The organism is Erwinia sp. INIA01, from assembly GCF_025947915.1.
GTDB classification, from domain to species: domain Bacteria; phylum Pseudomonadota; class Gammaproteobacteria; order Enterobacterales; family Enterobacteriaceae; genus Erwinia; species Erwinia coffeiphila.
The window spans coordinates 32,144-83,973 of sequence record NZ_JAPDNC010000019.1; the positions used below are offsets into that span (position 1 = coordinate 32,144).

The following is a 51,830-nucleotide window of genomic DNA, read 5'->3' on the forward strand; positions in this document are numbered from 1 at the left end:
CAATTAAGAAACCTGCTTGAAAAAGCAGGTTTTTTTTCGTTTTCAATTTAGTCATTTTTATCTTACGGTTTCCCCCTTCTTAGTAATACCTGCCATACCTGCCATACCTGCCATACCTGCCATACCTGCCATACCTGCCATACCTGCCATACCTGCTATTTTCGTTCGCCCCACTCTGTATCGAGTACTCAGGCGATACACATTTGTATTTCGTCCATATCGGATTGAGCCAGTGGCGTGCACAATCTCTTCCTTACAAATACTCTCCTATCCAATGATGTTTGCCGTTCTCACTAATTTTGCTTTTTGTCTCCAACTTGAGACATGTAATGCATTGTTTTTAAATAGATTTACCTAACTATGCAATGGTTGTCTCCATCTGGAGACGCTTTATCAAGGCTGGTGTCCGCTTTTGGCGACGGTGGTGGAGATGACGTAATGCTAAAAAAGACATTAAAAGTGATAAAAATCATAGCAGTAGAATATTAGGAATTATGGAAGTGCCATTCTGGCACAGGCTGTGCAACACTATAACTGTAGATGCTCATTCCACCCCTTATGTTTGCTGATGCTTCATAAACCTGGGAATGACGCAGAGCCACTTTACGGTACCCGTTGTCCAGCCAGCCAATATCGCTAACGCCTTATTGGAATCCAGGGCACAACGTTGAGTCGGGTACCAATCGGTTGTCTTAACCGACCTGATCGTTACACCTGTCTTCGGGCAGGTGTTTTTTTTGCCCTAAGCGAAAAAAAACCGCTATCTCAGAAAGATAGCGGTTTGATCAACCCGAAACAGCAGCGCCACAACGAAGAGTCCGTGACGCTTCAGCCGCGGCTCAGGAATTATTTTTCAGCGTCAGCAGCAGACCATCCCGGCGCATTGCCGCGGCCTCTTCTGGCTTGTGCTGGCGGTCCAGGGTATCAGCCAGCCATGCATAGTCAAACGCATCAGGCCGCTGCTGTAGCGCAGCGCGGAAGGCTTCGCTGGCCTGTTCCCACTCACCGTGCTGCATCAGCAGCTGCCCCAGCGTGCTGTGGAGCAGCGGCGTGGCACCGTGCTGCTTGATCTGCTGGCGGAGGGCTTTTTCCAGCTGCTCTGGATTACCGGACTTCAGGCGCGGCATCAGCAACACCAGGCGTTCATCATACTGGCGTTTGAGGCCGTCCAGCACAATTTGCTGCGCGGTCTCATGGTCGTCACAGACGATAAGGTGATCCGCCATTGCCACCTGCAGTGCGGTTTCATGCCGCGTTTTACGGCTCTGATTTTGCCACCAGCGTTTCAGACCATCGCTGCCCTGATTGGCCATTGCCTGATTCATCAGGCCCAGCCAGGCCTGCTGCTGTAGAGCGATACGATGGTTGTCGTCGCCGAGCTTCACTTTCTCCATCGCAGGCAGAATATCCAGCAGCGCGCTCCAGGCACCGGTGCGGATATAGGCCTGTTCCGCCAGGCGTAGCACTTCCGGATGGCGCGGGGCGATTTCCAGAAGACGATCGATCCCGTGGCGCGCGGCATGATCCTCATTACGCGCCAGCTGAATACGCACGCGGGTAATCTCTACCGGCAGCGGATCGCCATCATTTAGCTCGGTAGCACGTTCAAGATGCTGATTGGCTCGTGCTTCATCACCGCGCTGCTGTGCTGCTTCAGCCGCCAGCAAATAATTGATCATCGGCTGTTCTGCATGGTCGGCATTGCGCGAAAGCAGTTTTTCAACCTGCTGATGGTCGCCTTCCGCCAGTTTCACCAGTGCGGCCTGGGTCTGTCGGCGCGCACTGCGGCGTTTCCTGCCGGTAAACCAGCCACGGGTACGGGCTCCGGTGCGGAAAATACGGCGCAGCAGCCACTCAATACCGAGGATCACCAGCAGTGACAGGATCAAAATAATCACCAGGCCGGTCACGCTGGTTTCAATATTCCAGTTATCGGTCTGAATCAACACGTAACCTTGATGACCCGCGATCATTGGGCCGAGAACGACACCGGCAATCAACAGCAAAAACAGTAGAAGAACTTTTAACATCGTTATTCTCCCTGCTGCTGTGGAGTGGCCGGAGTTACGGCGGGCTGTGCCAGCAGACTACGCACGCGTGTCTGCATCAGCTTATCAAGCAGCGGCTGGCTCTCCAGTGAGTCAGGAACATCCATTGAGACGCTTTGCTGGCTGAGTTCATCCAGCTGTTCGAGGAAGGCTTTGGTATTGGCATCGTTAGTGTCATACCAGGCACGAACCCAGCCGGACACGGTATCAATCGACTGTTTATAGATTTCATCCTGGTGACGCGGCACGGCCTGTGCGGCAATCAGCAGGCGGGAACGGATATTTTCACGCAGATAGACATCCTGGTTTGGTGCCAGCAGGGGTTCTGCGGTGGTATCGCGGCGACGGATGGTAATAAAATCATCCATGAAGTTATGCCAGCTTTTTACCAGATTTTGCCGCCATTCGCGCAAAGATGACGACAGTTCGCTACTGTTCGCGTCCATCGGTGCATCGTCGTTATCATTATCGGCAAGGCGCAAATTATCAATACCGTTAGACAGCTGGTTCAGCTTGAGGATGATGCCATCATAGTCAACCTGGCTGAGTGCGGAAAGAGTGCTGATATCGTGAGTGAGTGCACGGCGTGCCTCGAGCAGGCTCGGATCGTTCATATCGGCCAGGCTGGCATCGGCGCTTTTCAGCAGCGCCACCGCCGTTGTGACATCCTGATCGCTCCACAGCTTGCGGCCAGCCATTTTGACCAGATAATCCGCCTGTGACAGCATCCAGGTATGCACATCGTTTCCGGAGATAGTTGCCACTTTTTGTTTCAGTTCATCCAACTGCTGGCTTAGTGCGGCCTGCTGTTGCTGAGCGGTATCCAGCGCTTTGGTTTGCGCCGAAAGTTGCTCGATCAGCGACTGTTTATCGCGAGTAGACTGCTGCTGCAAATCGGCAATCTGAGCGGCAAGCGCCTGGCGCGCTTCTTCCTGCTGTGCAGCCTGATGTTTGCCATTCAGCCACAGGCCGACACCCAGCGCTAATGCAATGGCAATTGCCACCGCGCCTAAAACGACGCCGTGATTTTTTGATTTATCCGAAGGCGGCTGCCCGGAGGTTGAGTCTTTAACCGCAGGGGTAACATCTTCAACCATGGCGGAGGAATCTTTTTGTTCCGTCATAATGGCTCATCCCATATTTAAGTGTGATATACCTTAATCTTCCCGCTCGCGAAATCTTAAGAGTATAAGTCCAGTGCGCGCAGCAGCGCGTCATTATCGGCACCCCCGGCGACACAGACGTTCGCCCAGCCCAAATCCCTGGCCAGAGTGGCTAAACGTTCACTGACGACCACCAGCCGACAGTGCAATAACCATGCATCCCGGTCGATGACGGGAAACAGGGCGTAGAGCTGTTGCAGCATTTCTCCACTGGTCACCACCAGCGTATCAATCCCGCGATCTCGCCATCTGCGGCCTTCTTCAGCACCGTGATAATGCTTTGCACAGCGTTGATAGCATTCAATAAACTCTACCTGAGCGCCACGGTTATGCAAAGTTTCCCCCAGCAATTCACGGCCACCGTTACCGCGCAGTATTAGCGCTTTCCTGCCGGCGACCTGCTGAAGCTCAGGCAATTGGATCAAAATTTCACTGATTTCCTGCTCGTGCGGCCAGACGACCGAATGTCCGCTTACCGCGTGCATCGCTAACGCCGTGCTACGGCCTATTGCATAATAGTTCAGACTGGCGGGCCAGGTCTTGCCAACCTGCGTTATCGCCGGATTAGCATAGTGAATGGCATGCTGGGAAAGGATAAAGACCAGATCGTCTGGCCTGAGTGCATCAAGCCGCGAGGGAAGGAGATCGAGCTGACTCCCCGGAGTGAATTCAATCAGAGGGAACGCCCAGGCAGCCTGCCCGCGGCTACGCAGCCTGCTGACCAGTTGGTCAGCGGCCGGTGACGGGCGGGTGACCAGGATATTCATGCTGGCGGATTTCCCTGATAAACTTCAGCCAGAATCTCCCTGGCGCCGTTGTCCAGCAACTCTTCTGCCAGTGAGATCCCCATCTGTTCTGCATCGCCGCGTGGGCCTCGACGCTCACCGCAAATCATCCGACTGCCGTCCGGTGAACCGACCAGGCCACGCAGCCATAGTTGATCCCCTTCCAGCACCGCATAGCTGCCAATCGGCACCTGACAACCGCCTTCCAGACGCGTGTTCATTGCTCGCTCGGCACGAACCCGGCAGGCTGTATCTGCATCATTCAGTGCAGCCAGCAGGCTAATGGTTTCGGTATCGTCAAGGCGGCACTCAATGCCGACTGCACCCTGACCGACGGCGGGCAGCGATTCTTCAGCGGGCATAACCTGGCGGATTCGATCGCCCAGCCCAAGACGCTTCAGACCGGCTACGGCAAGAATAATGGCATCATATTCACCGGCATCCAGCTTGCCCAGGCGAGTACCGACGTTGCCGCGCAGAGAGCGGATCACCAGGTCCGGGCGACGGGCACTAATCTGGCACTGACGGCGCAGGCTTGAGGTGCCAACAATCGCGCCATGTGGCAGTGCATCAACGGAAGCATAATGATGAGAGACAAAAGCATCATGCGGGTCTTCACGCTCGCAGATGGTCACCAGGCCCAGCCCTTCCGGGAATTCAACCGGTACATCTTTCATTGAATGCACGGCGATATCGGCGCGATCGGTGAGCATTGCCTGCTCAAGTTCTTTAACGAACAGCCCTTTACCGCCCACTTTAGCCAGTGGGGTATCAAGGATCACATCGCCGCGTGTAACCATAGGCACCAGCTCAACGCGCAGCCCGGGATGGCAGGCGATCAGGCGCTGCTGTACATATTCTGCCTGCCATAAGGCCAGGGGGCTTTGTCTGGTTGCTATTCTTAAAATTTTGTCTGACATGCTCAATACCGTTTTGATCGTTCATTGATTATCCTATCATTTAACCGCGAAGGCTGTCAGTGAATAGCATTTAAACGACCGTCTGGAGAAGCATCGCGATGGTTTGGCGCAAAAATGTGCTAAACTGTTAACTAGCGCAACTTTCTTTACGGTCAATCTGTCTGATGTTAGATTGATCACGTTTCCAGCAATAATCTGCACGACTATTTTTAAAGCAAACGGCAGATTTTGGAAAAAAGAGTTCTTGTATACCCTTCTCTCTAAGGGTGTAAGCACTGGGATAATCAGGCGAGACGTCTTGTACCTCTACATTGAGACACTGAAACAGAGACTGGATGCCATTAACCAGCTGCGCGTCGATCGCGCACTGGCTGCGATGGGACCTGCGTTCCAACAGGTTTACAGTCTGCTGCCGACCTTACTACATTATCATCATCCGCTGATGCCGGGTTACCTTGAGGGTAACGTTCCACATGGCATCAGCTTCTACACGCCTGATGAAAATCAACTTGTCTATCTTAATGATTTGCAAGTTAAATCAGACAGCTCCGTGACCGCACCTCCGCGCGGCGAAATGCCGATTACCGGGGTGTATTCCATGGGGAGCACGTCTTCCGTCGGGCAAAATGCCACATCCGATCTTGATATCTGGGTCTGCCACCAGTCGTGGCTGGACAATCAAGAGCGTCTGGCCCTGCAGAAAAAATGCACGCTGCTACAAAACTGGTGTGCGGCGATGGGCGTTGAGGTCAGCTTCTTCCTGATTGATGAAAACCGCTTCCGCCACAACGAAAGTGGCAGCCTCGGCGGCGAGGACTGCGGTTCAACCCAACACATTCTGCTGCTGGATGAGTTTTACCGCACGGCGGTCCGCATGGCGGGGAAACGTATTCTGTGGAATATGGTGCCGCGTGAAGAAGAAGAGCACTACGACGACTATGTGATGTCGCTGTATCAGCAGGGCGTGCTGACGCCGAACGAATGGCTGGATCTCGGTGGTCTGGGTACGCTATCGGCGGAAGAGTACTTTGGTGCCAGTCTGTGGCAGCTGTATAAGAGCATTGACTCCCCTTATAAGGCCGTGTTGAAAACGCTGCTACTGGAAGCGTATTCGTGGGAATACCCGGATACTCGTCTGCTGGCGATGGACATTAAACAGCGCCTGCACGATGGCGAGATCGTTTCCTACGGTCTGGACCCGTACTGCATGATGCTGGAGCGAGTCACACGTTACCTTATTAGCATTGACGACCATGCGCGTCTTGACCTGGTACGCCGATGTTTCTACCTCAAAGTGTGTGAGAAACTGTCTCAGGAGACTGAGCACTCCGGCTGGCGTCGGGAAATACTCAGCCAGCTGGTAACAGAATGGGGTTGGGATACGCAGCGTCTTGAGGTGCTGGATAGCCGGGCCGACTGGAAAATCGGCCGGGTGCGCGAGGCGCATAATGAATTACTGGATGCGATGATGCAGAGTTATCGCAACCTGATCCGCTTTGCCCGCCGTAATAATCTCAGCGTCAGCGCCAGTCCGCAGGATATTGGCGTATTAACGCGTAAGCTTTATGCCGCTTTCGAAGCATTACCGGGTAAGGTGACGCTGGTCAATCCACAGATCTCTCCCGATCTGTCCGAGCAGCATCTGACCTTTATCCATGTCCCGAACGGCCGCGCCAACCGCGCGGGCTGGTATCTGTACAATCAGTCGCCGGACATGAGTTCCATCATCAGCCATCAGCCGCTGGAATATAACCGCTATCTGAACAAGCTGGTGGCGTGGGCGTGGTTTAACGGTCTGCTGACCAGCAAAACGCGGCTGCATATGAAGGGCAACGAGGTTTGTGATCTTGCCCGCCTGCAGGAGCTGGTTGCCGATGTATCGCACCATTTCCCGCTGCGCCTGCCAGCGCCAACGCCAAAAGCGCTCTACAGTCCCTGCGAGATCCGCCATCTGGCGATCATCGTTAACCTGGAATACGACCCGACTTCGGCCTTCCGTAATCAGGTGGTTCACTTTGATTTCCGCAAGCTGGATGTGTTCAGCTTTGGTGCTGAGCAGCAGTGTCTGGTTGGTAGTGTCGATCTGCTGTATCGCAACTCGTGGAATGAAGTGCGTACGCTGCACTTTAACGGCGAGCAGGCGATGATTGAGGCGCTGAAAACCATTCTGGGCAAAATGCATCAGGATGCCGCGCCGCCGGATGCGGTAGAGGTCTTCTGCTACAGCCAGCACCTGCGTGGGCTGATCCGTACCCGTGTTCAACAGCTGGTTTCAGAGTGCGTTGAGCTGCGGCTTTCCAGCACTCGCCAAGAGCCAGGTCGCTTCAAAGCGCTGCGCGTGGCGGGGCAGACATGGGGACTGTTCTTTGAGCGCCTGAGCGTTTCGGTACAGAAGCTGGAAAATGCCGTTGAATTTTACGGTGCGATCTCTAACAACAAGCTTCACGGCCTGTCGCTGAAGGTTGAAACGAATCAGACCCGGCTGCCGGCGGTGGTCAATGGCTATGCCAGCGAAGGCATTATCCAGTTCTTCTTCGAAGATACACTCGACGATCACGGCTTCAATATCTATATCCTGGATGAAACCAATCGGGTGGAGGTTTATCACCACTGCGAAGGCAGCAAGGAAGAGCTGGTGCGTGACGTCAGCCGTTTCTATTCGTCATCGCACGATCGTTTCACCTACGGCTCCAGCTTTATTAACTTTAACCTGCCGCAGTTCTATCAAATTGTTCAGGTTGAAGAGCGATTCCAGGTGATTCCCTTCCGCAGCCAGACGCTGACTCAGCTTTGCGCTGCCGTGCCGAACAGTGAAATCAGCAGCGATTATCCCCAGCGCTATCAGATGCATTGAGGCCGCTGGCATTCATCCAATTTGATTCTGCTTTTCCTGTTGCTTTTCAGTCTTCACCTGCGATGATAGACAGCAACGGGTATCTTTTTACGAGCAGAATGAGAATGAAAAAAGCTATTTGCCAGCTGGCAATGTTACTTGCCGTTGTCAGCCTGGCGGGATGCGGACTCAAAGGGCCGCTCTACTTCCCGGCAGACGAAACGAGCAAACCGCAGGCCACTCAGACCTCTTCGCCGACGCAGTCCGGCAGCAGCGTGTCATCTCCTGCCACGACCTCCGGGCAGGATGTTAAACCGGTCCAGTAAACTATGACACACTCGGCGGAGCAGAAAATGCAGTTCTCGAAAATGCACGGTCTCGGCAATGACTTTATGGTGGTCGATGCCGTTACGCAAAACGTTTACTTCTCACCTGAGCTGATCCGTCGACTGGCGGATCGCAATCTGGGGATCGGCTTCGATCAGCTGCTGATCGTTGAGCCGCCTTACGATCCCGATCTCGATTTCCATTACCGCATTTTCAACGCTGACGGCAGCGAAGTCGCCCAGTGCGGCAACGGTGCACGCTGTTTCGCCCGCTTCGTTCGCTTAAAAGGCCTGACGAATAAAAGCGATATTCGCGTCAGTACGCAAACGGGCCGTATGGTGCTGAGCGTGAATCAGGATGAACTGGTTTGCGTGAATATGGGCGAGCCTAACTTCGAGCCTCAGCAGGTACCGTTCCGCGCGAATAAAGCCGAAAACATTTACCTGATGCGGGCCGCAGAACAGACCGTGATGTGTGGCGTGGTGTCGATGGGTAACCCACACTGCGTCCTGCAGGTGGATAGCGTGAAGACCGCCGCTGTCGAAACGCTGGGACCGGTGCTGGAAAGCCATGAACGCTTCCCTGAACGCGTGAACGTCGGCTTTATGGAAGTGGTCAACCGCGAGCACATTCGCCTGCGCGTGTATGAGCGCGGCGCGGGTGAAACCCAGGCCTGCGGTAGCGGAGCCTGTGCGGCAGTCGCGGTGGGTATTCAGCAGGGGCTGCTGTCAGAGAAAGTGCGTGTTGACCTGCCGGGCGGCACGCTAAACATTGCCTGGAAAGGGCCGGGGCATCCGCTGTTTATGACCGGGCCAGCCACTCACGTTTACGACGGGTTTATTCATCTATGAAAACTGTCGGGGAGCCACAACAGGACAGCAGCGAAGTGCTGCTGGACGATCGCCTTGTTGGCGATTACCTGCTGCAAAATCCAGACTTCTTTATTCGCAATGCCCGCCAGGTTGAGCAGATGATGGTGCCGCATCCGATCCGCGGTACCGTTTCGCTGGTGGAGTGGCAGCTGGCGCGGCAGCGCAACCATATTCATCAGCTTGAAGAAGAAATCACCCTGCTGATGGAGCAGGCCAGCGCGAACCAGCAGCTGTTCGAGCGTCTGTTCACCCTACAGGGACGGCTGGCCTCGGCATCAAGCCTGCAGGACATGCTGAATCGTCTGCATCTGTGGGCGCGTGAACTTGGGCTGGCGGGAGCGAATATCCGACTGTTTAGCGAACAATGGCGTATTGGTGCGCCGTCTGATTTCACTCAGCTTGCGCTGCCAAGACCGGCATTTGAATCGGTGCGTATTCAGCGGCTGGGTAAAGAGAACCACTACCTTGGCAATCTTAACGGGCCTGAGCTGCTGCTGCTGCTCCCGCAGGCGAAAGCCGTGGGATCGGTCGCGATGTCGCTGCTCGGCGAGCGTGGCGATCTTGGTGTACTGATCTTCAGCAGCCGCGATAAGCAGCACTACCAGCGCGGCATGGGAACGGTACTGCTCCAGCATCTGTCGTTAATGCTTCCCGATCTGCTGTCGCGCTGGATTGAGCGCGCGTGAGCAGTGAATCGCCCCTGCTTCCTGCCGTAGAGGGCTTTCTGCGTTACCTGAAAGTTGAACGCCAGCTTAGCGCTCTGACCCTGATTAACTATCGTCGGCAGCTAACGGTGGTGGTTGAACTGCTGGATGCATTAAAAGTCACTGACTGGACGCGCCTTGATGCTGCACTGGTTCGTACGCTGGCCGCCCGCAGCAGCCGCAGCGGACTGAAGCCAGCCAGCCTTGCTCTGCGTCTTTCCGCACTGCGCAGCTTCCTCGACTGGCTGATTAGCCAGGGAACGATTCAGGCCAATCCGGCGAAAGGCGTTGCCACGCCGCGTGCGCCACGACACCTGCCAAAGAACATCGATGTCGATGAAGTTAACCAACTGCTGGAAATCGATCTCAACGACCCGCTGGCGGTGCGCGATCGTGCCATGCTGGAAGTGATGTACGGCGCGGGTTTGCGCCTCTCTGAGCTGACCGGCATTGACGTAAACCATCTTGAACTGGCATCCGGCGAAGTCTGGGTAACCGGTAAGGGCAGTAAAGAACGTCGCCTGCCGATGGGGAAAACGGCGGTACTCTGGCTGGAACACTGGCTGGCGCTGCGGGAGCTGTTCTCACCGCAGGACAACGCGCTGTTCCTGTCTAAACTGGGCAAACGTATCTCCGCGCGTAACGTGCAGAAGCGCTTTGCCGAATGGGGTATTAAGCAGGGCCTGTCCAGCCACGTTCATCCCCATAAACTGCGCCATTCATTTGCGACACATATGCTGGAGTCCAGCGGCGATCTGCGCGCAGTGCAGGAGTTGCTTGGGCATGCCAATCTGGCAACCACCCAGATTTATACCCATCTTGATTTCCAACACCTGGCGTCCGTGTACGACGCTGCACATCCCCGTGCGAAACGAGGAAAGACCTGATGCATTTTTACCGACCACCGCGTCCGATCGCGGCGATGACCTTCGATCTCGATGATACGCTGTACGACAATTATCCGGTTATCGCACGAACCACAAAAGAATCTCACGCCGCATTACAGGCCCATCATCCGGCGCTAAAAGATTATAGCGTGGAGCAGTATCAGCAGGTGCGTCAGCGACTGCTGCTCGCCGAACCGGAGATCTACCATGATGTCAGCGAGTGGCGGCGTCGCGCCGTTGAGCAGTCGATGCTGGATGTGGGGCTGGCTCCCGCCCAGGCGGCCGACGGCTCGCGCGAAGTGATGTCCGTATTCGCTGAATGGCGTAGCAAAATCACCATCTCTGATGAAAACCATGCAACGCTGGCGGCACTGGCAGAGCGTATTCCTCTGGTGGCGATCACCAACGGTAACGCTGAGCCGCATCTGTTTGGGCTGGATAAATACTTCCAGTTTATCCTGCGCGCGGGCCCCGATGGCCGTGCCAAGCCGTATCAGGATATGTACCACACTGCCGCAGAACGGTTGAATCTGGCACCGGAACGCATTCTGCACGTGGGTGACGATCTCACCACCGACGTTGCCGGTGCAGTGCGCTGCGGGATGCAGGCCTGCTGGATCAATTTACGCGGTGGCAATCTGATGCATATCGATGATGCGCGTCTGCTCCCAACGCTGGAGATTTCTCAGTTGGCATCGCTGACTGCGTTGTTATAATAAACTGGTTAAATAACCAGTAGGGCGGTGTGCCGCCCTCTACCCCGATGGTGCTTATGGACGTTTCCGATCTGCTCGACAGCCTGAATGACAAACAACGCGAAGCCGTCGCCGCGCCGCGCAGCAACCTGCTGGTGCTGGCGGGTGCCGGCAGTGGTAAAACCCGCGTCCTGGTTCACCGTATTGCCTGGCTGATGGCGGTTGAAAACTGTTCCCCTTACTCCATCATGGCGGTGACCTTTACCAACAAAGCCGCCGCTGAGATGCGTCACCGCATCGAACAGCTGATTGGAACCAGCCAGGGGGGAATGTGGATTGGGACCTTCCACGGACTCGCTCATCGCCTGCTGCGCGCCCACCATCTGGATGCCAACCTGCCGCAGGATTTTCAGATCCTCGACAGTGAAGACCAGCTTCGGCTGTTGAAGCGTCTGATCAAGGCGATGAATCTTGATGAGAAGCAGTGGCCTGCACGTCAGGGCATGTGGTACATCAACGGCAAAAAAGATGAAGGGCTGCGCCCGAAAAATATTGAGAGCTACGGCAACCCGATTGAACAGACCTGGTTACGCATCTATCAGGCCTATCAGGAAGCCTGCGATCGTGCCGGCCTGGTGGACTTTGCCGAACTGCTGCTGCGCGCGCACGAGTTGTGGCTGAACAAGCCGCATATTCTTAATCACTACCGCGAACGTTTCACCAATATCCTGGTGGACGAATTCCAGGATACCAACAACATTCAGTATGCGTGGATTCGCATGCTGGCCGGCGACAGCGGCAAGGTGATTATCGTCGGCGATGACGATCAGTCTATCTACGGCTGGCGTGGTGCGCAGGTTGAGAACATCCAGCGCTTCCTGAACGATTTCCCGGGGGCGGAAACCATTCGCCTCGAGCAGAACTATCGCTCCACCAATAATATTCTGAAAGCCGCTAACGCCCTGATCGCCAATAACAATGGCCGTCTGGGCAAAGAGCTGTGGACCGACGGCAGCGACGGTGAACCAATTGCCCTCTATTGTGCCTTTAACGAGCTGGATGAAGCGCGCTTTGTGGTTAATCGCATCAAAGTGTGGATGGAAAACGGCGGAGCGCTGAATGACTGCGCGATCCTCTATCGCAGCAACGCCCAGTCGCGCGTGCTGGAAGAGGCGCTGCTGCAAACCAGCATGCCTTACCGCATTTATGGCGGCATGCGCTTCTTCGAGCGTCAGGAAATCAAGGACGCGCTGGCCTACCTGCGTCTGATTGCCAACCGTAATGACGATGCCGCCTTTGAGCGTGTGATCAATACGCCAACACGCGGTATTGGCGATCGTACCCTCGACGTGGTGCGGCAGACCGCTCGTGAGCGTCAGTTGACGATGTGGCAAAGCTCACGCGCGCTGCTGCAGGAAAAAGCGCTGGCAGGGCGTGCCGCCTCGGCGCTGCAACGATTTATTGAGCTGGTGGACTCGCTGGCGCAGGAAACCACCGAACTGCCGCTGCATGTGCAGACTGACCGGGTGATCAAAGATTCCGGCCTGTGGCTGATGTACGAGCAGGAAAAGGGTGAAAAGGGTCAGGCGCGCGTCGAAAACCTTGAAGAGCTGGTCAACGCCACACGTCAGTACAGTTATCAGGATGAAGATGAAGACCTGATGCCGCTACAGGCTTTCCTCTCTCATGCGGCGCTGGAAGCGGGCGAAGGGCAGGCGGATAAGTGGCAGGATGCGGTGCAGCTGATGACCATGCATGCGGCCAAAGGGCTGGAGTTTATGCAGGTATTTATCGTCGGCATGGAAGAGGGCATGTTCCCCAGCCAGATGTCGCTGGATGAAGGCGGAAGGCTGGAAGAAGAGCGTCGTCTGGCTTACGTCGGCGTCACCCGCGCGATGCAAAAGCTGACGCTGACCTACGCGGAAACGCGCCGCCTGTATGGCAAAGAGGTCTATCACCGGCCTTCACGCTTTGTCGGAGAGCTGCCGGAAGAGTGCGTTGAAGAGGTGCGCCTGCGCGCCAGCGTCAGCCGCCCGGTCAGCCATCAGCGTATGGGTACGCCGGTAGCGAAAAACGACAGCGGCTTTACCCTTGGGCAGCGCGTTCTCCACGCCAAGTTCGGTGAGGGGACGATTGTTAACCTGGAAGGCAGCGGTGAACACAGCCGTCTGCAGGTGGCGTTCCAGGGACAGGGCATCAAATGGCTGGTTGCTGCGTACGCGAAGCTGGAAGCGCTGTGATGAAAGGTGGGCCCGCTTGACGCCTTTTTCGTCTCAGCGTAACATGCGCCCACCATTACCCTAAGAGGACATTCGCCTTGGACACACCCAGTAGATACTGGCTCATTGACCTGCACACCAGGTACAACTCCTAAGGCTATCCTCTTTTGCCGATAGCCTTCGTGGTTGTTGGCGACCGCATTCCCCGTCGCTCTGAGTCAGATCTGTTCGCTGACTGAAACGCATGTTTCCCGTGTTCAAGCGCTCTGTCCCACTAGTCACTGCGAATTGGGAGTATTGCTATGCTGAGCGCATTTAAACTGGACCAGAGCCGTCTGACCCGTCTTGAGCTGGATGATGCCAGCGAAGAGCTGACCGGCTCCGTCTGGGTCGATCTGATCGAGCCAGAAGAAGCTGAGCGAGACCGCGTCCAGACCGAGCTGGGCCAGAGCCTGGCCACCCGTCCTGAACTGGAAGACATCGAAGCATCGGCACGTTTCTTCGAAGACGAAGACGGCCTGCACATCCACTCCTTCTTTTTCTTTGAAGATGCTGAAGATCACGCCGGTAACTCAACGGTGGCGTTTACCATTCGTGAAGGGCGTTTATACACCCTGCGCGAGCGCGAGCTGCCCGCCTTCCGTCTTTACCGCATGCGTGCGCGCAATCAGGTTCTGACCGACGGCAATGCCTATGAGCTATTGCTGGATCTGTTTGAAACCAAAATCGAACAGCTTGCCGATGAGATAGAAAATATCTACAGCGATCTGGAAAAACTCAGCCGGGTCATTATGGAAGGGCAGCAGGGCGATGAGTTTGACGCCGCGCTGTCTACGCTGGCCGAGCTGGAAGATATCGGCTGGAAGGTGCGTCTGTGCCTGATGGATACCCAGCGCGCCCTCAACTTCCTGGTGCGTAAAGCGCGTCTGCCGGTTAATCAGCTGGAACAGGCCCGCGAAATCCTGCGGGATATCGAATCCCTGCTGCCGCACAACGAATCGCTGTTCCAGAAGGTTAACTTCCTGATGCAGGCGGCAATGGGCTTTATCAACATTGAGCAGAACCGCATTATTAAAATCTTCTCGGTGGTATCGGTAGTCTTCCTGCCGCCAACGCTGGTGGCATCCAGCTACGGGATGAACTTTGAGTTTATGCCGGAACTGCGGTGGAGCTTTGGTTATCCGGGAGCCATTACCCTGATGATCCTCGCCGGGCTGGCACCGTACGCCTACTTTAAGCGTAAAAACTGGCTCTGATTGCCGTTGGCTCAGCCTGATTTATCGGGCTGGGCCGGTCTTTACTCTCTCAAAATGTTTCACGATCTGGTACTCCGTCCACGCTGCGGGTAATCTGTAAGTTCTTATTTCAGCTGAGATCGCTTCACTCTATGGAACGGTTATCCCTGCGATACCAGTGGGCGCTGCTGCTCATTACATCGCTGCTGTTGGGGTCTGTCCTGCAGGTTTTTCATGTACCGGCTGCGCTGTTACTGGGCCCGATGATAGTCGGCGTGGTAATGGGGTTGAGCGGTGCGCAGATCCGCATCAGTAAACGCCTGTTTGTACTGTGCCAGGCCGTGCTGGGCTGCATGATTGCCCAGAGCCTTTCGCCTTCCATTCTTCAACCGCTGCTGGCCGACTGGCCCATCGTCCTGTCCGTGCTTCTGCTCACGCTGGCAGCCAGCGGACTGTCCGGCTATCTGCTGGTGCGCTTCAGCGACCTGCCTGGTCCGACCGGCGCGTGGGGTTCCTCCCCCGGAGGCGCATCCGCAATGGTGGCAATGGCCGGTGATTTTGGGGCGGATACCCGACTGGTGGCATTTATGCAGTATCTGCGCGTGCTGTTTGTCGCTGCCGCTGCCGCGATAGTGGCACGTATCAGCCTGGGCGACAGCGCGCAGTCCAGCGGGCTGGAGTGGTTTCCGCATCTGGGGTGGGGGTTTGCCGCGACGCTGGCGGTGATTGTGCTCGGGGCGGTGCTCGGTCAGAAATTCCGTATTCCCTCCGGCGCATTGCTGTTGCCCGCGCTGATCGGGGCGACTCTGCATTCCAGCGGTACGGTAACGTTACAGGTGCCAGAGTGGCTGCTGGCGCTGGCGTATGCGCTGATTGGCTGGACGGTTGGTCTGCGTTTTACGCGTCCGGTCTTTCTGCTGGCCCTGCGCACGTTACCGCAAATGGTGGTGTCGATTATCGGCCTGATGCTGCTGTGCGGCGCGATGGCGTGGATGCTGACCCGGGTACTGCATGTCGACATGCTGACGGCGTATCTGGCGACCAGCCCTGGCGGGCTGGACACCGTTGCGATTATTGCTGCCGGTAGCCGGGTCGATCTGGCTTTTGTGATGGCGATGCAGACGCTACGCCTGTTCTCCATCCTGCTGACCGGCCCGGCAATGGCCCGATTTCTTTCACGCTATGCGCGACGGTGATCGGTGCAGCGTCCAGAGTGCGTCCGCGATAAACAATGCGAGCGCCGCCCAGATAAAGCCGAAGGTCACGGCTTTATCTGACGTCATCTGCTCACCGTAGAACAGCACGGCCAACAGGAACATCAGCGTCGGGCCAAGATACTGGAAGAATCCTACGGTAGAGAGGCGCAGGCGTGTGCAGGCGGCGGTAAACAGCATCAGCGGGACGGTGGTGATAATCCCGGCGGCGGCCAGCAGAATATTCAGGCTTGCCGCATTGTTGCCGAGGTGGCTGGTGGGACTGTCGACGATGGCGAACAAATAGACGGCAGCGGGAACCAGCAGCCAGCTGGTTTCAACCAGCATGCCGGTTTGTGCATCCACCGCAATTTTCTTACGCAGTAGCCCATACATTGAGAATGTCGCCGCAAGGCCAAGCGCGATAACGGGCACTGAACCGAACTTCCACAGCTGAACCAGCACGCCGCAGGTGGCAAGCGCAACGGCCAGCCACTGTAAACGGCGGAAGCGCTCGCCAAGAAACAGCATACCGACCAGAACGTTTAGCAGCGGGTTGATAAAGTAACCGAGGCTGGCTTCCAACATATGATGATTGTTTACCGCCCAGATATACAGCAGCCAGTTGCTGCAGATCACCACGGCGGATACGGCCAGCAGCAGCACCTTTTTCGGCTGGGCGGCAATGGCGCGAATATTACGCCAGCTGCGGCTGATGCTGATTAGTACCAGCATAAAAAAGAAGGACCAGATAACCCGATGGGTCATGATCTCCCCGGCGGGCACCTGCTGGATCAGTTTGAAATAAACCGGGGCCACACCCCAGATAAAGTACGCCCCCAGCGCAAAGAGCACGCCCTGGCGTGTTTGTTGTGGATTCATTTCTTAACCAATCATATAGGTAGCAGTAGCGCTGGCAATGTGAACACCGGCATCGTTATGGAGTTCAACGCGGGCAACGGAGACTTTGTTACCGCCGCGCAGCAGGCTACTGCTGGCGACAAAACGCTCGCCGCGCCCTGGCCGCAGGTAATCCACGCGCAGATCGATGGTGCCCATGCGCGACAGGCGCTGGCGAAGCTCTTCTTCGGTGATGCTTTGCTGACGAGTCAGCGCGCTGCTGACGCAGACCAGACCCGCCGCAACGTCCAGCACCGAGGCAATCACCCCGCCGTGCAGGATTTTCTGCGCATAGTTGCCGACCAGCATAGTTTGATTCGCCAGGCTTAGCTGAGCAAAGTCCGGTTCAAGGCGATCCAGCTCCAGCCCGAGCGAGCGGTTGAAGGGCATATCATAAACAAAAATTTCGCCAATCAGCCGACGTGCTGCCGCCTGATCCAAAGGTAACGCTGACATTATTGTGATCCTGTAAAGCCGGGGAAAAGTAAATCAAAGGTTAATGAGGTGAGTATCTTATGCTTCGTTGGCAGTGCTTTCCACTTTCAGAAAACAGCACTAAAGCGGGCAGCACTTTATGTGTAGAATGGCGTGCTTTTATCTTCATATTCGCCCACCGGGAGTAAATTATGGCTCTGCTGAAAGGACTGCTGGCGACAGCACTCCTGGTTCCGACAATTGCGCTGGCACAGGAAGCGACGCTAAAAGAAGTTCATGACCGGCCTGAGGTTCCCGGTAGCATCATTGCTAACCTGCTGGAAAAACACGATAACCCGTTTGTTCTCTATCCCTACGAGAGCAACTATCTGCTTTATACCTACACCAGTAATATCAACCGGGAAGCGATTGAGTCCTACAACTGGGGTAATGAAGCCAAGCACGACGAGGTGAAATTTCAGCTGAGCCTGGCCTTCCCGCTGTGGCGTGGCATCCTGGGCGATAATTCCGTGCTGGCGGCCTCCTATACGCAGAAATCCTGGTGGCAGCTCTCCAACCGCGGATCGGGGGCATCTTCACCGTTCCGCGAAACCAACTATGAGCCGCAGATTTTCCTCGGCTGGGCAACCGACTACAGCCTCGGCGGCTGGACGCTGCGGGATGTAGAAACCGGTCTCAACCACCAGTCAAACGGGCGTTCCGACCCCACTTCACGCAGCTGGAACCGGGTTTATGCCCGACTGATGGCGCAAAACGGCAACTGGCTGGTGGAAGTGAAGCCCTGGTATCGCCTGCCGGAAAGTGAAAGCAACGACGATAACCCGGATATCACCAAGTACATGGGCTACTACCGCTTGACGCTGGGTTATCAGATGGGTGACAGCATCTTCAGCGTGAAGAGTAACTACAACTGGAACAGCGGCTACGGCGGCGCGGAGCTGGGCTGGAGTTACCCGATGACTGAACACGTGCGCTTCTATACCCAGGTATTTAGCGGCTACGGCGAATCGCTGATCGATTATAACCATCGCCAAACTCGCGTTGGCGTGGGCGTAACGCTTAACGATCTGTTCTGATTTCATCTTCGCCGGGCGCAACTGCCCGGTGAATAAAACCCAGCCAAAGTCGGTTTCCCCTGCTCTGGATCCCGGCTTTGCGCAGCAATATCACGTTTTGCAGCCCGCTTCGCAGACAGAGCCATCGATGAAAAGTGACGCAGCAAAACGGCGCGAATCGCTCCCAAATAAGCAAAATGCTCGCGATAATCCAGATCTTGCTCCGGACATGAGTTATCATTCTTCGCTGTGGTTGAGTCTTGCTCAACCGTCGGTTCCGGCATCACCATCGGGCAGGCAGTGCCCGGTAGCGCTTCACACCACTTCAGATTGGGGACAATGTGTCTACGGCAGCAGTAATCAATAATGAGACGCTGGCAGAGCAGGTACTTCGCGATACCTTCGGCTATCAGCAGTTTCGTCCGGGACAGCAAACGATTATCCAGGCATCGCTCGACGGACGTGACTGTCTGGTGGTTATGCCGACCGGTGGCGGTAAATCTCTTTGTTATCAGATCCCTGCGCTGGTTCGCGATGGGTTAACGCTGGTTGTGTCGCCGCTGATTTCACTGATGAAAGACCAGGTCGATCAGCTGCTGGCAAACGGGGTGTCTGCGGCCTGCCTGAATTCTACGCAGAGCCGTGAACAGCAGCAGGAAGTGATCGCAGGCTGTCGTACTGGCAAAGTACGCATGCTGTATATCGCCCCTGAGCGGCTGATGATGGATAACTTCCTCGACCAGCTGACGCACTGGAACCCGGCGATGCTTGCGGTGGACGAAGCCCACTGTATTTCACAGTGGGGCCATGACTTCCGCCCTGAGTACGGTGCGCTGGGGCAGCTCAGACAGCGTCTGCCTAATGTTCCGGTGATGGCACTGACAGCCACCGCGGATGAAACGACGCGAAACGATATCGTTCGTCTGCTTCAGTTAGACGATCCGCTGATTCAGATCAGCAGTTTCGATCGCCCGAATATTCGCTACACGCTGGTGGAAAAATTTAAACCTACCGAACAACTTCTGCGCTATGTGCAGGATCAGCGCGGTGCGTGCGGCATTATTTACTGCAACAGCCGCGCCAAGGTGGAAGATACCGCCGCACGTCTGCAAAGCCGCGGGTTGAGCGTGGGTGCTTATCATGCCGGAATGGACAATGCGCATCGCGCGCATGTGCAGGAAGCCTTCCAGCGTGACGATTTGCAGATCGTCGTGGCCACCGTGGCGTTCGGTATGGGGATTAACAAACCCAACGTGCGTTTCGTGGTGCATTTCGATATTCCGCGCAATATTGAATCCTACTATCAGGAAACCGGCCGCGCCGGTCGCGATGGCCTGCCGGCGGAGGCTTTACTGCTTTACGATCCGGCAGATATGGCCTGGCTGCGCCGCTGCCTGGAAGAAAAAGCGCCGGGGCAGCTGCAGGATATTGAGCGCCATAAACTTAATGCCATGGGTGCCTTCGCCGAAGCGCAAACCTGCCGCCGTCTGGTTCTGCTGAACTACTTCGGCGAGGGGCGTCAACAGGCCTGTGGAAACTGCGATGTTTGCCTCGATCCGCCACGTCGCTATGACGGGCTGGTGGAGGCGCAGAAGGCGCTTTCCTGTATTTATCGCGTCGGTCAGCGTTTTGGTATGGGTTATATTGTCGAGATCCTGCGCGGCGCAAATAATCAGCGTATTCGCGACATGCAGCACGACAAGCTGCCGGTTTACGGCATTGGTCGTGAGCAGACAACTGAACACTGGACCAGTGTACTCCGCCAGCTGATCCACCTTGGACTGGTCACCCAGAATATCGCTATGTATTCCGCGCTCCAGCTGACGGAAGCGGCCAGGCCGGTACTGCGTGGTGAAACGCCGCTGATGCTGGCAGTACCAAGGCTGGTGACGGCAAAACCGCGTAGTAGCAGCCAGAAATCATGGGGTGGCAATTACGATCGTAAGCTGTTTGGCAAATTGCGTAAGCTGCGTAAAGCGATTGCCGATGAGGACAACATCCCACCTTATGTGGTGTTCAGCGATGCGTCACTGATTGAAATGTCCGAACAGATGCCACTAACGGCCTCAGAAATGCTGAGTATTAACGGGGTGGGGCATAAAAAGCTGGAACGCTTTGGCAGGCCGTTCCTGTTGATGATTAAGGATCACGTTGACGGTGTCGATGACGATTAACCGTCGCGTTAAACGGGCCGGGTGACCGGCCCTTTTACGTTCAATCAGGCGATACGCCGCGCCGACGCCAGCAGTGCACCCACCGCCATAAATAACCCACCGAAAATTCGATTTAACAGCTTCATTTGCTGCGGGCCTTTTATCCAGACGGCAATACGCGTAGCCAGCGTGGCATAGCCAATCATCACAATAATGTCGACCACCACCGTGGTTACGCCCAGCACAAGGTACTGCATCGCCTGCGGCTGATGCGGGATGATAAACTGGGGGAACAGCGCCGCAAGGAACACGATGCTTTTCGGGTTGGTCAGGTTAACTAAAACCGCCCGCTGGAACAGTTTACGTCGCGGCATCGCCTTCGCCACGGCATTCAGATCGATGGCTCCGGCAGAACGCCACTGTTGAATGCCCAGCCAGACCAGATAGGCAGCGCCAGCCCATTTCAAGATCTCAAATGCCAGCAGCGATTGTGAAAACAGCGCGCCCAGGCCGATCCCAACCAGGATAATATGCAATGACAGCCCGACCTGTAGCCCGGTAATGGAGGCAGCGGCCCCGCGATAGCCATGGCTGATACCGGTACTCATAGTATTAATGGCACCAGAGCCTGGCGAAAGGCTCAAAATGCTGGTTGTCAGAAGGTAAGTCAGCCACCATTCGATGGTCATGGGTAAAGCTCCCGAAAAACGCTTAATTGTGACACAATACGTGAATGTTGAACGTTGTGCTATGGGTAACAATGGCCTGCTGAATGGTAAAACATCTTTCTGGAAAAAGTCTGATGGATCTTGGTAAATCAGGCTGGTTGACCCGTGAACAGTCTTTTGCGGCCTTTGCAACGGGCCCTTTGCTGAGCTTTTGGCAGCAGCGCGAAGAAGATGAATTCGCCGGTGTTGGCAACGTGCCCATCCGCTATGCCCGCTTCATCTCTTCGCAACATGACAAGGTTATTTTGCTCTGTCCCGGTCGAATCGAAAGTTATGTCAAATATCCTGAGCTGGCTTACGATCTGTTTCACTGCGGCTATGATGTGATCGTTGTCGATCATCGTGGGCAGGGACGATCGGGGCGCTTGTTGCAGGATTCGCATCGTGGCCACGTGGCGGCCTTTGAGGATTATGTCGACGATCTGGAAACGCTTTATTTAAAAGAGATCGTCGCTCGTCATTATCGTCATCGCTATGCCCTGGCGCATTCGATGGGCGGTGCAATCCTCACGTTGATGCTGGCGCGTCAGCCTGCGGCATTCGATGCCGCTGCATTAACCGCGCCGATGTTTGGCATCACGCTGCCGATGCCGCAGTGGATGGCCCATCGAATTCTGGACTGGACGGAAAAACGCCCGGCAGTCAGCGAGGGCTACGCTATTGGTACAGGAAAATGGCGTCCGCGACCGTTTGGCCTCAATCATCTGACCCACAGCCGCGAGCGTTATCGGCGCAATCTGCGCTTTTACGCTGACGATCCCGGGCTTCGTGTCGGCGGACCTACCTATCATTGGGTGAGGGAGGGGGTGATGGCGGGTAAGATGATCCTGCAGCAGGCATCCCGCATCTCAACACCGCTGCTGCTGCTACAGGCAGAAGAAGACAGGGTCGTGGATAACAGAGCACAAAATCTTTTTTGCCAGGCAATGGTTGCCGCCGGACAGCCCTGTGAAGGGGGAGCTCCCAGGATTATCGCAGGCGCCCGCCATGAAATACTGTTTGAGAAAGACAGTATGCGGGCTGAGGCACTGGAAACGATTATGGCGTTTTTCGCTCGCCATCCCTGATTACCCGCTGCGCAAAGTTTATGTTACCTGATGGGCCCTGCCCGCCAAATGATATTAACCAGAGGTTTTATGTACCGTATTGTTGCTTCAGATCTGGATGGCACGCTGTTATCTCCCGATCATACACTTTCCCCTTTTGCCCGCGAAACTCTGCAGCTGCTGGTTCGCAAGGGAATCCATTTTATTTTTGCCACCGGCCGACACTATATTGATGTCGCGCAGATGCGTGATAGCCTGGGCATCGACGCCTTTATGATCACCTCTAATGGCGCACGTGTGCATAACACCGCCGGTGAACTGGTTTTCAGCCATAATCTCGATGAAGACATTGCGCGCGAATTGTTTGCTATGCAGCACAGCAATCCTGACATCTATACCAACATATATCGCGATGAAGAGTGGTTTTTGAATCGCCATCGTCCCGATGAAATGGATTTTTTCAAAGAATCAGATTTCAACTATCAGATTTACCATCCCGGCGATCTGCCGACAGACGGTATCAGCAAAGTCTTTTTCACCTGTAATGATCCTGAGCTACTGGTTCCGCTGGAGCTGGCGCTGATCGCACGATGGGGCGATCGGGTCAACGTCAGTTTTTCGCTGCCAACATGTCTTGAGGTGATGGCCGGTGGCGTTTCTAAGGGCCATGCGCTGGATGCCGTATCGCAGTCTCTCGGTTCTTCTCTGAAAGAGTGCATCGCGTTTGGTGATGGGATGAATGATAAAGAGATGCTGAGCATGGCGGGTAAAGGATACATCATGGAGAATGCGCATCAGCGCCTGAAGGATTTGTTGCCGGAACTGGAAGTCATTGGTTCTAATGCCGAACAGGCCGTATCGAAAACGCTGCGTACCTTGTTTGGTGTGTAGTCACTCTTAGTTATAATTTTTACCCGCTCGATCAGCGTTGCGAACCCATAACCAGGATAATACATTTTCTCCTGGTTTTTTTATGTCTAGAATAAATATTTTTCATCAAAAATAGTTAATTTATGACATTGGGTTTTGGGGGTGATTTAATTTCGTTTAAATGTGTCATTGTGTTTTTAATTGGTAAATTGGGGTCTTTGTCATTTCATTATGAGTCGATTATGAAATGCTCTCGCCACAAACAATCTTCATAGCGCATTGAATTTTGAGGGATATAATTCTATTTCCATCTTTTTTTTAGATTATAGTGTTATATTTATTATTTATGCTTTTATAGCATGGTATTTTTATGTGAATTTTAGTAGTGATGTTTTTTAAGCTTTTCAACGACTATCCTTGCTGTAATAATTATCGAATCAAACCATTATGGATGGTTTGATTTTGGGCCACTAAGCTGTATTCATCATGCTTTGTTTATGAAATTATTATGGTGACCCGATTAATTATCTGTATTTATACTGATGTAAATTTAAATTAACTGTTAAAACTGCATGTCTGAAGTTGTTATGTATTTATCTTCCATGCTATTGGTCTTCGGTGTTTTGTTTGAATTCAAAAAAAATTTGTTAAAGCACAATCCATATCTGTGGATTGTCATAATCAGATCGTTGGGAAATCCTTGTTTAGACAGGAGAACTCTGGTTTGGAAAACCAGTTGATTATAATTCTTCTCTTTTGACATGGATGTGTTTCCTCCCCAAACATTTTGAATGATTTTTTCTTTTTCGATAATTTCATTCATCAAACACAGAATGAGGATTCTTTGGTTTTTACTAACCTTAGCCATAATATTGCTATCTTTAATCATTAAATACTTATCCTTTAACAGGAGTTTTTCATTTTCATACTTTACTGATTTTGGTTCTATGCTGTTCATTTTTTAAATTTCTCTTTTTTACAAGTCGGGAATAGCACCTAAAGTTTTTCTTTAGGGTTTTTTATTTTTAATACATCATTTCGTTAGAGTTATTTTATTATCCTGGAAAGCTTAATAACAACATATATTGTCTTTTTGTGTTTTTATAGGTTTTTATTTTGATATTAATTAACTTATTAGTTTAATGTTCTGTATTTTGTTGGTTTTATGTTGATGTCTTTTAAAAAAAACCAATAGCGCGTTTATGATTAAAATGTGTTTTTTCTTAAAGTTTAAGATGGTAAATAGGTTGCTATCTTGTGGTTTTCAGGATGGCAATTATTCTGGATGATTAGGTAGCGTTGTGAATTACTTAATAAATGGGGCTTTAAAGTACAATTCCTATGATGGAACGTTGTATTTGATTGACGGTAGTGTAGATATGTTAACGCTTAGTCGGATTGCTAATGAATTGCTCTGCTTGATGGTGGAGAATAATAACAATCCATTAAGCAGAGAACATATTCTGAATGATCTTTGGACTAAAAAGGGTTTGTCATCCTCTGGTAATAATTTAAATAACTACATGTCAATATTGAGGAGGGCTTTGTCTAATCTTGGGTTCTCTGACGTGATCATTACTATTCCCCGGCATGGCTTCATGCTTAGTGCGGACGTCGAGATTATGTCAGATGATAATGATGAAGGTGAGATTTTTACGGGGGGAAATAAGCAGTTAGCGAATAGCTTAATCAATGATGACAGCTTAAATAAAAAAATAAATTTTATTTTCTTATTTATCAGAAAGGGAAATGTAAGTCTTTTAACCGTGTTGTTACTTGTTTTATTAATCTCCCCTTTGCTGTTTTTTCATTTTTTAGTGCGAAGTGATTATTCTTTTAAAATAAATAATTGTAATGTGTATTTGCTGGATAACTCCGGAGTTAAAAGAAAAACAGCGGATGATTTTTCAGTAGTAAAAAACTATGTTGTTAAATACAAAATAAACTGTGGCCGTAAAGCAGATATTTTTTATTGGTCCGGGCGGGAGGTTAGTGTAAATGAAAGCTCCACAGGTAAAGAAATTTTAGCCTACTGCGATAATAGCAGCGGAGGAGAATGCGTTAATTACGGTCTGCTCAAATGAGAGAAATAAACTAATGTCTTTAATCAGGCAACGTTATCCTTGCTGGGTGGTGGTGGTGGTGGTGGTTCTCTCACTGTGTATTCTCTGGTTTGGCAACATGAATAAGAGGCAAGACTTTAGTTGCAGGGCACAGTTAGATATGGAACCTCTTGTTAATCAGTGTGGTAGCAGAAACTTGCTCGACCTGTTTATGGCAATAAACGGTAATGGCGAAGGGTATCTGTTGCTTTCAGGGAAGTTGAGGTGTCTGGGGAAAGATCAAGCTGTCAATGACATTCTTGATTTCGATTATGAAAAAGAGGGGGGATATTATGATTTACATCTGCGGAAAAAAGACACGGTGATAAATAAATTTCTACCGCAGCTCAAGGATAAAAATCTCATGGTAAAAATAAGAAAGTTGGATCGTCGAAGGTATCTTCTTTCGTTTAATAAACAGGCGTTGCTGGTGTGTACGTCTGAGTAAGGGAAAATGAGTAGCGGTCTTTGAAAGCTATCCCGCTACTCAGATTTTAATTATTGAGCGTTCATCTGCTGCTTATGCTTCTTTTCGCTCATCATGGTCATGGCGAGCAAAATAACGGCCAGAATACTTCCACCAATCATTACCATAAAGCCGCCATCCCAGCCGAAATAGTCGACGGTATAGCCGACGATCGCGCTGGCGGCAACAGAACCACCGAGATAACCAAACAGGCCGGTAAATCCAGCGGCAGTACCCGCAGCCTTTTTCGGTGCCAGCTCCAGAGCGTGCAGACCGATCAGCATGACGGGGCCATAAATCAGGAAGCCAATCACCATCATACAGGCCATATCGACGCCAGGATTACCCGCCGGGTTCATCCAGTACACAATGGTCGCAATGGTCACGAGAGTCATAAAGAAGACGCCGGTAGCTCCACGGTTGCCCTTGAATACCTTATCTGACATCCAGCCACACAGCAGCGTGCCTGGAATACCTGCATATTCATAGAAGAAATAAGCCCACGAAGATTTATCCAGCGTGAAGTGCTTAACCTCTTTCAGATAGGTTGGTGACCAGTCGAGCACACCGTAGCGCAGCAGATAAACAAACACGTTCGCCAGTGCGATATACCACAGCAGTTTGTTCGGCAGAATGTACTGGGTGAAAATCTGTTTCGCAGTCAGCTCTGTTTCATGTTTTTCATCATAGTCCGGCGGATAGTCGTTTTTATACTCTTCAATCGGAGGCAGACCACAGGACTGTGGTGTATCGCGCATCAGCGCAAAGGCGATAATTGCGATCAGAATGGCACCAAATGCCGGCATGTACAGTGCGGCTTTCCAGTCGTTAAACCAGGCCATACCTAACAAGAACAGTAGTGGAGGGATACCGCCACCAACGTTATGTGCGCAGTTCCATACGGAAACGATGCCACCGCGCTCTTTCTGTGACCACCAGTGAACCATGGTACGGCCGCACGGTGGCCATCCCATACCCTGGAACCAGCCGCACAGGAACAGCAGGACGAACATGACCATGATGCTGGAAGTTGCCCAGGGCACAAAACCCATAAACAGCATCACTGCTGCGGCCAGAATCAGTCCGGCAGGCAGGAATACGCGAGGGTTTGAGCGGTCAGAAACCGAACCCATGATGAATTTTGAAAAGCCGTAGGCAATAGAAATACCTGACAGTGCAAATCCTAAATCTCCGCGTGAGAAGCCCTGCTCAACGAGATAAGGCATCGCCAGCGCAAAGTTTTTACGCACCAGATAATAGGCGGCGTAGCCGAAGAAGATCCCCAGAAAGATCTGCCAGCGCAGTTTGCGGTACAGCGGATCGACGCGGCTGGCATCAACGCGTGGCTGATGTGCTGCGGGTTTAAAAATACTTAACATTACGGCCCCCATGGCTCTGGTAACGATATCCCCGCCCGGCTGAGATGAAATACAAACAGTTTCCCTGGTAACGGTAAATGTTCTATTTCGAAAGCAGCATGGCGATATTCGAAGGTAACTGCTGTGAATAAGTGCGCGAATGTTACATTTTTATGACGAAATGGCTATATCTGCACCATTAAATGAGGTGATATTTTCGTATGCGAACTATAATTTGTGATTTAAGTCACACTTATGAGGCCGTTTAACGCTCAGAAGTCCGCATTTTGGACGTTTACGTTCTAATTGGAAAAAATTTTATCTAAGTAATGTTATATCCATGAAAAAAAGCAGGATTTAAAGAGGCGAGAATATGAGCAGTGATACTGGCGTAGATAGGGAGAACATCTGCTGTTATTTCAATCTTAATATATGACATGTAACTTACTGAATTTATTAATTAAAAGTAGTAGGTGGTCATTTCACCGTTTATAATGCTCATACCGCTATCATCAAAATTGATAACTAAACCATCACCGGCAATATTAATTACGTTGATGGGTTTGTCATTGTTAATAACGGTGGTGATATTCATATTATCCCGGCCACCGCTAACCTGATCTAACTCTATTTCTGACAATACCTGCATGATATAACCCCCTTTTTGATTGAAGAACTCAACTGATGCTAGAGTTTCATGTAAGGGGACAGGTATTGTAATTTGATGATTTTCATAAACTAACGCCCGGTTAAGGCGTTAATTATTTGAAATAGAGATGAATATTTACTTTTTAGCCGGGCGAATCTTCATTGCCAGACCTTTGAGGAAGTTGCGAAGGATTTGATCGCCGCACTCGCGATAATTTTTATGTCCCGGCTTGCGGAAGATTGCCCCAATTTCTGATTGCCCCACCGCAAAATCGGCGCTTTTCAGCAGCTCAATAATATCAGTGGTTTTCAAATCGAAAGCGACGCGAAGCTTTTTCATGATGATGTTGTTTGTCATCTTACGTTCAATCGAAGGCACCGGCGCATCTTCACTTTTCCCGCGGCGTTCGAAAATCAGACCGTTAAGGAAATAGCCCATAACGACATCCGGGCAGAGGCGATAGCCTGGCTCATCTTCTTTTTTCAGGAAGCTGTGCACTTCGGCTTCAGCCACTTCGCTCTCTGCCAGCGCCAGAATGCTCACTACTTTCGCATCGCTTAAATCCAGCATGTAACGCACGCTGCGCAGGACATCATTATTCGTCATAAACACTCTCTTCATTGAAACTATTGCAGTGAGCGCATTATAGAGCCAATTGAGCGGTTAGACAGGAAAAACCGCCGGTCTTCACTGATGAGTTGAGTCAGGGATGAGTCAGCGATGTTGGCAACGGCGTGCCCGGGAGAGAAGCATCCCGCACCCGCGGTAAATGATCGCATGCGTGCTGCCGGGCTGAACGGATAAATGCTTCAACCACCGGTTGACGCTGTTCCCCATCCCGTACAGCCGCGTAAAGCCTGCTCCACAGACCTTCGCCCAGCGCCCGGGTAGCAACAAGTCCCTGTTGCTCAAAGCTTTCCACCACCCAGTGTGGCAGAGCCGCAATGCCCATCTGCGCGGAGACCATCTGAATTAACAGTAATGTGTTATCCACGCTTTTCAGAGCCGGGCTGACGCCAGCGGGCTGTAGAAAATGACGCCAGATATCAAGACGCTGACGCTGTACCGGGTAAATCAACAGCACTTCACTGGCTAAGTCTTCCGGAGAAATACGGTTCACTTTGGCCAGAGGATGGTCAGGTGCCATAACCAGCCTGACCTCGAAATCGAACATTGGCGTATAGAACAAGCCGCTGCGCGGCAGAATATCGGAGGTGAGTACGATATCCAGTTCGCCCTGCTGAAGCGCAGGCTGTGGGTCAAACGTCACGCCCGATTTAAAATCCATCACCACCTGCGGCCAGCTTTTGCGGAAATTGTTCAGTGCCGGCGTCAGCCACTGAATACAGCTGTGGCACTCAATAGCGATGCGCAACGTAGTCTGGTGTGGCTCATGGCAGGCCTGTAATGCTTGTTGAATCTGTGGCAACACCTGCTCGGCCAGCTGCAGTAAAACCTCTCCCTGTGGTGTAAAGCGTAGTGGCTGGCTTTTCCGCACGAACAGACGGAAGCCCAGCCGCTGTTCCAGATCGCTGAACTGATGGGATAACGCTGACTGCGTTTGATGTAGCTGGGCGGCAGCGGCGGCCAGCGAACCTGAATTTCGCAGAGCCTGCAGCGTTCGGAGGTGTTTGAGTTCGATCATGAGAGTCCTTCACATCGACAGTGAACATATTGCGCTTGTAGATAATACAGTACCTGCGGATTATAGCAGTGTAAACATCTGGACGTCCAAATGATAACACCTAAATTAACAGGAAGCGCATCATGACTATTCAGAACCATACTCTTGGATTTCCCCGCGTCGGCCTGCGCCGCGAACTAAAAAAAGCACAGGAAAGTTACTGGGCGGGCAATAGCACGCAGGAAGAGCTGCTGGCAACCGGTCGCGAATTACGCGCCCGTCACTGGCAACAGCAGAAAGATGCCGGTGTGGACCTGCTGCCGGTTGGTGACTTTGCCTGGTACGATCACGTACTGACGACCAGCCTGCTGTTGGGCAACGTACCTGCCCGCCACCGAAATAAAGAGGGTTCTGTTGACCTTGATACCCTGTTCCGCCTTGGCCGGGGGCGCGCGCCGACCGGTGAACCGGCAGCCGCCGCAGAAATGACCAAATGGTTTAACACCAACTATCACTATATGGTGCCGGAGTTTGTACGCGGCCAACAGTTCAAACTGACCTGGACCCAGCTGCTGGATGAGGTTGATGAAGCGCTGGCCCTTGGGCATAACGTCAAACCCGTACTGCTTGGCCCGGTAACCTACCTGTGGCTGGGGAAAGTGAAGGGCGAACCGTTCGATCGCCTGACGCTGCTGAGAGACATTCTTCCGGTCTATCAACAGGTCCTTGCCGAGCTGGCGAAACGTGATATTGAGTGGGTGCAGATTGATGAGCCTGCCCTGGCTCTTGAGCTGCCTGCGGAATGGCTGGCGGCGTTCAAACCGGCTTATGATGCACTGCAAGGACGCGCTAAGCTGCTGCTAACCACCTATTTCGACAGTATTGGTCAGAACCTGAAGACCATTACCGCACTGCCTGTTCAGGGACTGCACGTGGATCTGGTTCATGGCAAAGATGACATCACCCTGTTGAATGACAACGTGCCGGCGAACTGGCTGCTGTCGGTCGGGGTGATTAACGGGCGTAACGTCTGGCGTGCCGATCTCAGCAGTTGGTTTGAGCGACTGAGGCCGCTGGTCGCTCAACGCAAACAGCTGTGGATTGGGACTTCCTGCTCGCTGCTGCACAGTCCGATCGATTTGAGTGTGGAAACGCGCCTGGATGAAGAGGTGAAAAGCTGGTTCGCTTTCGCACTGCAAAAATGTACCGAACTGTCACTGCTGAGCAATGCACTGAACAACGATGATGCCGCCTCGCTGGAGGCCTGGAGCGCCCCAGTCCGTGCTCGTAAGACATCTACCCGAGTGCACAACGCAGCGGTGGCTCAGCGCCTTGCGGCAATTACGGCGAAAGACAGCCAGCGTCAGAATAGCTATCAGGTTCGTGCTGAATCCCAGCGAAAGCGTTTCCAGCTGCCGGCATGGCCAACCACCACCATTGGTTCATTCCCGCAAACTACCGAAATTCGCGGTCTGCGTCTGGACTTTAAGCAGGGGCGTCTGGACGGTGCCCACTATCGCACCGGCATTGCCGAACACATTAAGCAGGCCATCGCCGAGCAGGAGCGCCTGGGTCTTGATGTGCTGGTTCATGGGGAAGCCGAACGTAACGACATGGTGGAATACTTTGGCGAAAACCTGGACGGTTTTGTCTTCACGCAGAACGGCTGGGTACAGAGTTACGGTTCACGCTGCGTTAAACCACCGGTTATCATCGGCGACGTCAGCCGCCCGCAGGCGATCACCGTAGAGTGGGCGAAGTATGCCCAGTCGCTGACTGACAAACCGGTAAAAGGCATGCTGACCGGCCCGGTGACGATCCTCTGCTGGTCATTCCCGCGTGAAGATGTTTCACGTGAAACCATTGCTAAGCAAATTGCGCTGGCGCTGCGTGATGAAGTGGTCGATCTGGAAAAAGCGGGTATCGGCATCATTCAGATTGATGAACCGGCCTTGCGTGAAGGCCTCCCGTTACATAAGTCTGAATGGGCAGACTATCTGAATTGGGCGGTGGATGCGTTCCGCCTGAATGCCGCCGTGGCGCAGGATGAAACACAGATCCACACCCATATGTGCTACTGCGAGTTCAATGACATTATGGATTCGATCGCGGCGCTGGATGCGGATGTTATTACCATCGAGACCTCACGTTCCGATATGGAACTGCTGGAGTCTTTTGAAGAGTTTGACTATCCCAATGAGATTGGCCCGGGCGTTTACGACATCCACTCGCCAAACGTACCGAGCGTGGAGTGGATGGAAGCCCTGCTACTGAAAGCCGCAGAGCGTATTCCAACTGAACGTCTTTGGGTAAACCCGGACTGTGGTCTGAAAACCCGCGGCTGGACTGAAACCCGCCAGGCGTTGGCCAACATGGTAACAGCGGCGCAGAATCTGCGTGCGGCAAAAGCGCCATTATCTGTGTGAGTTGAGTCGTGTTGTAATCGGTTGGGGCGCTGAGCGCCCCCTTTTTTATGCTTTTGCTACTACGCCATGTTGGGCAAACCACGCCAGCATGCGCTGCCAGCCGTCGGTGGCGGACTCTGCGTGATAGCTTGGGCGATAGTCGGCGTTAAATGCGTGACCGGCATCCGGATAGACAATGATTTCCGCGTGCGCATTCGCCGCCCGCAGTGCCTGGCGCATGGTATCGACCGTATCTAACGGAATACCGTCATCTTTCGCGCCATAAAGACCTAATACCGGTGCGTTAAGATCGACAGCAACGTCCACCGGCTGTTTCTGCTGCTTCATGGTCTTTTCACCGACCAGCTTGCCATACCATGCCACGGCAGCTTTCAGCTGCGGATTATGCGCGGCGTAAAGCCAGGTGATGCGGCCGCCCCAGCAAAAACCGGTGATTGCCATATTGCGCATATCACCCTCATGGCGCGAAGCCCAGTTCGCCACGTGGTCAAGATCGGCCAAAACCTGACTGTCCGGCACTTTACTGACCAGCTCCTTCAATAGCGTTGGGATGTCGTTATAGTCAGCGGCATCGCCCTGACGGAAGTAGAGTTCGGGGGCGACGGCCAGATAGCCTTCACGGGCCAGACGGCGGCAAATATCGCGAATATGTTCATGAACGCCGAAGATCTCCTGCACCACCAGGACAACAGGCAATGGTCCTGCCACATTGCGTGGCCTGGCGTGGAAAGCGGGCATATTTTCACCCTGGGTGGGGATCGACGTTTCCCCAGAAAGAATCTCTGCGTCATCGGTAATAATGGTGGTTGCCGCGACAGGCTGGACTGCAGGTGCGAAGCTATTATTGCTCAATTTTTGAGTCGTGTTATCTTCGGTTTTCATTGTCCTCTCCATGCATGAACTAAGGCGATGGGCTAACTATAGCCAGGAAATTCTGGCACCCTCGCTGGGTACGGGCTATCTCTTTATCATCAGATAAACCCGATCTACGGGGTGGGTTGTAGCAAAAAAAGGCAACAGAACATTTATGTGTGATTTTGATCGCACTTTTTATTTTGATTGATGTAATTTTCATTTGGATAAGAGATTTTTATCACATAAATGTGCGCCGTGTTTGCTTACAGTAGCACTCAGTTAACTATCCCCCGATTTTCGTGACAGGAGTTTGAAATGGCACAATCTGATGTTTTCCACCTTGGCTTAACGAAGGCCGATCTTCAGGGTGCCACGCTGGCGATCGTGCCCGGTGACCCTGAGCGCGTGAAGAAAATTGCGGCTCTGATGGATAACCCGGTCCATCTGGCTTCACATCGTGAATTCACCACCTGGCGTGCAGAGCTCTCCGGCAAACCGGTGATCGTCTGTTCGACCGGAATTGGCGGCCCATCCACCTCAATTGCCGTGGAAGAGCTGGCACAGTTAGGTGTGCGCACGTTCCTGCGAGTGGGAACCACCGGTGCGATTCAGCCCAATATCAACGTGGGCGATGTGCTGGTGACTACGGCTTCCGTGCGTCTTGATGGTGCCAGCCTGCATTTTGCTCCGCTCGAATATCCGGCCGTCGCTGACTTTGCCTGCACCACTGCACTGGTTGCCGCAGCGGAAGCTGCCGGAGCCACCACGCATATCGGCGTAACCGCCTCTTCCGACACTTTCTACCCGGGTCAGGAGCGTTACGATACCTATTCCGGACGTGTTGTCAGCCGCTTCCAGGGCTCAATGAAAGAGTGGCAGCAGATGGGCGTGCTGAACTATGAAATGGAATCGGCTACGTTGCTGACCATGTGTGCCAGCCAGGGACTGCGGGCCGGTATGGTTGCCGGTGTGATCGTCAACCGTACCCAGCAGGAAATTCCTGACGCGGAAACCATGAAGCGTACCGAAAGCGATGCGGTGAAAATCGTTGTTGAGGCTGCTCGCCGCCTGCTCTAATCGTCAAAATAATTGGGCTGCGGCACCTGCCGCAGCCATGAAATTCCTGCAACAAAACCCACGCTTTTTCGAGCCGTTACCCAGTTCGCATTTAAATCGCCATACATCCTTCTTCCTCACGCTTTTTATCTGGACATTCATACAGTGTGCCTCTATTTTTCCCCTGTTGTCGTTGATGAGAGGGGAAGCAGAGTGGATGCAACAATCAGTTACGCCGCCGTCACTGGTCTGGCGGGAATGCTGGCAGGGTGGATATTTGCCTGGTTTCTCGGTCAGCAGCGATTCGCTAAGCAGGAAACCGAGCGGCAGCTGCTGGTACAAGCCGCGGAGCAGAGTCAGACAGAACGTCAGCGCCTGCAGCAGCAGCTGGAGCAGCAGGCTGTGATGCAAAGACAGAATGAGCAGGAGTTACGACAGCTGCACGGTAATCTCGCCGCCGCGCATGAAAAACTGCATCAGTTCGATCACTGGCGGGGAGAAGCGGAACAGCTATCACGTGAACTGCGCACGCAGCTGGAGATTAACAGCGCGCAGGAAGCTGAACTGCGTGAAGTTACCATCCGTCTGGAAGAAACTCGGATGGCCGCAGAAGAAAAACAACGGCTGCTGGTCAACAGCGAGCAGCGGCTTAACTCGCAGTTTGAAAACCTGGCCAATCGCATCTTTGAAAATAGCGGACGCCGCGTGGATGAGCAGAATCGTCAGAGCCTGCATGGCCTGATAACCCCGCTGCGCGAACAGCTGGAAGGATTTCGCCGCCAGGTGCAGGAAGGTTTTGGCCAGGAAGCGCGCGAGCGCCATACGCTTTCCCATGAGATACGCAACCTGCAGCAGCTCAATGCCCGTATGGCACAGGAAGCACTCAATCTGACGAAGGCGCTGAAGGGTGACAATAAAACCCAGGGTAACTGGGGAGAGGTGGTGCTGAGCCGCGTGTTGGAGGCATCAGGATTGCGGGAAGGGCACGAATATGAAACCCAGGTGAACATCCAGCTGGAACAGAATGGCCGTATGCAGCCGGACGTCATTGTGCGTCTGCCCCAGGGTAAAGATGTAGTGATTGACGCCAAAATGACGCTGGTGGCCTACGAACGGTACTTCAACAGTGAAGATGAGCTGCAGCGTGAAGCCGCTATCAGTGAGCATATTGCGGCGATCCGTGGCCATCTTCGCTTACTCAGCCGCAAAGATTATCAACAATTGCCGGGTTTACGCTCGCTGGATTATGTGTTGATGTTTATCCCGATTGAACCGGCCTTTTTACTGGCAATCGACCGTCAGCCGGAGCTGATTAGTGAAGCCCTGAATCAGAACATTATGCTGGTCAGTCCGACCACGCTGCTGGTTGCCTTGCGGACGATTAACAATCTGTGGCGTTATGAACACCAGAGCCGCCACGCCCAACGCATCGCCGACCGTGCCGGGCGGCTGTATGACAAAATGCGGTTGTTTGTTGATGACATGACCAGTATCGGGCAGAACCTTGACAAGGCTCAGGACAGTTACCGCCAGGCGATGAAAAAACTGTCAGAAGGGCGGGGCAATCTGATTGCGCAAACGGAAGGATTCCGTCAGATGGGTGTGGAGGTGAAGCGCCCTATTAACCCTCTCCTGGCCGGGCAGGCGGTATCTGAGGGCGATGATGAAAATACGGAGCAGGACGACAATCCGGAACTGCGGGTTGAAGCTGGCGATCCAGATGTTTACGCTACGCGCGGGCAGCGTCAAATCAATGAATAAGCGAGCGGCATGTGCCTGGCCTGCCTGACTCTGGTACACTTGGCAAATATTTGATTGTAGAGCAGGCAAAACAAATGGCAGATGAATCAAAGGACACTACCCACTTCGGTTACCGCACCGTTGCGAAAAGCGACAAAGCCGACATGGTTGCTGATGTTTTCCACTCCGTTGCGGCCAAATACGATCTGATGAATGACCTGATGTCATTCGGTATTCACCGCATCTGGAAGCGTTTTACCATTGACAGCAGCGGCGTGCGCCGCGGGCAGCGCGTGCTGGATTTAGCAGGCGGTACAGGCGATCTGACGGCGAAGTTTTCTCGTCTGGTTGGCGAAACTGGCGAGGTTGTGCTGGCTGATATCAACAGCTCAATGCTGAAAGTCGGCCGCGAAAAGCTGCGCAATAAAGGCATTATCGGTAACGTTAATTATGTTCAGGCCAACGCAGAAGCCTTGCCGTTCCCGGACAACTATTTTGACTGTATTACTATCGCTTTTGGCCTGCGTAACGTGACGGAAAAAGAGAAGGCGCTGGCATCGATGTTTCGCGTCCTCAAGCCGGGCGGACGCCTGCTGGTCCTGGAATTTTCTAAGCCAGTACTGGAGCCGCTGAGCAAAGCTTATGATGCCTACTCTTTCCATATTCTGCCGCGCATCGGTGAAATGGTGGCGAAAGATGCCGGCAGCTATCGCTATCTGGCAGAGTCCATCCGCATGCATCCCGACCAGGAAACGCTTAAGCAGATGATGATGGATGTTGGTTTCGAAAACACCACGTATCACAATCTCACGGGCGGCATCGTTGCCTTGCACCGCGGATTTAAGTTCTGATCGGGAAAGCGAATGACTTTAACGCCGTTGTTAACTGCCAGTCTGGAGACCGCGCTTAACCAGATTCTGTATCGCGATCGTGGCCTGAAAGCGGCGCGTCAACGCCTGAGTGGTAAAAGCCTTGCTATAGAACTGGCTGAGCTGAAGCAGTCAGTGACCTTTATCTTCAGCGATCGTCAGGTTGATGTGATCGGTGACTGGGCTGATAAACCCGACTGTACGGTGAAAACCCGCCTGGCTACGTTGCCGAAGCTTCGCGATCGCCAGCAGCTGACTGCGCTCATCCGCAGCGGAGAACTGGAAGTTGAAGGCGATCTGCAACTGGTTCAGCAATTTTCTGCGCTGATGGATCTGGCCGAGCTGGACCCGGCAGAGTACCTCGCCCCGTGGATTGGCGATATCGCCGCTCAGGGGATTTCGCAGTTTGCCCGCCGTGGTTTTCAGGCCGTTCGCCGTGATGTGCAGCGTAAACAAAGCTATCTGGCGCAAACGCTGACCGAAGAGTGGCGAGTTGCCCCGGGTGCGCTCGAGCTGGCATGGTTTGCTGAAGAAGTTGACGCGCTATCGGCCTCTTTCGAAGCGCTGGAAGCACGCCTGCGCAAACGGGAGGCTAAATGAGTTTCGGAGAGTTACGCCGCCTGTATTTGATCATTCGCGTGTTCCTTACTTATGGCTTAGATGAACTGATCCCGAAGATGCGCATTACCCTGCCGCTGCGGCTGTGGCGAAAATGCCTGTTCTGGCTCCCGAATCGCCATAAGAATTTGCCGTTGGGCGAGCGTCTTCGCCTGGCGCTGGAGCAGCTCGGCCCGGTATGGATTAAGTTTGGGCAGATGATGTCTACGCGGCGCGATCTGTTCCCCCGGCAGATAGCCGATCAGCTGGCGATGTTGCAGGATCGCGTTGCGCCGTTTGACGGAGCTAAAGCTCTGAAGCTGATCGAGCAGTCGTTAGGCGCACCGATTTCCAGTCAGTTTGATGATTTTGATATCACCCCGCTGGCATCAGCATCCATTGCTCAGGTGCATACGGCAACGCTGAAAGAAAACGGTAAAGCGATCGTAATCAAGGTGATTCGTCCTGATATCCTGCCGGTGATCAAAGCGGATATGAAGCTGATTAAGCGCATGGCTCGCTGGGTTCCACGCTTACTGCCGGATGGTCGCCGTTTGAGGCCGCAGGAAGTGGTCGCCGACTACGAGAAAACGCTGCTTGATGAGCTAAACCTGCTGCGTGAAGCGGCTAATGCCATTCAGCTACGCCGTAATTTCGACGGTAGCAATATGCTGTATATCCCTGAAATTTACTCAGACTATTGCAGTGAGACGATGCTGGTTATGGAGCGCATCTACGGCATCCCTATTTCGGATGTGGCAGCGCTGGAGCAGCACGGTATCAATATGAAGCTGCTGGCTGAGCGCGGCGTGCAGGTGTTCTTTACCCAGGTATTCCGCGACAGTTTTTTCCATGCGGATATGCACCCTGGGAATATTTTTGTCAGCTACGAGCATCCTGAGGATCCACAGTATATCGGCATCGACTGCGGCATTGTGGGCTCACTCAACAAAGAAGATAAACGATATCTGGCCGAGAACTTTATCGCGTTCTTCAACCGCGACTATCGCAAGGTGGCAGAACTGCACGTTGATTCAGGCTGGGTTCCGCCAGATACCAATGTGGAAGACTTTGAGTTCGCTATCCGTACGGTCTGTGAGCCCATTTTTGAGAAACCTCTTGCGGAAATCTCATTTGGTCATGTGTTGATGAACCTGTTTAATACCGCGCGTCGTTTTAATATGGAAGTGCAGCCTCAGCTGGTATTACTGCAGAAAACGCTGCTGTATGTTGAAGGGGTTGGCAGGCAGCTTTATCCGCAGCTGGATCTGTGGAAAACGGCGAAACCGTTCCTGGAAGACTGGATCAAAGATCAAATCGGTATTCCAGCTATTGTCCGGGCGTTGAAAGAAAAAGCGCCATTCTGGGCAGAAAAACTGCCGGAACTGCCGGAACTGTTTTACGACAGCCTGCGCCAGCATAAGCATTTGCAGCACAGCGTCGATCGCCTGGTCAACGAGCTTAAGGATGAAAAAGCGAAGCAGCACCAGTCGCGTTATCTGTTCGGTGTCGGTGCTACGCTGCTGCTGAGCGGTACGGCGATTCTGCTATTTCGCCCAGACTGGGATCTGCTTTCAGCCGGATCGGTTGCGGGCGGTATCGTCGCCTGGCTTCTTGGCTGGCGCAGAACAAAATGATTGTCATGAATGGTAAATAGGCAGTTTATTGCGTTGCTGCGTCAGTTTGCGCATCGTCAGCGGCAGATAAGCTGTTATATACTGCTTAACCGGCTTCAACTATTGATATCTAGAGGTAACCAATGGGCATTACTCTTCCACACTTACTGATCATCGCTGTGCTGGTGGTCCTGCTGTTCGGCACGAAAAAACTGCGTTCGCTGGGCTCCGATCTCGGTTCGTCCATCAAGGGCTTTAAAAAGGCCATGAGCGATGAAGACGATAAAGCAAAATCCACGACGCACACTGAAGATGCTGATTTTAGCGCCAAACTGGCCAATCAGCAGCAGCATAGCGAAGTGAAGAAAGAAGACGTCAAAAACGACAAGGTATAAACCGTGTTCGACATAGGCTTTAGTGAACTGGTACTGGTTTTCATTATTGGTCTGGTGGTACTCGGACCGCAACGTTTACCCGTAGCGGTCAAAACCGTTGTTGGCTGGATCCGGGCATTACGTTCGCTGGCGACCAGCGTGCAGAACGAACTGGCGCAGGAGTTAAAGCTGCAGGAATTGCAGGACGGCCTGAAGAAAATCGAAAAGGCCAGTATGGACAGCCTGTCCCCCGAGCTGAAGGCCTCTGTAGAGGAACTGAAGCAGACGGCAGAGTCGTTCAAGCGTTCCTACCTGGGCGACAATGAGAAGGCTGCGGATGAGGAAGCGCATACCATTCACAATCCGCTGGTGAAAAACGAGACTCCTCATGACGGTGCGACACCATCGCAAGCCGATCATCAGGCATCTGCGCCTGCTCAGGCACCGGAGCCAGCTGGCGTTTCGACTGAACCGTCCGTGGCTGCTGCCGCTGAACCAAAAGCGCCAAAGATCCCAGAGGCGGAGAGCGCGGTTTCCCTGCAGAAACCAGTTACTCCCACTGCTTCCCCTGTAGCCGAAAAATCCACACAACCGAGTGATGAACGATAAATATGGCCGTTGAAGATACCCAGCCCCTTATCAGTCATCTGATTGAATTACGTAAGCGTCTGTTAAACTGCATTATCGCCGTTCTGGTGATTTTCCTCTGTCTGATCTATTTCTCTAATGACATTTATCAGATGGTTGCTGCGCCGCTGATCGAGAAGATGCCTTCAGGTGCCAGCATGATTGCGACGGATGTGGCTTCGCCATTTCTGACGCCAATTAAACTGACCGTAATCGTGTCTATCTTCCTCGCCGTGCCGATTATTCTTTATCAGATCTGGGCGTTTGTTGCTCCGGCCCTGTACCGTCACGAGCGTCGGCTGGTCATGCCGCTGCTGTTTTCCAGTTCATTCCTATTCTACCTTGGAATGGCTTTCGCCTATTTTATCGTCTTCCCGTTGGCGTTTGGCTTCTTCGCAAAAACCGCGCCGCAGGGCGTACAGATTGCGACGGATATCAATAACTATCTCGACTTTGTCATGACGCTGTTTATGGCGTTTGGCGTGTCGTTTGAAGTGCCGATTGCCATCATTCTGCTCTGCTGGACAGGGGTGACTACCCCGGAAGATTTGAAGGCCAAGCGCCCTTATGTACTGGTAGGCGCGTTTGTGGTGGGAATGTTACTGACACCGCCGGATATTTTCTCCCAGACGCTGTTAGCCGTTCCGATGTACTGCCTGTTCGAAGTGGGCGTGCTGGTTTCTCGTTTCTACGTCGGGCAAAAGCGTGGGGACGATGATGAAGAGCAGGATACTGAATCGCAGTAGTCTTCTGCTACCGGCTGCTCAGGCAGGACAAACACTATTTTCTAACCGCCCGTCAGGGCGGTTACCGTTTGGAAGAGACTATGTTTGATATTGGTGTAAACCTGACCAGCACCCAGTTCGCAAAAGACCGTAAGCAAGTGGTGAAACGAGCGCGTGACGCCGGCGTTAACGGTATTTTGATCACCGGCACCAATGCGCTGGAGAGCCAGCAGGCACAAAGCCTTGCGCTGCAACACCCGGACTACTGTTGGTCCACCGCGGGTGTACATCCCCATCATGCCAGTGAATGGTCAGGGGAAACGGAGACGACCCTGCGCAGGCTGGCTGAAATGCCGCAGGTTGTTGCTATTGGTGAATGCGGTCTGGATTTTAATCGTAATTTTTCCGAGCCGGAGCAGCAGGCCTATACCTTCAATGCCCAACTGGAGCTGGCCGCCGAGCTGTCATTGCCCGTTTTTCTACACTGCCGGGAAGCCCATAGCCGTTTTATCTCTATTCTTCAGCCCTGGTTGCCCAGACTGCCTGCGGCAGTACTGCACTGTTTTACCGGTAATCGCCAGGAGTTGGAGGATTGCCTGGCGCTGGGATTATCGATTGGCATTACGGGGTGGGTTTGTGACGAGCGAAGAGGGCTGGAGCTGCGTGAACTGGTGCCGCTGATCCCGGCGGACCGCCTGCTGCTTGAAACCGATGCGCCCTGGCTGCTGCCAAGAGATATGCGCCCGCGTCCTGCTTCGCGCCGTAATGAACCCTGTTTCCTGCCGCATATTGTTGAGCAGGTTGCGTTGTTGCGCGGCGACGATGCTCATCAGCTGGCAGAGAAGACGGCGGAAAATGCGCGTCGGATTTTTCGCTTGTAAATAAGCGATATTAAGCGGGAGGCACCGATCGTCGGATATCGATCGGTGCTTAACGTTTGGGGAAGCGCTACAGTTTCTCGAACTGACAGTTGCCTACGCTACGGATCACCTGCTTGTTGAGCAGATTCAGCAGCAGAATCGATCGTGTTTCACCATCGGGCTCGGTATAGATAGCCTGCAGCCCTTCGAATGCCCCTTCGGTAATAATCACCGTATCACCCGGCTGAGCAAGACCCTCATCAAAGCCGCTCAGAACAGGCTCATTTTGCAACGCATTGATCACTTTGAGTGGCACGATTGCGGGCTGATTCCCAAAGCGAACAAAATGGCTGACGCCACGAGTCGAGCTGATGGTAGTGGTATGAATCGCCTCTGGGTTGAATTCAATAAACATATAGTTGGGGAACAGGGGTTCATCGACCTGAGTTCGTTTGCCGCGCACGATTTTTTCCAACGTAATCATTGGGCTGAAGCAATGCACGTCCTGGCGCTCAAGGTGTTCTTTCGCGCGCAGTAACTGACCTCGTTTGCAGTAAAGTAAGTACCAGGATTCCATAACGTCACTTTTAAATTATCCGACCGATAAGAATAGCAAAGTCATCTTCAGAGATATAGAGAGATTGGCGTAAGGGGAGCGCTGCGGGCGTAAAGTTGCCAACAAAACTAACCCTCAGCGGCGAATCGGCACTATAATGGCCGACTCACTGACCATATTGATGGAAAGTCATGAAATACCACGATTTACGCGACTTCCTTTCTCTGCTTGAACAGCGTGGGGAATTAAAACGCATCAAACATGAGATCGATCCCGATCTGGAAATGACCGAAATTGCCGATCGTACGCTGCGCGCCGGCGGCCCGGCATTACTGTTTGAAAACCCGAAAGGCTACAGTATGCCAGTACTGTGCAACCTGTTTGGCACGCCGGATCGCGTTGCGATGGGGATGGGGCAGGAAGATGTGAAAGCACTGCGCGATGTTGGTCGCCTGCTGGCTTTCCTGAAGGAACCCGAGCCGCCGCGTGGTTTTCGTGATTTCTTCGATAAAATGCCGCAGTGGAAGCAAGTGCTGAACATGCCGACCAAACGGCTGCGTAATGCCCCATGCCAGCAGCAGATCTGGCAGGGCGACGAAGTTGATTTAAGCCGAATTCCGGTGATGAAATGCTGGCCGGACGATGCAGCGCCGCTGGTGACCTGGGGGCTGACCGTTACGCGTGGTCCGCTAAAAGAGCGCCAGAACCTCGGCATCTATCGCCAGCAGGTTATCGGTAAGAACAAACTGATTATGCGCTGGCTTTCCCACCGCGGCGGTGCGCTTGATTTTCAGGAATGGTGCCAGCAGCATCCCGGCGAACGCTTCCCGGTGTCCGTTGCGCTGGGTGCCGATCCGGCGACCATTCTTGGAGCCGTCACGCCGGTACCGGATACGCTGTCCGAATATGCTTTTGCCGGCCTGCTGCGCGGAACGAAAACCGAAGTTGTGAAGTGTATTTCTAACGATTTAGAAGTGCCTGCCAGCGCTGAAATTGTGCTTGAAGGGTATATTGAACCGGGGGAAATGGCACCAGAAGGTCCGTATGGCGATCACACCGGTTATTACAATGAAGTGGATAGCTTCCCGGTCTTTACCATTACCCATATAACTCAGCGGCAGGATGCAATTTATCATTCAACCTATACCGGGCGGCCGCCAGATGAGCCTGCTGTGCTGGGTGTGGCGTTGAATGAAGTCTTTGTTCCGATTCTGCAAAAGCAGTTCCCGGAAATTGTCGACTTCTATTTGCCGCCGGAAGGCTGCTCGTACCGCCTGGCCGTGGTAACCATCAAAAAACAGTACGCCGGGCACGCAAAACGCGTGATGATGGGCGTATGGTCATTCCTGCGACAGTTCATGTACACCAAATTTGTTATCGTATGCGATGACGATGTGAACGCCCGCGACTGGAACGATGTTATTTGGGCGATCACTACACGTATGGATCCCGCCCGTGATACCGTACTGGTAGAAAACACGCCGATCGACTACCTTGATTTCGCATCACCGGTTTCCGGGCTGGGGTCCAAAATGGGTCTTGATGCCACGAATAAATGGCCTGGTGAAACGCAGCGTGAATGGGGAACGCCGATCCGCAAAGATCCTGCCGTTACCGCCCGCATTGATGCAATTTGGGATGAGTTAGGCATCTTGAGTGATACACCGGCGCGTTGATGCACCGGTGGTCAAATGATAATGACGACCCGACAGAGGGACCGCATGACAACCTTAAGCTGTAAAGTGACCTCGGTAGAGGCGATTACCGATACCGTGTACCGAGTCCGTATGATCCCGGAAGCTGACTTCAGTTTCCGCGCAGGGCAATATTTGATGGTGGTGATGGACGAGCGCGATAAGCGCCCGTTCTCTCTGGCTTCTACGCCGATGGAAAAAGACATCATCGAGCTGCATATCGGCGCATCTGAGCTGAACCTCTATGCGATGGCGGTGATGGAACGTATCCAGCAGCAGCGCCAGATTACCGTTGATATTCCACACGGTGAGGCGTGGCTGCGTGAAGAGGGCGATCGTCCGCTGGTGCTGATTGCCGGTGGTACTGGTTTCTCCTACGCGCGCTCTATTCTTCTGACGGCGCTATCCCAGCAGCCCGATCGTCATATCGCCATTTACTGGGGCGGACGTGAGCTGAAACACCTGTACGATCTCGATGAGCTGAACGCGCTGGCGATTAAGCATCCGAATCTGAAAGTGGTACCGGTTGTTGAGCAGACGGAAGAGGGCTTTACCGGACGTACGGGTACCGTACTGACCGCCGTGATGCAGGACTACGGCAGCCTGGCCGATCACGATATCTATATTGCTGGCCGCTTTGAGATGGCGAAGATTGCCCGTGAACGTTTCTGTGCCGAGCGTGGCGCTCAGGAAGCGCGCATGTTTGGCGATGCGTTTGCTTTCTTCTGATGCAGGAGGGCAGTGAACCTGCCCTGTTGATCCTTAGCGTAAAAAACCCGCCCCTGACAGGCGGGAAATTGAACAGTGAAACTTCCAGACTAACGTATCAGACCCTTTCAAATATCGTTGCGATCCCCTGACCCAGCCCGATACACATGGTCGCCAGACCAAACTGTTTATCATGGCGTTCCAGCAGATTTAGCAGTGTTGTACTGATCCTCGCACCCGAGCAGCCAAGCGGGTGGCCCAGCGCAATGGCTCCGCCGTTAAGATTCACCTTGTCATCCAGCTTATCCAGCAGCCCCAGATCTTTAATACACGGCAGGGTTTGTGCGGCAAAGGCTTCGTTTAGCTCAAAGATATCAATGTCGTTGATGCTCAGCCCGGCACGTTTCAATGCCAGCTGCGATGCCGGCACCGGGCCATAGCCCATAATTGACGGATCGCAGCCAACCACGGCCATAGAACGAATTCGCGCTCTTGGTTTCAGGCCCAGTTCTGCACTGCGTGACTCACTCATTACCAGCATGGCAGCGGCGCCATCCGACAGCGCCGAAGAGCTGCCTGCGGTGACGGTGCCGTTAATGGGGTCGAACGCCGGGCGCAGCGCAGCCAGACTTTCTACCGTGGTATCCGGGCGGATGACTTCATCAAAGTCGTAGCGTTTAAGAACGCCATCGGCATCGTGGCCGGAGACCGCGACAATCTCATTGTTGAAATGGCCTGCCTGGGTGGCTGCCCAGGCGCGCTGGTGAGAGCGTGCGGCAAACTGGTCCTGCATTTCACGCCCGATCCCGTGCAGGCGGGCCAGCATCTCGGCCGTCAGGCCCATCATACCGGCGGCTTTGGCCACGCTTCGGCTCAGGCCCGGATGGAAGTCTACGCCATGGCTCATTGGCACATGGCCCATATGCTCGACGCCGCCAATCAGGCAGGATGATGCATCACCAACCATGATGGCCCTTGCTGCATCGTGCAGTGCCTGCATGGATGAACCGCAAAGCCGGTTTACGGTGGTTGCCGGTACGCGATGCGGAATTTCCGCCAGCAGCGCCGCATTACGGGCGATGTTAAATCCCTGTTCCAGCGTTTGCTGCACGCAGCCCCAGTAGATATCATCCAGTGATGCGGCATCCAGTGCCGGATTACGGCTTAACAGACTGCGCATCAGATGCGCTGAAAGATCCTCTGCACGTACATGACGGAAGGCTCCGCCTTTTGAGCGGCCCATTGGCGTGCGGATGGCATCAACAATAACAACTTTTTCCATTTTCTTTTCCTCACGACGTTTTCAGGGTTGCGTCACTCAGCGGTGCCGCCAGGGGATACCAGGTTTCTGCGTTATTGGCTTTCTCACGCAGCATTTCCGGGATTTCATACAGCGCCCCCAGATTAATAAAAGGTTCAGCCTGTGCGACAAAGCGATCGCTGCCCAGCGTATCCAGGTAACGGAAAACACCACCGTGGAACGGCGGGAAACCCAGTCCGTAGACCAGCGCCATATCGGCTTCTGCCGGTGAAGCGATAACACCTTCTTCCAGACAGCGTACAACCTCGTTGATCATCGGGATCATCATGCGTGAAACGATCTCGCTATCACTGAACGCACGCTTCGGTTGGCAAACCTCCTGAAGAATAGCGTCGGTTGCGGTATCGCTGACTTTTTTTGCTTTGCCTTTGCTGTCCGTTTCCCAGCGCCAGAAGCCAAGCTGGTTTTTCTGCCCGAAACGGCCAGCATCAAACAGGACATCAATCGCATCGCGATAGTTTTTACTCATGCGCTGCGGGAAACCCGCCGCCATAACGCTTTGTGCGTGATGGGCGGTATCAATGCCCACGACATCCAGCAGCCACGACGGGCCCATCGGCCAGCCAAACTGCTTTTCCATCACTTTATCGATCTGGCGAAAATCAGCGCCGTCGCGCAGCAGCTGGCTGAAGCCAGCGAAATAGGGGAAGAGTACGCGGTTAACAAAGAATCCCGGGCAATCGTTCACCACGATGGGCGTTTTACCCATTTTACTGGCCCATGCCACCACGCTGGCGATAGTGCTGTCGGCAGTCTTTTCACCGCGAATGACCTCGACCAGCGGCATACGCGGCACCGGGTTAAAGAAGTGCATACCGCAGAAGTTTTCCGGGCGCGTTAGCGCCTTCGCCAGCTGGCTGATAGGAATAGTCGAAGTATTAGATGCCAGGATGGCATCTGGACGAATCTGTTGTTCTGTTTCAGCCAGCACGGCCGCTTTTACTTTGGGATTTTCGACAACCGCTTCAACGACGATATCAACGCGGTCGAAGCCAGCGTAATGCAGCGTCGGCTGTATGGTGCCGATGACGCTGGCCAGCTTCAGACCATCAATTTTCCCACGCGCCAGCTGTTTATTAAGCAGTTTCGCGGCTTCACTCATGCCGGTATGCAGGGATTTCTCGCTGATATCCTTCATGATGATCGGTACGCCTTTCCATGCCGACTGGTAAGCAATACCGCCCCCCATAATACCTGCGCCCAGCACGGCGGCCTGTTTGGGCGTTTCGGTGTTACGGGTCAGTTTTTTGGCTTTGGCTTTGATAGCCTGATCGTTGAGGAAGATACCGACCAGAGCGCGTGCTTCATTAGATCGCGCCAGTGGTACGAACGCAGCGGTTTCCAGCTTCAGTGCTTCGTCGCGGCCCAGAGTAGCGGCGGCTTCAATAGTTTTGACCGCGGTTATCGGTGCGGGATAGTGCTTACCGGCGGTTTGCATCACCATGGCTTTGGCGGTGGTAAAGCTCATGGCCGTTTCAATTTTACTCAGCTTCAGCGGTTCAAGCTTCGGCTGGCGACGTTCGCGCCATGGCTGTTTATTGGCGATGGCTTCTTTCAATACGGTCAGCGCAGCGACAGCCAGTTTTTCTTCCTTAACGACCGCATCAACCAGGCCTACTTTGAGCGCCTGACCCGCGTCGATATCTTTTCCGGCAGCGATGATTTCCAGCGCACTGTCGGCCCCCAACAGGCGCGGCAGGCGTACTGAGCCGCCAAAGCCAGGCATAATCCCTAATTTCGTTTCCGGCAGGCCGATGCGTGTATTCTCGGTCGCGATGCGGAAATCCGTCGCCAGTACACACTCGCAGCCACCGCCCAGCGCATAGCCATTAATGGCGGAGACGGTGGGGACCGGTAAATCCTCCAGGCGGTTGAAAATGCCGTTAGCAAAAGCCAGCCATCCCGCCAGCTGTTCAGCCGGTGCGGTAAACAGCGAGAGGAATTCGGTAATATCTGCCCCAACGATAAAGGCGGGTTTTGCGGAGCTGAGCAGTACGCCACGCAGCTGCGGCAGCTGTTCCAGCACTGCAATCGCCTCTCCCAGACTGGCCACGGTCCGGGTATCCAGTTTATTGACTGAGCCTGGGGCATTAAAAACCAGTTCGGCTATGCCATCTTCCAGCCAGTCGAGGGAAAGCGTTTCGCCTTGGTAGAGCATGTCTGTCTCCTGAGCTGCGGTAAAGGGATCTGGTCATACCAGATGATCGTGAGTGTGTAATCTATGTTAATTATTTGCAAATGAGAGTTTGCCAATTTGCAAACAAGATCACAGCTGAGGCAAAACGGCACGGCCAGACAGGCTGTGGTAAGATGCGGACAATTTGATCATCACGGAGACAGGGCAATGGAATCACTGGTAACGCTTTATCAGGATCATGTGAAAACGCTGCAGCAGCGTGCGCAGCAGGTACTGGCGCGCCACAATCTTGATGCAATGCTGATTCACTCAGGGGAACTACTGACGGTGTTCCTCGACGATCACAGCTATCCGTTTAAGGTTAATCCTCAGTTCAAAGCCTGGGTGCCGGTCACGCAGGTCCCCAACTGCTGGCTGTGGATCGATGGCGTCAATAAGCCGAAACTGTGGTTCTACTCTCCGGTGGACTACTGGCATAACGTAGAGCCGCTGCCGCAGAGTTTCTGGACCGATGAGATTGAAATTATTGCCCTGAAAAATGCCGATGATATTGCGCAGCTACTGCCTTCAGCGCGCAATAATGTCGCGTATATTGGCCCGGTTGCCGCGCGTGCTGCGCAGCTGGGATTCAGCACTGAGTCGATTAATCCGGCGGGCGTGCTGAATTATCTGCATTACCATCGCTCCTATAAGACCAGCTACGAACTTTACTGTATGCGCCAGGCGCAGAAGATTGCCGTCAGCGGCCATCGTGCAGCGAAAGAGGCCTTCCTGTCAGGTATGAGCGAGTTTGACATTAATATCGCCTATCTTAGCGCGACCGGGCACCGTGATACGGATGTTCCCTATGACAACATCATTGCACTCAATGAGCATGCTGCAGTGCTGCACTACACTAAACTGCAGCATCAGGTACCGGAACATCGGCGCAGTTTCCTGATCGACGCGGGGGCGGAATATCAGGGCTATGCGGCAGATTTGACCCGCACCTTTGCGGCGAGTGAAAGCAGCGAGTATGCGCAGCTGATTAAAGATATGAACACTGAGGAGCTGGCGCTTATTGCCACAATGAAAGCCGGTGTGCGCTATACCGAATATCATCAGCAGATGCATTTCCGCCTTGCCGGCCTGTTGCTTAAACATCAGCTGGTAAAAGGGATCAGCGCCGAGGCAATGGTTAAAGAAGATATCACCGGGCCGTTTATGCCTCACGGTGTGGGCCATCCGCTGGGATTACAGGTGCATGACGTCGCTGGATTTATGCAGGATGACAGCGGTACTCACCTGGCGGCACCTGCGCAGTATCCTTACCTGCGCTGCACGCGTATCCTGGAACCGGGTATGGTACTTACGATCGAACCCGGGATTTATTTCATCGACTCGTTGCTGGAGCCCTGGCGCAGCGGTAAGTTCAGCCAGCATTTCGACTGGGATAAAATTGACGCGCTCAAGCCTTATGGCGGTATCCGTATTGAGGATAACGTCGTGATTCATGCGAATCGGGTGGAAAATATGACCCGCGACCTGCATCTTTCCTGATGGAGGCCTGGGAAGTTCCTGCTGAGTCTTGCAGCTACAGCGAGGAAATTAAGAAAAGCCGCTTTATCACTCTGCTGGCGCATACGGACGGGGTAGAGGCGGCTCGGGCTTTCGTCCAGCAGATTAAGCTGGAGCATCCAACGGCCCGGCATCACTGCTGGGCATGGGTGGCCGGTGCACCGGATGATTCGCAAAAGCTGGGGTTTTCCGATGATGGCGAACCTTCTGGCACTGCCGGAAAGCCGATGCTGGCCCAGCTGATGGGTAACAATATTGGTGAGATTACTGCCGTCGTAGTGCGCTATTATGGCGGTATCCAGCTTGGAACGGGGGGGCTGGTTAAGGCCTATGGCGGTGGGGTGCAGCAGGCGCTGCGTCTGTTAACCCGTAAAATAAAAGCCCCGATGCTGAATTTCCTGCTGGTCTGCGACTATGCGCAGCTGGGGGATATTGAACGAATGATTGCTCGCTTTGACGGACTGCTGCTGAATAGCGAGTTTCTGCAAAATATTACGCTTACTCTGGCGTTACCTCATGCTCAGCTTGCAGATTTTTCTAAGAATCTGTCGGACTTCAGCCGGGGCTTACTACAGCTGGTCCCGCTTAAATAACTTTTACGTCAGGAAAGGAACGGCAGAATGCATTTTCGTGCCATTACCCGCATAGTGGGTTTACTGGTCATTTTATTCTCAGGCACGATGATTGTGCCGGGGCTGGTGGCTTTAATTTACCGCGACGGGGCCGGACGTGCATTTACGCAGACGTTCTTTATGGCGCTGATGATCGGCACCCTGCTGTGGTGGCCAAACCGCAAGCAAAAGAGCGAGCTTAAACCACGAGAAGGATTTCTGATCGTCGTGCTGTTCTGGACCGTTCTGGGGAGCGTAGGGGCAATGCCCTTTATTTTCGCGGAACAGCCAAACCTTTCCATAACAGATGCATTTTTCGAATCCTTCTCCGGCCTGACGACAACGGGGGCGACGACGTTGGTGGGGCTGGATTCGCTGCCTAAGGCGATTTTGTTTTATCGGCAAATGCTGCAATGGCTCGGTGGTATGGGGATCATTGTTCTGGCCGTTGCCATTTTACCTATCCTTGGCGTTGGTGGGATGCAGCTTTATCGCGCAGAAATGCCCGGCCCGCTGAAAGATAATAAAATGCGCCCGCGTATTGCGGAGACGGCCAAAACGCTGTGGCTGATCTACGTATTGCTCACTGTTGCCTGTGCCGTTTCATTATGGGTCGCCGGGATGCCGCTGTTTGATGCGATAGGCCATAGCTTTGCGACTATCGCGATTGGTGGGTTCTCCACGCACGATGCCAGCGTTGGCTATTTTAATAGCCCAACCATCAACACGATTATCGCCATCTTTTTACTGATCTCCGGTTGTAACTACGGTCTGCATTTCTCGTTATTGAGCGGACGCAGCCTTCGAGTCTACTGGCGCGATCCTGAATTCCGTATGTTTATTGGCGTACAGTTAACGCTCGTCATTATTTGTACGATCGTTTTGTGGTTCCATGGGGTTTATAAAAGCGGGATGCAGACGCTGAATCAGGCGTTCTTCCAGGTTGTCTCTATGGCAACGACTGCAGGGTTTACGACAGACAGTATCGCCCACTGGCCGCTATTCCTGCCCGTACTGCTTCTTTGTTCTGCCTTTATTGGCGGCTGTGCGGGTTCAACGGGCGGTGGGCTGAAGGTTATCCGTATTCTGCTGCTGTTTAAGCAGGGCTCACGTGAGTTGAAAAGGCTGGTACACCCTAATGCGGTTTATACGATCAAACTCGGTAACCGCGCGCTGCCGGAACGTATCCTGGAAGCCGTCTGGGGATTTTTCTCAGCCTATGCGCTGGTATTCATTCTCAGTATGTTGGCGATCATCGCAACCGGGGTTGATGACTTCTCCGCGTTTGCAGCCGTAACCGCAACGCTGAACAACCTCGGCCCGGGGCTGGGCGTTGTGGCTGATAATTTCACTTCGATGAATGATACCGCTAAGTGGATCTTGATTTTGACGATGCTGTTTGGGCGTCTTGAAGTCTTTACGTTGTTAGTTTTGTTTACGCCAACCTTCTGGCGTGAGTAAGTGAGAGTGTAATCATGAAAGCGCTAGTTCTGTATTCCAGCCGCGATGGCCAGACCCGAGAGATCGCCTCCTATATAGCAAACTTACTGAATAAGGAGAGGGAGTGCGATGTTTTCAATATTCATCACGTCGGTGAGATTGACTGGACACAGTACGATCGGGTGTTGATTGGTGCATCTATTCGCTATGGTCATTTCCATCCGCAGGTGGCGAAGTTTGTGAAAAAACACCTTCATTCTTTGCAACAGCGCCAGAGTGGTTTTTTCTCCGTAAATCTGACTGCGCGAAAAGCAGAGAAGCGTACGCCGCAGACCAACGCTTATACGCGTAAGTTCCTTATCCAGTCGCCATGGGAACCTGACTGCTGCGCGGTGTTTGCAGGCGCGCTGCGATATCCACGCTATGGACTGTTCGATCGCTTCATGATTCAGCTGATTATGCGCATGACTGGCGGCGAAACGGATTCAAGTAAAGAAGTGGAGTACACAGACTGGCAGCAGGTGGCCCGTTTTGCCCATGAATTTGCTGTATTACCAGGCAAACTGTAGTAAAAAACCGCGGTTCGTTGAAAAAAAGCTCGCTCGGTAATTTTTTTGCAATAAAGACTTGTCAGCCGTCGAGAACTGCCTATAATGCGCAACCACTGAGACGGCACAGCGACTGACAAGTCAGCCACTCAGGAGGTTCAGGAAGTTGTCTGAACCGCCGGAAAAAACTTCTCAAAAAGAAGTTGACTCCGAAGGAGGAAAGCGTAATATACGCCACCTCGCAGC

General features: G+C 53.2%; 48 protein-coding genes. 32 read left to right on the top strand and 16 right to left on the bottom strand.

Translation table 11 applies throughout. The features are described from left to right. Positions 1-839: 839 nt before the first annotated feature. From hemY to hemC, 4 genes are read right to left on the bottom strand one after another with little or no spacing between them, the layout of a single operon-like run. The gene (gene hemY, locus OMR58_RS23895; RefSeq protein WP_264547155.1) at positions 840-2,030 is read right to left on the bottom strand and encodes a protoheme IX biogenesis protein HemY; all 1,191 of its coding nucleotides are present in this window, start codon (positions 2,028-2,030) and stop codon (positions 840-842) included. 2 nt (positions 2,031-2,032) lie between these two features. Next, positions 2,033-3,172: a uroporphyrinogen-III C-methyltransferase gene (gene hemX, locus OMR58_RS23900; protein WP_264547156.1), complete on the bottom strand. Its 1,140-nt coding sequence runs from the start codon at positions 3,170-3,172 to the stop codon at positions 2,033-2,035. A 56-nt stretch (positions 3,173-3,228) separates the two neighbouring features. Then, on the bottom strand, positions 3,229-3,978 hold the full coding sequence (gene hemD, locus OMR58_RS23905; RefSeq protein WP_200547538.1) for a uroporphyrinogen-III synthase: 750 nt from the start codon (positions 3,976-3,978) through the stop codon (positions 3,229-3,231). Continuing rightward, on the bottom strand, positions 3,975-4,916 hold the full coding sequence (gene hemC, locus OMR58_RS23910; protein ID WP_200547539.1) for a hydroxymethylbilane synthase: 942 nt from the start codon (positions 4,914-4,916) through the stop codon (positions 3,975-3,977). Before hemC ends, hemD begins: the two co-directional genes overlap by 4 nt. A 298-nt stretch (positions 4,917-5,214) precedes the next feature. Here hemC and OMR58_RS23915 point away from each other — a divergent pair, with 298 nt between their 5' ends. From OMR58_RS23915 to OMR58_RS23955, 10 genes are all read left to right on the top strand, one after another. After that, a complete protein-coding gene (locus OMR58_RS23915) occupies positions 5,215-7,770 on the top strand; it encodes a class I adenylate cyclase (protein WP_200562719.1) in 2,556 nt (851 codons plus the stop codon). A 104-nt stretch (positions 7,771-7,874) separates the two neighbouring features. Continuing rightward, positions 7,875-8,075 carry an LPS translocon maturation chaperone LptM gene (lptM, locus tag OMR58_RS23920; protein ID WP_200547541.1) on the top strand — a complete coding sequence of 67 codons (201 nt, stop codon included), beginning with the start codon at positions 7,875-7,877 and terminating at the stop codon, positions 8,073-8,075. A 27-nt stretch (positions 8,076-8,102) separates the two neighbouring features. Beyond that, a complete protein-coding gene (gene dapF, locus OMR58_RS23925; protein WP_105595188.1) occupies positions 8,103-8,927 on the top strand; it encodes a diaminopimelate epimerase in 825 nt (274 codons plus the stop codon). After that, on the top strand, positions 8,924-9,634 hold the full coding sequence (locus OMR58_RS23930; RefSeq protein ID WP_200562721.1) for a DUF484 domain-containing protein: 711 nt from the start codon (positions 8,924-8,926) through the stop codon (positions 9,632-9,634). The genes dapF and OMR58_RS23930 overlap by 4 nt, the downstream gene beginning before the upstream one ends. Next, entirely contained in the window at positions 9,631-10,539 is a 909-nt protein-coding gene (gene xerC / locus OMR58_RS23935; protein ID WP_264547157.1) for a tyrosine recombinase XerC, read from the top strand. The genes OMR58_RS23930 and xerC overlap by 4 nt, the downstream gene beginning before the upstream one ends. Next, entirely contained in the window at positions 10,539-11,255 is a 717-nt protein-coding gene (gene yigB / locus OMR58_RS23940) for a 5-amino-6-(5-phospho-D-ribitylamino)uracil phosphatase YigB (protein WP_105595150.1), read from the top strand. Before xerC ends, yigB begins: the two co-directional genes overlap by 1 nt. A 56-nt stretch (positions 11,256-11,311) precedes the next feature. Beyond that, on the top strand, positions 11,312-13,474 hold the full coding sequence (gene uvrD / locus OMR58_RS23945; protein WP_105595151.1) for a DNA helicase II: 2,163 nt from the start codon (positions 11,312-11,314) through the stop codon (positions 13,472-13,474). A 77-nt stretch (positions 13,475-13,551) separates the two neighbouring features. Continuing rightward, on the top strand, positions 13,552-13,608 hold the full coding sequence (gene ysgD / locus OMR58_RS26105; RefSeq protein ID WP_370569929.1) for a YsgD/CorL family protein: 57 nt from the start codon (positions 13,552-13,554) through the stop codon (positions 13,606-13,608). A 147-nt stretch (positions 13,609-13,755) separates the two neighbouring features. Next, positions 13,756-14,709: a magnesium/cobalt transporter CorA gene (gene corA, locus OMR58_RS23950; protein ID WP_200547545.1), complete on the top strand. Its 954-nt coding sequence runs from the start codon at positions 13,756-13,758 to the stop codon at positions 14,707-14,709. A 131-nt stretch (positions 14,710-14,840) separates the two neighbouring features. After that, complete coding sequence (locus tag OMR58_RS23955) at positions 14,841-15,884, top strand: AbrB family transcriptional regulator (protein WP_105595153.1); 1,044 nt, start codon at positions 14,841-14,843, stop codon at positions 15,882-15,884. On the opposite strand, the gene rarD is transcribed toward OMR58_RS23955, so the two are convergent. Next, positions 15,864-16,763, bottom strand: a complete 900-nt coding sequence (gene rarD / locus OMR58_RS23960) for an EamA family transporter RarD (protein WP_200562727.1) — start codon at positions 16,761-16,763, stop codon at positions 15,864-15,866. The two genes, OMR58_RS23955 and rarD, sit on opposite strands and share 21 nt — an antisense overlap. Positions 16,764-16,766: 3 nt before the next feature. Then, complete coding sequence (locus OMR58_RS23965; protein WP_200547547.1) at positions 16,767-17,237, bottom strand: thioesterase family protein; 471 nt, start codon at positions 17,235-17,237, stop codon at positions 16,767-16,769. A gap of 170 nt (positions 17,238-17,407) precedes the next feature. On the opposite strand from OMR58_RS23965, the gene pldA reads away from it, so the two are divergent. Together pldA and recQ are read left to right on the top strand one after the other, a co-directional pair. Beyond that, positions 17,408-18,292: a phospholipase A gene (gene pldA / locus OMR58_RS23970; protein WP_264547158.1), complete on the top strand. Its 885-nt coding sequence runs from the start codon at positions 17,408-17,410 to the stop codon at positions 18,290-18,292. Positions 18,293-18,612: 320 nt separating this feature from the next. Then, complete coding sequence (gene recQ, locus OMR58_RS23975; RefSeq protein ID WP_105595157.1) at positions 18,613-20,445, top strand: ATP-dependent DNA helicase RecQ; 1,833 nt, start codon at positions 18,613-18,615, stop codon at positions 20,443-20,445. A gap of 44 nt (positions 20,446-20,489) precedes the next feature. On the opposite strand, the gene rhtB is transcribed toward recQ, so the two are convergent. Continuing rightward, complete coding sequence (gene rhtB, locus OMR58_RS23980) at positions 20,490-21,113, bottom strand: homoserine/homoserine lactone efflux protein (RefSeq protein ID WP_200547548.1); 624 nt, start codon at positions 21,111-21,113, stop codon at positions 20,490-20,492. Positions 21,114-21,226: 113 nt separating this feature from the next. Between rhtB and pldB the strand changes: the two genes are divergently transcribed. Together pldB and yigL are read left to right on the top strand one after the other, a co-directional pair. Beyond that, positions 21,227-22,219 carry a lysophospholipase L2 gene (gene pldB, locus OMR58_RS23985; protein WP_264547159.1) on the top strand — a complete coding sequence of 331 codons (993 nt, stop codon included), beginning with the start codon at positions 21,227-21,229 and terminating at the stop codon, positions 22,217-22,219. A gap of 69 nt (positions 22,220-22,288) precedes the next feature. Further along, positions 22,289-23,089, top strand: coding sequence for a sugar/pyridoxal phosphate phosphatase YigL (yigL, locus tag OMR58_RS23990; protein ID WP_200562731.1), 801 nt, complete (start codon positions 22,289-22,291; stop codon positions 23,087-23,089). Positions 23,090-23,630: 541 nt separating this feature from the next. On the opposite strand, the gene OMR58_RS23995 is transcribed toward yigL, so the two are convergent. Then, positions 23,631-24,026: a winged helix-turn-helix domain-containing protein gene (locus OMR58_RS23995; RefSeq protein ID WP_200562733.1), complete on the bottom strand. Its 396-nt coding sequence runs from the start codon at positions 24,024-24,026 to the stop codon at positions 23,631-23,633. A gap of 343 nt (positions 24,027-24,369) precedes the next feature. On the opposite strand from OMR58_RS23995, the gene OMR58_RS24000 reads away from it, so the two are divergent. Together OMR58_RS24000 and OMR58_RS24005 are read left to right on the top strand one after the other, a co-directional pair. Continuing rightward, on the top strand, positions 24,370-25,152 hold the full coding sequence (locus tag OMR58_RS24000) for a winged helix-turn-helix domain-containing protein (protein ID WP_264547160.1): 783 nt from the start codon (positions 24,370-24,372) through the stop codon (positions 25,150-25,152). A 13-nt stretch (positions 25,153-25,165) separates the two neighbouring features. After that, on the top strand, positions 25,166-25,618 hold the full coding sequence (locus tag OMR58_RS24005; RefSeq protein ID WP_264547161.1) for a hypothetical protein: 453 nt from the start codon (positions 25,166-25,168) through the stop codon (positions 25,616-25,618). A 50-nt stretch (positions 25,619-25,668) separates the two neighbouring features. On the opposite strand, the gene glpT is transcribed toward OMR58_RS24005, so the two are convergent. The 4 genes from glpT to metR all read right to left on the bottom strand — a co-directional run bounded on the left by glpT (position 25,669) and on the right by metR (position 29,288). Continuing rightward, a complete protein-coding gene (gene glpT, locus OMR58_RS24010; protein WP_200562739.1) occupies positions 25,669-27,015 on the bottom strand; it encodes a glycerol-3-phosphate transporter in 1,347 nt (448 codons plus the stop codon). A gap of 439 nt (positions 27,016-27,454) precedes the next feature. Beyond that, positions 27,455-27,643 (bottom strand): hypothetical protein, encoded by a 189-nt coding sequence (locus tag OMR58_RS24015; protein WP_200562741.1) that lies wholly within the window; start codon positions 27,641-27,643, stop codon positions 27,455-27,457. Positions 27,644-27,778: 135 nt separating this feature from the next. Next, positions 27,779-28,249 (bottom strand): YehS family protein, encoded by a 471-nt coding sequence (locus OMR58_RS24020; protein WP_105595166.1) that lies wholly within the window; start codon positions 28,247-28,249, stop codon positions 27,779-27,781. Positions 28,250-28,346: 97 nt separating this feature from the next. Then, on the bottom strand, positions 28,347-29,288 hold the full coding sequence (metR, locus tag OMR58_RS24025) for an HTH-type transcriptional regulator MetR (protein ID WP_200562743.1): 942 nt from the start codon (positions 29,286-29,288) through the stop codon (positions 28,347-28,349). Positions 29,289-29,410: 122 nt separating this feature from the next. Here metR and metE point away from each other — a divergent pair, with 122 nt between their 5' ends. Continuing rightward, complete coding sequence (gene metE, locus OMR58_RS24030) at positions 29,411-31,693, top strand: 5-methyltetrahydropteroyltriglutamate--homocysteine S-methyltransferase (RefSeq protein WP_264547162.1); 2,283 nt, start codon at positions 29,411-29,413, stop codon at positions 31,691-31,693. A 45-nt stretch (positions 31,694-31,738) separates the two neighbouring features. Here metE and OMR58_RS24035 read toward each other — a convergent pair whose 3' ends face one another. Further along, complete coding sequence (locus OMR58_RS24035; protein WP_264547163.1) at positions 31,739-32,575, bottom strand: dienelactone hydrolase family protein; 837 nt, start codon at positions 32,573-32,575, stop codon at positions 31,739-31,741. Between the two features lie 288 nt (positions 32,576-32,863). Between OMR58_RS24035 and udp the strand changes: the two genes are divergently transcribed. The 9 genes from udp to tatD all read left to right on the top strand — a co-directional run bounded on the left by udp (position 32,864) and on the right by tatD (position 41,033). Beyond that, positions 32,864-33,625 (top strand): uridine phosphorylase, encoded by a 762-nt coding sequence (gene udp, locus OMR58_RS24040; protein WP_105595170.1) that lies wholly within the window; start codon positions 32,864-32,866, stop codon positions 33,623-33,625. A 192-nt stretch (positions 33,626-33,817) separates the two neighbouring features. Beyond that, positions 33,818-35,365, top strand: coding sequence for a DNA recombination protein RmuC (gene rmuC, locus OMR58_RS24045; protein WP_200562750.1), 1,548 nt, complete (start codon positions 33,818-33,820; stop codon positions 35,363-35,365). A 74-nt stretch (positions 35,366-35,439) separates the two neighbouring features. Beyond that, the gene (gene ubiE, locus OMR58_RS24050; protein WP_105595172.1) at positions 35,440-36,195 is read left to right on the top strand and encodes a bifunctional demethylmenaquinone methyltransferase/2-methoxy-6-polyprenyl-1,4-benzoquinol methylase UbiE; all 756 of its coding nucleotides are present in this window, start codon (positions 35,440-35,442) and stop codon (positions 36,193-36,195) included. A 12-nt stretch (positions 36,196-36,207) separates the two neighbouring features. Further along, positions 36,208-36,813, top strand: a complete 606-nt coding sequence (gene ubiJ, locus OMR58_RS24055) for a ubiquinone biosynthesis protein UbiJ (protein WP_105595173.1) — start codon at positions 36,208-36,210, stop codon at positions 36,811-36,813. Further along, on the top strand, positions 36,810-38,447 hold the full coding sequence (ubiB, locus tag OMR58_RS24060; protein WP_264547164.1) for a ubiquinone biosynthesis regulatory protein kinase UbiB: 1,638 nt from the start codon (positions 36,810-36,812) through the stop codon (positions 38,445-38,447). The genes ubiJ and ubiB overlap by 4 nt, the downstream gene beginning before the upstream one ends. Positions 38,448-38,569: 122 nt before the next feature. Further along, positions 38,570-38,821: a twin-arginine translocase TatA/TatE family subunit gene (gene tatA, locus OMR58_RS24065; protein WP_105595175.1), complete on the top strand. Its 252-nt coding sequence runs from the start codon at positions 38,570-38,572 to the stop codon at positions 38,819-38,821. A 3-nt stretch (positions 38,822-38,824) separates the two neighbouring features. Then, positions 38,825-39,409, top strand: a complete 585-nt coding sequence (gene tatB, locus OMR58_RS24070; RefSeq protein WP_264547165.1) for a Sec-independent protein translocase protein TatB — start codon at positions 38,825-38,827, stop codon at positions 39,407-39,409. 2 nt (positions 39,410-39,411) lie between these two features. Further along, positions 39,412-40,173, top strand: a complete 762-nt coding sequence (tatC, locus tag OMR58_RS24075) for a Sec-independent protein translocase subunit TatC (protein WP_105595177.1) — start codon at positions 39,412-39,414, stop codon at positions 40,171-40,173. An 80-nt stretch (positions 40,174-40,253) separates the two neighbouring features. Further along, on the top strand, positions 40,254-41,033 hold the full coding sequence (tatD, locus tag OMR58_RS24080; protein ID WP_264547166.1) for a 3'-5' ssDNA/RNA exonuclease TatD: 780 nt from the start codon (positions 40,254-40,256) through the stop codon (positions 41,031-41,033). A 67-nt stretch (positions 41,034-41,100) separates the two neighbouring features. Here the strand turns inward: tatD and rfaH are convergent, their stop codons facing one another. Further along, positions 41,101-41,589 (bottom strand): transcription/translation regulatory transformer protein RfaH, encoded by a 489-nt coding sequence (rfaH, locus tag OMR58_RS24085; protein ID WP_264547167.1) that lies wholly within the window; start codon positions 41,587-41,589, stop codon positions 41,101-41,103. Positions 41,590-41,759: 170 nt separating this feature from the next. On the opposite strand from rfaH, the gene ubiD reads away from it, so the two are divergent. Together ubiD and fre are read left to right on the top strand one after the other, a co-directional pair. Further along, the gene (ubiD, locus tag OMR58_RS24090) at positions 41,760-43,244 is read left to right on the top strand and encodes a 4-hydroxy-3-polyprenylbenzoate decarboxylase (protein ID WP_105595180.1); all 1,485 of its coding nucleotides are present in this window, start codon (positions 41,760-41,762) and stop codon (positions 43,242-43,244) included. A gap of 45 nt (positions 43,245-43,289) precedes the next feature. Then, positions 43,290-43,991, top strand: coding sequence for an NAD(P)H-flavin reductase (gene fre / locus OMR58_RS24095; RefSeq protein ID WP_105595181.1), 702 nt, complete (start codon positions 43,290-43,292; stop codon positions 43,989-43,991). Between the two features lie 97 nt (positions 43,992-44,088). Here the strand turns inward: fre and fadA are convergent, their stop codons facing one another. Both fadA and fadB read right to left on the bottom strand, forming a co-directional pair. After that, entirely contained in the window at positions 44,089-45,252 is a 1,164-nt protein-coding gene (gene fadA / locus OMR58_RS24100; RefSeq protein ID WP_200562760.1) for an acetyl-CoA C-acyltransferase FadA, read from the bottom strand. Between the two features lie 10 nt (positions 45,253-45,262). Continuing rightward, the gene (fadB, locus tag OMR58_RS24105) at positions 45,263-47,449 is read right to left on the bottom strand and encodes a fatty acid oxidation complex subunit alpha FadB (RefSeq protein ID WP_264547168.1); all 2,187 of its coding nucleotides are present in this window, start codon (positions 47,447-47,449) and stop codon (positions 45,263-45,265) included. A 186-nt stretch (positions 47,450-47,635) separates the two neighbouring features. Here fadB and pepQ point away from each other — a divergent pair, with 186 nt between their 5' ends. Genes pepQ through hemG form a run of 4 tightly spaced genes read left to right on the top strand, consistent with a single transcriptional unit; the run spans position 47,636 to position 51,605 of the window. Further along, positions 47,636-48,967: a Xaa-Pro dipeptidase gene (gene pepQ / locus OMR58_RS24110; RefSeq protein ID WP_264547169.1), complete on the top strand. Its 1,332-nt coding sequence runs from the start codon at positions 47,636-47,638 to the stop codon at positions 48,965-48,967. Then, positions 48,967-49,578 carry an IMPACT family protein gene (locus OMR58_RS24115; RefSeq protein WP_264547170.1) on the top strand — a complete coding sequence of 204 codons (612 nt, stop codon included), beginning with the start codon at positions 48,967-48,969 and terminating at the stop codon, positions 49,576-49,578. Before pepQ ends, OMR58_RS24115 begins: the two co-directional genes overlap by 1 nt. 27 nt (positions 49,579-49,605) lie before the next feature. Continuing rightward, entirely contained in the window at positions 49,606-51,057 is a 1,452-nt protein-coding gene (trkH, locus tag OMR58_RS24120) for a Trk system potassium transporter TrkH (protein ID WP_105595186.1), read from the top strand. Between the two features lie 14 nt (positions 51,058-51,071). After that, positions 51,072-51,605 carry a menaquinone-dependent protoporphyrinogen IX dehydrogenase gene (hemG, locus tag OMR58_RS24125; protein WP_105595187.1) on the top strand — a complete coding sequence of 178 codons (534 nt, stop codon included), beginning with the start codon at positions 51,072-51,074 and terminating at the stop codon, positions 51,603-51,605. Positions 51,606-51,830 lie beyond the last annotated feature (225 nt).

Excerpts from the sequence above, each read along its gene's own strand:
- hemG (WP_105595187.1), top strand. The coding sequence starts at position 51,072 with ATGAAAGCGCTAGTTCTGTATTCCAGCCGCGATGGCCAGACCCGAGAG.
- ubiJ (WP_105595173.1), top strand. The coding sequence starts at position 36,208 with ATGACTTTAACGCCGTTGTTAACTGCCAGTCTGGAGACCGCGCTTAAC.
- fadB (WP_264547168.1), bottom strand. The coding sequence starts at position 47,449 with ATGCTCTACCAAGGCGAAACGCTTTCCCTCGACTGGCTGGAAGATGGC.
- tatA (WP_105595175.1), top strand. The coding sequence starts at position 38,570 with ATGGGCATTACTCTTCCACACTTACTGATCATCGCTGTGCTGGTGGTC.
- OMR58_RS23995 (WP_200562733.1), bottom strand. The coding sequence starts at position 24,026 with ATGAACAGCATAGAACCAAAATCAGTAAAGTATGAAAATGAAAAACTC.
- tatD (WP_264547166.1), top strand. The coding sequence starts at position 40,254 with ATGTTTGATATTGGTGTAAACCTGACCAGCACCCAGTTCGCAAAAGAC.
- pldA (WP_264547158.1), top strand. The coding sequence starts at position 17,408 with ATGGCTCTGCTGAAAGGACTGCTGGCGACAGCACTCCTGGTTCCGACA.
- ubiE (WP_105595172.1), top strand. The coding sequence starts at position 35,440 with ATGGCAGATGAATCAAAGGACACTACCCACTTCGGTTACCGCACCGTT.
- pldB (WP_264547159.1), top strand. The coding sequence starts at position 21,227 with ATGGATCTTGGTAAATCAGGCTGGTTGACCCGTGAACAGTCTTTTGCG.
- hemC (WP_200547539.1), bottom strand. The coding sequence starts at position 4,916 with ATGTCAGACAAAATTTTAAGAATAGCAACCAGACAAAGCCCCCTGGCC.
- yigB (WP_105595150.1), top strand. The coding sequence starts at position 10,539 with ATGCATTTTTACCGACCACCGCGTCCGATCGCGGCGATGACCTTCGAT.
- OMR58_RS23955 (WP_105595153.1), top strand. The coding sequence starts at position 14,841 with ATGGAACGGTTATCCCTGCGATACCAGTGGGCGCTGCTGCTCATTACA.
- rfaH (WP_264547167.1), bottom strand. The coding sequence starts at position 41,589 with ATGGAATCCTGGTACTTACTTTACTGCAAACGAGGTCAGTTACTGCGC.
- hemY (WP_264547155.1), bottom strand. The coding sequence starts at position 2,030 with ATGTTAAAAGTTCTTCTACTGTTTTTGCTGTTGATTGCCGGTGTCGTT.
- glpT (WP_200562739.1), bottom strand. The coding sequence starts at position 27,015 with ATGTTAAGTATTTTTAAACCCGCAGCACATCAGCCACGCGTTGATGCC.
- pepQ (WP_264547169.1), top strand. The coding sequence starts at position 47,636 with ATGGAATCACTGGTAACGCTTTATCAGGATCATGTGAAAACGCTGCAG.
- ubiD (WP_105595180.1), top strand. The coding sequence starts at position 41,760 with ATGAAATACCACGATTTACGCGACTTCCTTTCTCTGCTTGAACAGCGT.
- hemX (WP_264547156.1), bottom strand. The coding sequence starts at position 3,172 with ATGACGGAACAAAAAGATTCCTCCGCCATGGTTGAAGATGTTACCCCT.
- corA (WP_200547545.1), top strand. The coding sequence starts at position 13,756 with ATGCTGAGCGCATTTAAACTGGACCAGAGCCGTCTGACCCGTCTTGAG.
- OMR58_RS24015 (WP_200562741.1), bottom strand. The coding sequence starts at position 27,643 with ATGCAGGTATTGTCAGAAATAGAGTTAGATCAGGTTAGCGGTGGCCGG.
- OMR58_RS24005 (WP_264547161.1), top strand. The coding sequence starts at position 25,166 with ATGTCTTTAATCAGGCAACGTTATCCTTGCTGGGTGGTGGTGGTGGTG.
- OMR58_RS24020 (WP_105595166.1), bottom strand. The coding sequence starts at position 28,249 with ATGACGAATAATGATGTCCTGCGCAGCGTGCGTTACATGCTGGATTTA.
- OMR58_RS24115 (WP_264547170.1), top strand. The coding sequence starts at position 48,967 with ATGGAGGCCTGGGAAGTTCCTGCTGAGTCTTGCAGCTACAGCGAGGAA.
- metE (WP_264547162.1), top strand. The coding sequence starts at position 29,411 with ATGACTATTCAGAACCATACTCTTGGATTTCCCCGCGTCGGCCTGCGC.
- udp (WP_105595170.1), top strand. The coding sequence starts at position 32,864 with ATGGCACAATCTGATGTTTTCCACCTTGGCTTAACGAAGGCCGATCTT.
- metR (WP_200562743.1), bottom strand. The coding sequence starts at position 29,288 with ATGATCGAACTCAAACACCTCCGAACGCTGCAGGCTCTGCGAAATTCA.
- dapF (WP_105595188.1), top strand. The coding sequence starts at position 8,103 with ATGCAGTTCTCGAAAATGCACGGTCTCGGCAATGACTTTATGGTGGTC.
- fre (WP_105595181.1), top strand. The coding sequence starts at position 43,290 with ATGACAACCTTAAGCTGTAAAGTGACCTCGGTAGAGGCGATTACCGAT.
- rarD (WP_200562727.1), bottom strand. The coding sequence starts at position 16,763 with ATGAATCCACAACAAACACGCCAGGGCGTGCTCTTTGCGCTGGGGGCG.
- hemD (WP_200547538.1), bottom strand. The coding sequence starts at position 3,978 with ATGAATATCCTGGTCACCCGCCCGTCACCGGCCGCTGACCAACTGGTC.
- OMR58_RS23965 (WP_200547547.1), bottom strand. The coding sequence starts at position 17,237 with ATGTCAGCGTTACCTTTGGATCAGGCGGCAGCACGTCGGCTGATTGGC.
- fadA (WP_200562760.1), bottom strand. The coding sequence starts at position 45,252 with ATGGAAAAAGTTGTTATTGTTGATGCCATCCGCACGCCAATGGGCCGC.
- ubiB (WP_264547164.1), top strand. The coding sequence starts at position 36,810 with ATGAGTTTCGGAGAGTTACGCCGCCTGTATTTGATCATTCGCGTGTTC.
- OMR58_RS24035 (WP_264547163.1), bottom strand. The coding sequence starts at position 32,575 with ATGAAAACCGAAGATAACACGACTCAAAAATTGAGCAATAATAGCTTC.
- lptM (WP_200547541.1), top strand. The coding sequence starts at position 7,875 with ATGAAAAAAGCTATTTGCCAGCTGGCAATGTTACTTGCCGTTGTCAGC.
- tatC (WP_105595177.1), top strand. The coding sequence starts at position 39,412 with ATGGCCGTTGAAGATACCCAGCCCCTTATCAGTCATCTGATTGAATTA.
- yigL (WP_200562731.1), top strand. The coding sequence starts at position 22,289 with ATGTACCGTATTGTTGCTTCAGATCTGGATGGCACGCTGTTATCTCCC.
- OMR58_RS23930 (WP_200562721.1), top strand. The coding sequence starts at position 8,924 with ATGAAAACTGTCGGGGAGCCACAACAGGACAGCAGCGAAGTGCTGCTG.
- trkH (WP_105595186.1), top strand. The coding sequence starts at position 49,606 with ATGCATTTTCGTGCCATTACCCGCATAGTGGGTTTACTGGTCATTTTA.
- uvrD (WP_105595151.1), top strand. The coding sequence starts at position 11,312 with ATGGACGTTTCCGATCTGCTCGACAGCCTGAATGACAAACAACGCGAA.
- rhtB (WP_200547548.1), bottom strand. The coding sequence starts at position 21,113 with ATGACCATCGAATGGTGGCTGACTTACCTTCTGACAACCAGCATTTTG.